At 52.1% G+C, this 57671-nt stretch carries 50 protein-coding genes, 1 tRNA gene and 1 pseudogene (2 of these 52 running past the window's edge); 38 read left to right on the top strand and 14 right to left on the bottom strand.

Annotated features, from left to right (window positions below):
• Positions 1–1567 carry the 3' portion of an EAL domain-containing protein gene (locus RNAN_RS06220; RefSeq protein ID WP_148275664.1) on the top strand. Its footprint begins 53 nt before the window's first position, so only the last 1567 of its 1620 coding nucleotides appear in the window; the start codon falls outside the window, past its left edge; it ends in the stop codon at positions 1565–1567.
• On the opposite strand, the gene RNAN_RS06215 is transcribed toward RNAN_RS06220, so the two are convergent.
• Entirely contained in the window at positions 1521–2474 is a 954-nt protein-coding gene (locus tag RNAN_RS06215; protein ID WP_008219913.1) for a 1-aminocyclopropane-1-carboxylate deaminase/D-cysteine desulfhydrase, read from the bottom strand. The genes RNAN_RS06220 and RNAN_RS06215 overlap by 47 nt on opposite strands.
• A gap of 68 nt (positions 2475–2542) precedes the next feature.
• On the opposite strand from RNAN_RS06215, the gene RNAN_RS06210 reads away from it, so the two are divergent.
• The 25 genes and pseudogenes from RNAN_RS06210 to RNAN_RS06090 all read left to right on the top strand — a co-directional run.
• Positions 2543–3454, top strand: a complete 912-nt coding sequence (locus tag RNAN_RS06210; protein WP_008219910.1) for a hypothetical protein — start codon at positions 2543–2545, stop codon at positions 3452–3454.
• Positions 3451–4047 carry a PilN domain-containing protein gene (locus RNAN_RS06205; RefSeq protein WP_008219908.1) on the top strand — a complete coding sequence of 199 codons (597 nt, stop codon included), beginning with the start codon at positions 3451–3453 and terminating at the stop codon, positions 4045–4047. The genes RNAN_RS06210 and RNAN_RS06205 overlap by 4 nt, the downstream gene beginning before the upstream one ends.
• Entirely contained in the window at positions 4044–4694 is a 651-nt protein-coding gene (locus tag RNAN_RS06200) for a type II secretion system protein GspM (RefSeq protein ID WP_008219906.1), read from the top strand. The genes RNAN_RS06205 and RNAN_RS06200 overlap by 4 nt, the downstream gene beginning before the upstream one ends.
• On the top strand, positions 4672–4995 hold the full coding sequence (locus RNAN_RS06195; RefSeq protein ID WP_008219904.1) for a hypothetical protein: 324 nt from the start codon (positions 4672–4674) through the stop codon (positions 4993–4995). The genes RNAN_RS06200 and RNAN_RS06195 overlap by 23 nt, the downstream gene beginning before the upstream one ends.
• Positions 4985–6646 (top strand): pilus (MSHA type) biogenesis protein MshL, encoded by a 1662-nt coding sequence (mshL, locus tag RNAN_RS06190; protein WP_008219902.1) that lies wholly within the window; start codon positions 4985–4987, stop codon positions 6644–6646. The genes RNAN_RS06195 and mshL overlap by 11 nt, the downstream gene beginning before the upstream one ends.
• A gap of 2 nt (positions 6647–6648) precedes the next feature.
• Positions 6649–7554, top strand: a complete 906-nt coding sequence (locus RNAN_RS06185; protein WP_008219900.1) for an ExeA family protein — start codon at positions 6649–6651, stop codon at positions 7552–7554.
• Entirely contained in the window at positions 7551–8630 is a 1080-nt protein-coding gene (locus RNAN_RS06180; protein ID WP_008219899.1) for a tetratricopeptide repeat protein, read from the top strand. Before RNAN_RS06185 ends, RNAN_RS06180 begins: the two co-directional genes overlap by 4 nt.
• Before the next feature lie 4 nt (positions 8631–8634).
• Positions 8635–10380 carry a GspE/PulE family protein gene (locus tag RNAN_RS06175; RefSeq protein ID WP_040551805.1) on the top strand — a complete coding sequence of 582 codons (1746 nt, stop codon included), beginning with the start codon at positions 8635–8637 and terminating at the stop codon, positions 10378–10380.
• A gap of 2 nt (positions 10381–10382) precedes the next feature.
• Positions 10383–11612, top strand: a complete 1230-nt coding sequence (locus RNAN_RS06170) for a type II secretion system F family protein (protein WP_008219895.1) — start codon at positions 10383–10385, stop codon at positions 11610–11612.
• A gap of 79 nt (positions 11613–11691) precedes the next feature.
• On the top strand, positions 11692–12222 hold the full coding sequence (locus tag RNAN_RS19505; protein ID WP_008219893.1) for a prepilin-type N-terminal cleavage/methylation domain-containing protein: 531 nt from the start codon (positions 11692–11694) through the stop codon (positions 12220–12222).
• 20 nt (positions 12223–12242) lie between these two features.
• On the top strand, positions 12243–12755 hold the full coding sequence (locus tag RNAN_RS19500) for a prepilin-type N-terminal cleavage/methylation domain-containing protein (protein ID WP_008219892.1): 513 nt from the start codon (positions 12243–12245) through the stop codon (positions 12753–12755).
• Positions 12756–12814: 59 nt separating this feature from the next.
• Positions 12815–13261, top strand: a complete 447-nt coding sequence (locus RNAN_RS06155; protein ID WP_008219890.1) for a prepilin-type N-terminal cleavage/methylation domain-containing protein — start codon at positions 12815–12817, stop codon at positions 13259–13261.
• On the top strand, positions 13255–13803 hold the full coding sequence (locus RNAN_RS06150; protein ID WP_008219888.1) for a type IV pilus modification PilV family protein: 549 nt from the start codon (positions 13255–13257) through the stop codon (positions 13801–13803). The genes RNAN_RS06155 and RNAN_RS06150 overlap by 7 nt, the downstream gene beginning before the upstream one ends.
• Positions 13803–14564, top strand: a complete 762-nt coding sequence (locus RNAN_RS06145) for a PilW family protein (protein WP_008219887.1) — start codon at positions 13803–13805, stop codon at positions 14562–14564. The genes RNAN_RS06150 and RNAN_RS06145 overlap by 1 nt, the downstream gene beginning before the upstream one ends.
• Complete coding sequence (locus RNAN_RS06140) at positions 14554–14964, top strand: hypothetical protein (RefSeq protein ID WP_008219884.1); 411 nt, start codon at positions 14554–14556, stop codon at positions 14962–14964. The genes RNAN_RS06145 and RNAN_RS06140 overlap by 11 nt, the downstream gene beginning before the upstream one ends.
• Complete coding sequence (locus RNAN_RS06135; protein ID WP_008219882.1) at positions 14964–18317, top strand: LamG domain-containing protein; 3354 nt, start codon at positions 14964–14966, stop codon at positions 18315–18317. The genes RNAN_RS06140 and RNAN_RS06135 overlap by 1 nt, the downstream gene beginning before the upstream one ends.
• Before the next feature lie 216 nt (positions 18318–18533).
• Positions 18534–19577 (top strand): rod shape-determining protein, encoded by a 1044-nt coding sequence (locus tag RNAN_RS06130; RefSeq protein WP_008219881.1) that lies wholly within the window; start codon positions 18534–18536, stop codon positions 19575–19577.
• Positions 19578–19606: 29 nt separating this feature from the next.
• The gene (gene mreC, locus RNAN_RS06125) at positions 19607–20476 is read left to right on the top strand and encodes a rod shape-determining protein MreC (protein WP_008219879.1); all 870 of its coding nucleotides are present in this window, start codon (positions 19607–19609) and stop codon (positions 20474–20476) included.
• Complete coding sequence (gene mreD, locus RNAN_RS06120) at positions 20469–20951, top strand: rod shape-determining protein MreD (protein ID WP_008219878.1); 483 nt, start codon at positions 20469–20471, stop codon at positions 20949–20951. Before mreC ends, mreD begins: the two co-directional genes overlap by 8 nt.
• 10 nt (positions 20952–20961) lie before the next feature.
• The gene (locus tag RNAN_RS06115; protein WP_008219875.1) at positions 20962–21537 is read left to right on the top strand and encodes a Maf family protein; all 576 of its coding nucleotides are present in this window, start codon (positions 20962–20964) and stop codon (positions 21535–21537) included.
• Positions 21534–23000, top strand: a complete 1467-nt coding sequence (gene rng, locus RNAN_RS06110) for a ribonuclease G (protein WP_008219873.1) — start codon at positions 21534–21536, stop codon at positions 22998–23000. Before RNAN_RS06115 ends, rng begins: the two co-directional genes overlap by 4 nt.
• Positions 23000–26875 carry a YhdP family protein gene (locus RNAN_RS06105; protein WP_008219871.1) on the top strand — a complete coding sequence of 1292 codons (3876 nt, stop codon included), beginning with the start codon at positions 23000–23002 and terminating at the stop codon, positions 26873–26875. Before rng ends, RNAN_RS06105 begins: the two co-directional genes overlap by 1 nt.
• The gene (locus RNAN_RS06100; protein WP_008219869.1) at positions 26868–27713 is read left to right on the top strand and encodes a carbon-nitrogen hydrolase family protein; all 846 of its coding nucleotides are present in this window, start codon (positions 26868–26870) and stop codon (positions 27711–27713) included. Before RNAN_RS06105 ends, RNAN_RS06100 begins: the two co-directional genes overlap by 8 nt.
• Positions 27710–29152, top strand: a complete 1443-nt coding sequence (gene tldD, locus RNAN_RS06095; RefSeq protein ID WP_008219867.1) for a metalloprotease TldD — start codon at positions 27710–27712, stop codon at positions 29150–29152. Before RNAN_RS06100 ends, tldD begins: the two co-directional genes overlap by 4 nt.
• 53 nt (positions 29153–29205) lie before the next feature.
• Positions 29206–30204, top strand: a pseudogene (locus tag RNAN_RS06090) (branched-chain amino acid aminotransferase); the annotation flags it as partial.
• A 196-nt stretch (positions 30205–30400) separates the two neighbouring features.
• On the opposite strand, the gene yjgA reads toward RNAN_RS06090, so the two are convergent.
• A complete protein-coding gene (gene yjgA, locus RNAN_RS06085; protein WP_008219864.1) occupies positions 30401–30919 on the bottom strand; it encodes a ribosome biogenesis factor YjgA in 519 nt (172 codons plus the stop codon).
• 117 nt (positions 30920–31036) lie between these two features.
• Between yjgA and pmbA the strand changes: the two genes are divergently transcribed.
• On the top strand, positions 31037–32383 hold the full coding sequence (pmbA, locus tag RNAN_RS06080) for a metalloprotease PmbA (RefSeq protein WP_008219861.1): 1347 nt from the start codon (positions 31037–31039) through the stop codon (positions 32381–32383).
• Between the two features lie 176 nt (positions 32384–32559).
• On the opposite strand, the gene RNAN_RS06075 is transcribed toward pmbA, so the two are convergent.
• Both RNAN_RS06075 and RNAN_RS06070 read right to left on the bottom strand, forming a co-directional pair.
• Positions 32560–34737, bottom strand: coding sequence for a M3 family metallopeptidase (locus RNAN_RS06075; RefSeq protein WP_008219859.1), 2178 nt, complete (start codon positions 34735–34737; stop codon positions 32560–32562).
• A gap of 138 nt (positions 34738–34875) precedes the next feature.
• A complete protein-coding gene (locus RNAN_RS06070; protein WP_008219858.1) occupies positions 34876–36963 on the bottom strand; it encodes an ATP-binding protein in 2088 nt (695 codons plus the stop codon).
• A gap of 13 nt (positions 36964–36976) precedes the next feature.
• On the opposite strand from RNAN_RS06070, the gene RNAN_RS06065 reads away from it, so the two are divergent.
• From RNAN_RS06065 to RNAN_RS06055, 3 genes are all read left to right on the top strand, one after another.
• A tRNA-Arg gene (locus RNAN_RS06065) sits at positions 36977–37053 on the top strand.
• A 166-nt stretch (positions 37054–37219) separates the two neighbouring features.
• The gene (locus tag RNAN_RS06060) at positions 37220–38338 is read left to right on the top strand and encodes a nucleoid-associated protein (protein WP_008219856.1); all 1119 of its coding nucleotides are present in this window, start codon (positions 37220–37222) and stop codon (positions 38336–38338) included.
• A complete protein-coding gene (locus RNAN_RS06055) occupies positions 38339–39757 on the top strand; it encodes a hypothetical protein (protein WP_008219853.1) in 1419 nt (472 codons plus the stop codon).
• Here RNAN_RS06055 and RNAN_RS06050 read toward each other — a convergent pair.
• The 3 genes from RNAN_RS06050 to RNAN_RS06040 are packed head-to-tail and all read right to left on the bottom strand — an operon-like array spanning position 39714 to position 42137.
• Positions 39714–41651 (bottom strand): replication endonuclease, encoded by a 1938-nt coding sequence (locus RNAN_RS06050; protein WP_008219851.1) that lies wholly within the window; start codon positions 41649–41651, stop codon positions 39714–39716. The two genes, RNAN_RS06055 and RNAN_RS06050, sit on opposite strands and share 44 nt — an antisense overlap.
• Positions 41644–41904, bottom strand: a complete 261-nt coding sequence (locus RNAN_RS06045) for a hypothetical protein (protein ID WP_008219849.1) — start codon at positions 41902–41904, stop codon at positions 41644–41646. The genes RNAN_RS06050 and RNAN_RS06045 overlap by 8 nt, the downstream gene beginning before the upstream one ends.
• Positions 41904–42137, bottom strand: coding sequence for a helix-turn-helix transcriptional regulator (locus RNAN_RS06040; RefSeq protein WP_008219847.1), 234 nt, complete (start codon positions 42135–42137; stop codon positions 41904–41906). The genes RNAN_RS06045 and RNAN_RS06040 overlap by 1 nt, the downstream gene beginning before the upstream one ends.
• A gap of 178 nt (positions 42138–42315) precedes the next feature.
• Between RNAN_RS06040 and RNAN_RS06035 the strand changes: the two genes are divergently transcribed.
• Positions 42316–43146, top strand: a complete 831-nt coding sequence (locus RNAN_RS06035; RefSeq protein ID WP_008219846.1) for a hypothetical protein — start codon at positions 42316–42318, stop codon at positions 43144–43146.
• Positions 43147–43169: 23 nt separating this feature from the next.
• On the opposite strand, the gene RNAN_RS06030 is transcribed toward RNAN_RS06035, so the two are convergent.
• The 3 genes from RNAN_RS06030 to RNAN_RS06020 form a co-directional block, all read right to left on the bottom strand.
• Entirely contained in the window at positions 43170–44099 is a 930-nt protein-coding gene (locus tag RNAN_RS06030) for a hypothetical protein (protein ID WP_008219844.1), read from the bottom strand.
• Positions 44100–44116: 17 nt separating this feature from the next.
• Positions 44117–45352 carry a site-specific integrase gene (locus tag RNAN_RS06025; RefSeq protein WP_008219843.1) on the bottom strand — a complete coding sequence of 412 codons (1236 nt, stop codon included), beginning with the start codon at positions 45350–45352 and terminating at the stop codon, positions 44117–44119.
• 439 nt (positions 45353–45791) lie between these two features.
• Positions 45792–47261, bottom strand: coding sequence for a Fic family protein (locus RNAN_RS06020; protein WP_008219842.1), 1470 nt, complete (start codon positions 47259–47261; stop codon positions 45792–45794).
• A 177-nt stretch (positions 47262–47438) separates the two neighbouring features.
• On the opposite strand from RNAN_RS06020, the gene RNAN_RS06015 reads away from it, so the two are divergent.
• From RNAN_RS06015 to RNAN_RS06005, 3 genes are all read left to right on the top strand, one after another.
• Complete coding sequence (locus RNAN_RS06015; RefSeq protein WP_008219840.1) at positions 47439–49463, top strand: S9 family peptidase; 2025 nt, start codon at positions 47439–47441, stop codon at positions 49461–49463.
• Between the two features lie 145 nt (positions 49464–49608).
• On the top strand, positions 49609–51168 hold the full coding sequence (locus tag RNAN_RS06010) for a thymidine phosphorylase family protein (protein ID WP_008219837.1): 1560 nt from the start codon (positions 49609–49611) through the stop codon (positions 51166–51168).
• A 30-nt stretch (positions 51169–51198) separates the two neighbouring features.
• Positions 51199–52086 (top strand): ribose-phosphate diphosphokinase, encoded by an 888-nt coding sequence (locus RNAN_RS06005; RefSeq protein ID WP_008219835.1) that lies wholly within the window; start codon positions 51199–51201, stop codon positions 52084–52086.
• Between the two features lie 58 nt (positions 52087–52144).
• On the opposite strand, the gene katG is transcribed toward RNAN_RS06005, so the two are convergent.
• Entirely contained in the window at positions 52145–54325 is a 2181-nt protein-coding gene (gene katG / locus RNAN_RS06000) for a catalase/peroxidase HPI (protein ID WP_008219833.1), read from the bottom strand.
• A gap of 234 nt (positions 54326–54559) precedes the next feature.
• Here katG and RNAN_RS05995 point away from each other — a divergent pair, with 234 nt between their 5' ends.
• Both RNAN_RS05995 and RNAN_RS05990 read left to right on the top strand, forming a co-directional pair.
• Entirely contained in the window at positions 54560–55189 is a 630-nt protein-coding gene (locus RNAN_RS05995) for a hypothetical protein (RefSeq protein ID WP_008219829.1), read from the top strand.
• Between the two features lie 239 nt (positions 55190–55428).
• A complete protein-coding gene (locus RNAN_RS05990; protein WP_008219828.1) occupies positions 55429–55734 on the top strand; it encodes a helix-turn-helix domain-containing protein in 306 nt (101 codons plus the stop codon).
• Between the two features lie 26 nt (positions 55735–55760).
• On the opposite strand, the gene RNAN_RS05985 is transcribed toward RNAN_RS05990, so the two are convergent.
• The 3 genes from RNAN_RS05985 to RNAN_RS05975 form a co-directional block, all read right to left on the bottom strand.
• Entirely contained in the window at positions 55761–56051 is a 291-nt protein-coding gene (locus RNAN_RS05985) for a type II toxin-antitoxin system RelE/ParE family toxin (protein WP_008219826.1), read from the bottom strand.
• Between the two features lie 3 nt (positions 56052–56054).
• A complete protein-coding gene (locus RNAN_RS05980; RefSeq protein WP_040551804.1) occupies positions 56055–56294 on the bottom strand; it encodes a type II toxin-antitoxin system ParD family antitoxin in 240 nt (79 codons plus the stop codon).
• A gap of 88 nt (positions 56295–56382) precedes the next feature.
• Positions 56383–56820 carry an OsmC family protein gene (locus RNAN_RS05975; RefSeq protein WP_008219824.1) on the bottom strand — a complete coding sequence of 146 codons (438 nt, stop codon included), beginning with the start codon at positions 56818–56820 and terminating at the stop codon, positions 56383–56385.
• 177 nt (positions 56821–56997) lie between these two features.
• Between RNAN_RS05975 and RNAN_RS05970 the strand changes: the two genes are divergently transcribed.
• Together RNAN_RS05970 and RNAN_RS05965 are read left to right on the top strand one after the other, a co-directional pair.
• Positions 56998–57582 carry a class I SAM-dependent methyltransferase gene (locus tag RNAN_RS05970; protein WP_237739895.1) on the top strand — a complete coding sequence of 195 codons (585 nt, stop codon included), beginning with the start codon at positions 56998–57000 and terminating at the stop codon, positions 57580–57582.
• Positions 57579–57671, top strand: partial view of a DEAD/DEAH box helicase family protein gene (locus RNAN_RS05965; protein ID WP_008219820.1) — the 5' end (the start) only. 2799 nt of this gene lie beyond the right edge of the window; 93 of the gene's 2892 nt are visible here — the first part of the coding sequence; the start codon lies at positions 57579–57581; the stop codon falls past the right edge of the window. Before RNAN_RS05970 ends, RNAN_RS05965 begins: the two co-directional genes overlap by 4 nt.

Below are 57671 nucleotides of genomic sequence, written 5' to 3'. Positions count from 1 at the left end.
CGTAACGCTGTTGTTACTGACATCCGCGTCATTCTATTTGCTTAAGCCCAGTGCTTTTTCTTCTTTTACCCTGGTTGCAAGCCTCGTATTGTGGCCTTGTAGCCTGTTATGGTTATTTTATTCGCACAAGCTGCGTAACTTGCAGCAGGCTGCTGCAAAGCAGCAACAGTTAATTACCGCAATATACAAACAACTTGAGCTTAATGCCGCGCCTGAAAAAACCGAAGTACGGCAATTGACTGAGATTTCTCAGCGGATCTCGCATTTACTAAAACGTGATCAGGAAGTGCGACATCTGGTAAGGGTGCAAGGCTTAATCGATCATGAGCTTGAAGTCGGTAATCGGGTATTTTTCGAAAGTAAGTTACAGCATTACCTTAACGATCAGGCCGAGTCTGCGTATGGTGCTTTGTATCTGGTGCAGGTGCATCAATCACCATCGGAGGCGGCCAGCATCCGCCAGCTACAGCGTTTACGTGGTTGTATCGACATTTTACATGGTATAGCTGCGGCATACACAGATACGGTATTAGCGCGGCTATCAGATAATGACTTAGTGCTGCTGGTCGCTGGTTTAGCAGCGGATGACATGGCTAAGCTCGGCGACCGCATGGCGGTGCTATTGAGCCGGGCCAGCTGTTTTGCTGACTGTCAGGATCAGGATGTACTGCATATTGGTTATGCCGCTTATCAGCGCGGTCAGGCATCCTATCAATTATTGTCTGAGGCCGATATGGCGCTGAAGACAGCCCAACTGCAGGGGCAAAACTCAGCTTATGGTGTAGTAAATCAGCAAGACAAAGCGGTCGCCAGAGGCTCTGTCTGGTGGCGCTCAGAGCTGAGTAAAGCTTTGCAGGAACAGCGTTTTGTATTGAGTTTTCAGCCGGTAATGTCGTGGCAGGATAAAGATATTTTGCAGCATGAGGTGCTGATCCGTTTACACAGTAGTGACGGCGCTAAAGTCCCCGCCGCTGTGTTTTTGCCGATGGCGCATAACTGCGGCCTGGTGGGTTTAATTGATCAGCATGTGCTATTAAAAGCAGCCAAGTTATGCGCAGTAGACTCGCGGCACTACAGCCGGTGCAGTATCAATATCAGTGTCTCATCGCTATTAGATACTCAGTGGTGGCAATGGCTGGAGCAGATGCTGTTATCTGGTCAGATCGATCCGGCGCAGCTGGCGTTAGAAGTGACTGAACATCAGGTGCTTAAACATTACAAGGCGGCGAAGGCCGTTCTGCTGAAGCTGCATAAAGCCGGCTTTAGCCTTATAGTCGATCAGGTTGGCTTATTGCTTGATAACGCCGGTTATGTCGATGAGTTGCCACTGGAATCAGTGAAGCTGCACCCGTCAGTGGTACGTAACATCGACCAGCATCTGGAGCAGCAGCTGTTTGTACGCGGCTTAATTGCCGGTTATGCCAATAAAGGCGTGCGCGTGCTTGCCACTGGTGTTGAGTTAGAGCAAGAGTGGCTGACACTGCAAAAACTGGGCATTGCCGGTGGTCAGGGTTTTTACTTTAGCCAGCCGCTGAACCAGATAATAACGCATGGTCAGCTGCAGTAATTAACCTCCGGTATAACAGCCCATCCAACCCTTGCAAACCGCCGGTATGAAAAAAACTCAGCCTGCTGCCCGCTACAATGCGGCCTGCCCGCACCAGCTCTATTACCCCGGCCAGCGCCTTACCGGTATAAACCGGCTCGGTGTAAATGCCCTGGCTTGCCAGCTCACGGCAAAATTGTAACAGTGCCGGGCTGAAACGGGCGTAGCCAGCCCCACAAAAGTCGGTATTAAGCTGCCAGGGCGGGGTTTGCGGGGCGGTTAACAGCTGCTGTACCTTGGCGGACAATGAAGCATCTTTTACCACGGCGATACCCAGCACCGCGCTCTGGCGGCGATTGATAAGACCGGCCAGGGTGCCGCCACTGGCGGTGGCAGTTATTAGTAAGTCCGCTTTACCTGCCGGCGTCTGCTCTAATGCCAGCTGTGTCACGCCACGGGCGCCGTCTGCACTGCTGCCGCCTTCCGGCACCAGCAGAAAACCCGGATGGCGCTGCTGCAGCTGCAGTAGATAGTCTGGCTGATGCCGCAGCCGGTAGTGCTGACGGTCGGTGGCAATAAGTTGCATACCGCGGGCGTGACAAAACGCCAGTGTCGGGTTGTTTAAATCCAGTTGCTCAGTTCTGACATAGGCTATGCTACGCAGCCCTAACTGCTGACAGCTGGCCGCGACGGCGCACAAATGGTTAGAAAAGGCGCCGCCAAAGGTGACAATGCCGGCATAGCCTTGCTGCAGGGCGCTTTGCAATGGATAGTTTAACTTGAGAATTTTGTTGCCAGACACCCCTGCTACAGTGCTTTGTAGCCCGCATAACCACAGCTGCACGGCGTTGGCCGCCAGCACCGGGTGTGTAACAGCTTGCCAGTGTGGCTGAACAGACAGAAGCTGAATTTCTGATGAATACAACATGGTAGAGGCATGACAGCTGCTTAATTAGTCGTTAGTATAAGGCTACACAGGATGTACATGGCAGCAATATGCTGAAAAAAATACTACAACGCTTTCATCTATCCACTGATCCACCGTCTCAGCTGGCGTTGCACCTTGGCAGCAGTACCCTGGCATTGGCAGAGCTCAGCACAGGGCGTATCAGCCATTGCCAGCAATATAGTTATCAGCAAGGCCAGCTTGCCAATGAGTTAAGTCGGTTGTTAACCGGGGTAAGTAAACAGACACAATTACAGCTTATTTTAGCGCCAGAGTTTTATCAGGTGGTGCAGTTGGATAAACCGGCCCTGACTGATGCGGAGATGCTGCAGGCGCTGCCCTGGCAGATAAAAGACTTAGTCAGTATAGCGCCAGAGGATATCATCGCTGACTATATCGATTTACCCGGCAGCGGCAATAGTGCCGCGAAGATTAATGCCGTCGCAGCCAGTGCCGCCGGCTTACAGCAGTTGTTAAAACCCATACATGAAGCAGGTATTAATCTTACTGCCATTATGCCGGAAGAATGGTTAGCCGGGCGCTTGGTCACCGCCGGTACTCAGGCGACGATGCTGGTGATCCACCAACCTGAGCAGGAAGTGCTGATCCAAATTGTCCGTAATGGCGAGTTGTATTTCTCCCGCCGTACCCGCGGTTTTAGCCGCCTGCATCTGGCCAGTGCTGGTGAACTGGCTGATGGCACCCTTGACCGGCTGCAGCTGGAGCTACAGCGCTCGATGGATTATTTTGAAAGCCAACTGAAGCAGCCGCCAGTGCGCGATATCTTCTTACTGATGTCTGAAGCAGACAGCATGTGCGAGCTGTTCCGGCAAAGCGGTTTCAGCCGGGTGCAACCTTTGCCGCTGCCTGCAATTGCTAATACGCTCAGTAGCGAAAAATTGCTGCACTGTTGGCCTGCGGTGACGGCTCTGACTGGTATTGCGCAGGAGAGCCAACAATGAAGCAGCAGGTAAATTTATATCAGCACCGGCTCCGCCCGATACGCCAGCCGCTGGCGCTGCGCCGTTTGCTGCTTAGCTGGACAGTGCTGGCGGGCGTGTTACTGTTAGCCGCCTGGTTATTGCAGCAACACAATCAGCAACGTAGTACTTTGCTAAATCAGCAGCAACAGCAGCTGGATCAGCAGCTGCAGCAAGTTGCCCTGTTTCAGCAAGCCCTGACGCAGCGTCAGGCATCGGCCGCCTTACAAAAGCAGCTGCAGCTTCTTGAGCAAAGTGTGCAGCAAAAGCAGCAACTGTTAAGTTATCTGTCACAACAACAGCAACAGGCCAGTCAGTTATACAGCCCGGTGTTACAACACTTGCAGCAGATAGACAGACCCGAGCTGTGGCTGACACATTTTAGCCTGGCCCAGCAGCACAGCAGCTTTACCGGCATTACACTGCAGCCGCGCAGTGTGCCGCAGTGGCTGGAGCAACTGCGCGAGCTGAGCTATTTCCGTGGCCAGCGCTTTCGCCAGGTGCAAATGCAACAGCTTGATGACAACAGCGCGGTCAGCTTTGAGCTGGTGGCTGAACAAGGGGCTACACCATGACGTTATGGCAGCAACTGGACGAGCGTTTTAATACGCTGCAGCGGCGTGAGCAGCTGATGATTTGGGCCAGTACCTTATTGCTAACACTATGGCTGACATTTGTTTATGTATTGGAGCCGTTGTGGCAGGCCGGCAACAGCTATCGCGACCGGTTGGCCAGTGTGGAGAAACAGCATCAGGAGGCGCAGCAGCTGGCCACTACTTTGCGCTCTGAGCTGGGCACCGATGCCGATGCGGAGTACCGCCAGCGCATTACACAGCTGGAGCAGCAGCAGCGTGAGCTGACGGCACAGATAACACAAAGTACCAGCCATTTTATTGCTGCCGAACAAATGGTAGCGCTGCTGCACAATCTGTTGCAAAGCAGCAGTGGTGTGCAGTTAAAGCAGCTGACAACCGCTGCCCCCAAAGCCGTATTACTGGCAGGACAAACCGAGGCAGACACGCCACTGTTGTACCAGCATCAGCTGACGTTGGTGATTAACAGCAATTATGCGGCTTTGCTTAAGGTGCTCAACGATATTGAACAATTACCCTGGCTGGTGAACTGGGCCGGCTTGCGCTATCACGTCACGGATTACCCGTCGGCTGATATGACCCTGGAACTGATAACGGTGAGTGAACATGAAGATTTTATTCGCCTGTAGCCTGGCTGCTTTACTGTTTAGCCAGCCAGTGCCGGCCGATCCGACACGCCCGGCGCCCGGCTGGAACAGCAACCTGTCGTCGGCCCGCGCGGAGGCGGCTGTACCGCTGAAGTTGCAGCTGATTAAACACACCACTGCGGGGCCGGTGGCTGTAATTAATGGCCAGTTACTTCGCCGCGGAGATTACTACCAGCAATATCAACTGCTGGCGATTAAAGACAAACAAGTGGTACTGCAGCGTAATGGCGAGCAGCAGACATTGTCGTTACACAACACAGTGATAAAAAACTATGAAAACTAATCTCATCACTACGCTTGGGTTAAGTATTGGCGGCTTACTGCTGGCCGGCTGCCAGGCATTGCAACCGGGCAAAGTCCCGGCTGAGGCAAAGCAAGTATTGCAGCAGGCAGCGCAAACCCCGCTTGCCAAAGCGCCGCCTGCAGTACCCGCGGCTGTGACCGAAGACTTACTCAGCACAGCTTACAGCTTGCCGCAGCCGGCGCTGCCACGTTTTAACGTGGCAGCGACCGACGCCAGCCTGAATGATTTTTTCTCCTCACTGGTGGCCGATACGCCCTACAGTGTGGTGCTGCACCCACAGATTAGCGGCAGCATCAGCCTGCAGCTTAAGCAGGTCACCCTGCCGGAAACAATGGCGATAGTGCAGCAGTTATACGGCTTTGATATCCGCCAGCAAGGGCTGGTGTATAAGGTGTATCCGGCTGGGCTACGCACCGAAAGCATAGCGGTGAACTACCTGATGCTGCAGCGGCAGGGTTTTTCTTCTATCGCGGTGAATTCCGGTGGGGTGTCACAAGATAACCAGAATAATCAGAATGGCCAGAATAACCGCAACAACAGCTCCTCACAGGGGAATTTTGGTCAAGGCAATTTTAGCAACCAAAGCCAATCGCAATATGGCCAGCAACAGTTTAACGGCAGCACTATTCAAAGTGAGAGTAAAACCGATTTCTGGAAAGAGCTGGAAAAGGCCGTGGCGAGTGTATTAGGTGACGGGCCGCAGCGCATGGTGGTGGTAACGCCACAAGCCGGTTTGGTCACGGTGCGCGGTATGCCGGATGAAATTGCTGCGGTAAAAGCCTATTTAGGTCAGTCCGAGCAGCACTTGCAGCGCCAGGTAATATTAGAAGCCAGAATTATCGAAGTGACGTTAAATGACGAGTATCAGCAAGGGGTTGAATGGGGCAGCCTAATCTCCCGTATCCGCTCAACCGGTTTGAATATGAGCACTACCGGCGGCACCTTTGGTAATCTGATTAGTAATAATCTTGGCGGCATCACCAGTATCCAGTTTGAAAATGCCGATTTTGCCGGCTTGATTAATTTGCTGGAAACACAGGGCAATACGCAGGTGCTGTCCAACCCCCGTGTTACGGCGATGAATAATCAGAAAGCAGTGATTAAAGTGGGGCAGGATGAATACTTTGTTACTAATGTGGCCAGTAGCACTACGTTGGCAGGTACCGGTTCTACCACCACGCCAAACGTGACGTTGCAGCCGTTCTTTTCTGGGATAGCGCTGGATGTCACACCGCAAATTGATGCGGACGGTAATGTTATTTTACATGTGCATCCATCGGTTACAGAGACAGCGGAGCAGTTAAAACGTATTGAGCTGTCTGCCACCGACAGAATTACCCTGCCGCTGGCACAAAGTAATATCCGTGAGTCTGATACCATTATCCGGGCCCGTAGCGGTGAAATTGTTGTAATTGGCGGCTTAATGCAAACGGTGACCAGTGACAGCGAGTCGCGCACACCGGTGCTGGGGGCGATCCCGCTGTTGGGTAAATTGTTTACCAGCATCAACAAAGTTGAAAAGAAAAAAGAGCTGGTGATCCTGCTAAAACCTACTGTGGTTGGCGACGGTGTCTGGCAGCAGCAGATCCGACAGTCGCAGGATTACATTAGCGATTGGTATCCACAATAACAATGTATCAGCAGCACTTTCAGCTACAGCAGATGCCGTTTGGCTTAACGCCAGATACGGCGTTTTATGTGCCGTTGCAGCAGCATCAGGATATGCTGGTGCTGCTCAATACTGCACTGAACAGTGGTGAGGGTTTTATCAAAATTTGCGGTGAGGTAGGCAGCGGTAAAACCCTGCTGTGCCGCACCCTGTTGCAACAAGAGCAGCGTGACTGGCAACTGGCGTATATCCCAGACCCGCTGTTGACGCCAATTGAATTGCGCTGGGCACTGGCACTGGAACTGGGGCTGAAGTTTTCTGCCAATATTGAGCCACCACAGCTGCTGCAGCTGTTGCAGCGACAACTGCTGTTGCTGGCCGCCCAGGGGAAAAGGCCTATCGTGTTAATCGATGAAGCCCAGGCCCTGCCGGATGATACGTTGGAAGCCTTAAGGCTGCTCACCAATCTGGAGACCCGCCAGCGTAAGCTGCTGCAGGTGGTGTTATTTGCCCAGCCGGAGCTGGACGCCAGGCTGGCCAGCTATCGTTTTCGCCAGTTACGTCAGCGTATCAGTTTCTCGGCAACCTTACCGCTAATGCGGCCGTTACAGGTGGGCGCTTATGTTAACCAGCGGCTGGCGCAGGCTGGCGCAACGCAGCCATTATTTAGCCAGGCGGCGCTGCGCTTGTTGTGTCGCTACAGCCGGGGCATTCCGCGGCTGGTCAATATCCTGGCACATAAAGCCTTGCTGCTGGCCTATGGTGAAGGCCGGCCGCTGGCAAACTGGCAGCATGTGCGCCTGGCCGCGCTGGACACCGAAGCGGTGCAACCCAAACCGCGGCCGTTTTGGTGGTATGCACTGGTAGCCGGTACGGCCAGCCTTACCAGCGCGGCACTGGCGGCCTGGCCGCTGTGGAGCCGCGCATGAGTGTGCTTAATAAAATGTTGCGTGATTTAGAGCAGCGCGGCCAGGTACCCACTTCCGGTAAAGTCAGCGGCACTATTGCTTACGCTGATGCTGACAGCGCCAGGCCGCTATGGTTAAACCTATTATTGCTGTTAAGTGCAGCGCTGTTGTGTTTTGCTGTCTATGCTATTTTAACCCGTCCGGCAGAATCACTGTTAACTGCTACCACTAGCCCGGAAGCTGTGGCTGACAGCGCACCACAGCAAGCGGCAGTCATATTGCCAGAAAATACCAACGAACAAGCAGATATCGCGGCCACTACCTTGCCCATGCCACAGAAAGTGGAGCAGGTTACTGAGCAAAAGCCGGAGCCCGCTGCAGCGAGCAGTGAAGACACTGCTGTTATTGCAGCGGCAACCCCGACTGAACGCACCGAAACCGAACAAGCTGTTATACCTGCCGGGCAGTCGGCAGTGCCCAAGCGCCCTGTGCAGCCGGCACTGGCGGTAGAGCGTGCCCCCTTAAGTACAGCCCAGCGCCAGCAACAGTTAACCCAGCAAGCTATCGCCGCCGAGCAAAGCGGTAAGTTAACCCAGGCGTTAGCTTACTGGCAGCAGTTGCAGCAGCTTAATCATACCGAGGCGACCGCCTATTTGGCGCAGGCCCGCCTGCTAAGCCTGATGGGGCAAGCCAGCCAGGCCACTACTGTATTGCAGCAAGCGCAGCAAAATGGTGTGGTAGATGCCAGCGTGCAGCTGTTGCTGGCGCAGCAGGCGGCAGCACTGGGGCAATGGCAACAGGTAGATAGGCTGTTACCAGAACAGTTTTTATTGCCAGCCAACACCGAATATTATGGCCTGAAGGCAACAGCGCTGCAGCAATTGGCGCAGCCTGCAGCGGCACTGCACTGGTTTAGTCAGCTTATCGTAGCGCAGCCACAGCAAGCCCGTTGGTGGCTGGGGGCTGCCATAGCCCATGATGCGCTTGGCAACACCGCGCAGGCGCGGCTACATTATCAGCAGGCGTTACAGTGGGGCGACAGCTTGTCCTCTGCCAGCCGCCAGTACATCCAACAACGCTTAACAGCGACTGAGTAAGGCTATGCAAAGACCCCGTTTAAAAATGCGTTTGGGCGACCTGCTGGTACATGAGCACATCATTACCGAGCAGCAATTACAACAAGCGCTGGCGCAGCAGCAACAGACTGGCCGTAAGCTGGGCGCCACGCTGACTGAGCTGAAGTTTTTGTCAGAGCAACAGTTGCTGCAGTTTTTAGCCCAGCAGCTTAATGTACCGTTTTTGGATATTGCGCAAAAACCTATCGAGCCAAAAGCCGTGCAGTTACTGCCGGAAGTACAAGCGCGGCGTTTTCGCGCCCTGGTGCTGGAAGATCATGGCAGCAAGGTGTTGCTGGCCATGAGCGACCCGGCCGATCTGGCGGCGATGGATCAGCTGGCGGCGCTTTTGGCACCGCGGCAGATTGAGCTGGCCGTCGTGCGGGAAAGCCAGCTGATTGAGGCCTTTGATACCCTATACCGGCGTACTAAAGATATTGAGAGCTTCGCCAGCCAATTAAAAGAAGAGCATGGTGGCGACAACGAGCTGGAGTTCAGCGCCACTGACGAGCAAACCGACGCTGATAACACCATCGTTAAGTTGCTGCAGTCGATTTTTGAAGACGCGGTACAGGTAAAAGCCTCTGACATTCATATTGAACCGGATGAAAAAGTGCTGCGCATCCGCCAGCGGGTAGACGGCGTATTGCAGGAAAATATTCTTAATCAGGTCAGTATTGCCCCGGCTTTAGTGCTGCGTTTAAAGCTGATGGCTAATCTGGATATCTCAGAAAAACGCCTGCCGCAGGACGGCCGCTTTCAGATCAACGTGAAAGCACACCGCATCGATGTGCGGCTCTCGACCATGCCGGTGCAGCATGGTGAGTCGGTGGTGATGCGCTTACTCGACCAGTCAGCCGGTTTACTGCAGCTGGAGGAAACCGGTATGCCAGCGCCGCTGCTGGCCAAACTTCGGCGTATTATTAAAAGCCCGCATGGCATGATTTTGGTTACCGGCCCGACGGGCTCGGGTAAAACCACCACCCTTTACGGCTTGCTTAGTGAGCTAAACCAGGCCGGCAGTAAAATTATTACCGTTGAAGATCCGGTAGAGTACCGGCTACCGCGGGTAAACCAGGTACAGGTAAACCATAAAATTGGCCTGACCTTTGCCAACGTACTGCGCACCACCTTACGGCAAGACCCTGACATTATTATGGTGGGTGAGATGCGCGACCAGGAAACTGCCGAAATGGGCCTGCGTGGTGCCTTAACCGGCCATCTGGTGTTATCAACACTGCATACCAATGATGCGGTTACCAGTACACTGCGGCTAATTGATATGGGCGCCGCACCTTATCTGGTGGCGTCGGCGCTGCGCGCCATTATTGCGCAGCGGCTGGTTCGGCGGCTGTGTGATTACTGCAAACAACCCTATCAGCCGGATGAATTGGAAAGCAGCTGGTTGCGCCACCATAAAGCCAGGCTGGACGCGCAGTACTGGCATGCGCCGGGCTGTCAGTCCTGTAATCACAGCGGTTATAAAGGCCGTTTAGGGGTATTTGAGCTGCTGATTATCACCAAGCCGCTGGCCGATGCCCTTAGGCGTGATGACACTGCGGGCTTTGCCCAATTGGCGCATCGCAGCGAGGGTTTTACCAGCCTGGGCACTATGGCGCTACAGTATGCCCAGCAGGGCGTCACCAGCCTGGATGAAGTGATCAGGGTGTCCGAGTATCTCGATACCGACCCCAGCTCGCCGTTTGCGGTGACTGAGGATGAGGGCGCATAACTATGGCGCAGTTTCAGTACACCGCCCGCGATGCCAGTGGTAAAGCCATCGCCGGCGACATTGAGGCCAATAGTGAAAGTGCCGCTGCCGATCTGTTGCGCCGGCGTAATATGATTCCGCTGACGATTGCACTGCAGCCAGCCAAAACGACGGTAAACCTGAGCATGCCGGAGCTTTGGCAGCGTAACGTATCGCTAACTGACCTGATTATGCTGTCACGCCAGATGTATTCGCTGATGAAGGCCGGTATTCCGATTATCCGCGCTATCGAGGGCCTGGCCCTTAGCACCAGCTCAAAGCGGCTACAGCAGATCCTGACCGAGCTGGTAGAGCAATTACAAAATGGCCGTAATTTATCGCAGGCCATGGCCGCGCACCCCGGCGTATTTAGCCGGCTGATGGTGAGCATAGTGCACGTGGGTGAAAACACCGGCCGGTTAGATGAAGCCTTTTTGCAATTAACCTACTACTTCGAGCAGGAGCTGGAAACCCGCAAGCAAATTAAACAGGCCACCCGTTACCCCATTTTTGTGCTGGCTACCTTAGTGGTCGCCATGTTTATCTTAAACCTGGCGGTAATACCGCAGTTTGCCAATATGTTCGCCCGCTTTAATGCCGAGTTGCCCTGGTCTACCCAGGCGCTACTGGCCAGCTCAGCCTTTTTTATCGCCTATTGGCCGGCGATGATCATACTGTTAATTGCCAGCGTGTTTGGCCTGCGGCATTACATTAATACCGAGGCCGGCCGGCCGGTGTGGGGCCGCTGGAAAATCCGCTTTCCGATTATTGGCTCGGTTATCTACCGCGCTACGCTGGGCCGTTTTGCCCGCAGTTTTGGCATGATGTTAAAAGCCGGCGTGCCGATGACCAGCGCGTTAACCTTAGTGGCCGATGCGGTAGACAACGAATACCTGGGCGAGAAAATACGCGATATGCGGCGCAATATCGAGCGTGGTGAAAGCCTGCTTAAAGTCAGCCAGCAAAGCCAGATGTTTACCCCGCTGGTGCTGCAAATGCTGGCCGTGGGTGAAGAAACCGGTGCCATGGACGATATGCTCTCGGAAGTGGCGGGTTTTTATGAGCGTGAAGTAGCCTTTGATTTAAAAAGCCTGACCGCTAAGATAGAACCTATATTAATTGCGATAGTGGCAGTAATGGTGTTAATACTGGCGCTGGGTATTTTTACGCCAATGTGGGATATGCTAAATGCCTACAAAGGTGGCTCTGGCTAAACCAATTAAATAAGTTGAAAGGTGTAATTAGCAAGATAGCGGATATACTAATGATAATAACAAGTTGGGAGACACAAGTATGAAACGGCAAACAGGTTTTACCTTAATTGAATTAATTATAGTGGTGATCATTTTAGGTTTACTGGCAGCAACAGCACTACCACGCTTTTTAAATGTCACTGAACAGGCCGAAGAAGCGTCTATTCAGGGCTTTGCCGGTGGTTTAGCGGGCGCGGTAGGCTTAGTGCGCGCGCAATGGGAAATTAATGGCCGGCCAGCAAACGAGGTCGATTATGATGGTGTTGATGTGTTGGTAAACGCCAATGGTTATCCTATTGGTGCTGCAACTCTGAATAGTGCCGCCTGTGCGACACTGCTGACACAAATATTACAATCTGCACCCAGTACAACAACAACCGACACCGTTGCTGCAAGATCTAATGTCAGTTTGTTTGTGCGAGCTGATGATGATGAAGAGGTTTGTCGCTATTATCAAACTCAGTCTATTACCGGTGTTGCGGATGGCGGTATTGATAATACGACAACCCAGGGTAATTTAGTGCAATATAACCCAGCCACTGGCCAGGTTCAGACTTTCCGTAATCCTTAAAATATAAAATAGGTGTAGTAATGAAGCGTAATCAAGGTTTTACTTTAATCGAGTTAATTATCGTTATTGTTATTTTGGGTATTTTGGCGGTAACGGCAGCACCCCGATTCTTTAATTTTGCTGGTGATGCGCGTGTAAGTGTGATTAACGGCTTAAAAGGTGCTATTCAGGGAGCCACCCAAACCGTTTATGCCAAGGCGGCCATTGAAGGTAAGTTAGGGGCTGGCCCGGAGACTTTAACTGCGGGGAGCATTACAGTAGTTTACGGCTACCCCAATGCAACGCTGACTGGTATTGTTAATGCGTCATCGTTAAATGCCTCTGCCATAGTTGCCAATACTGCTGCAACGACTGATTGGGTGTATTTAATCGATGGTACCAGCATTTATTTGGCGCAAAGCTCGGTGATTGGCCAAACAACTGCCGATGTTGCCGGTATTACCGGGAAAAACTGCCATATTCAATACACCAATGCTACCAATGCAGATACTCCGCCGGTAATTGCAATAACGACTAGTGGCTGTAATACCTAAGCGAAACCCATAACGCTGCCATACGGCAGCGTTATAGTTTAATCCCGGGCGTGAGCACAATGATAAAAAGTGCGGTTGTGGTACGCGGTTTTACACTGATTGAGCTGATTGTCATCATTGTGGTAATCGCTGTTTTGGCAGTTTCCCTCGCGCCCCGTTTTTTTACCACTGCCGGTACCTCTGAATACCTTTACCAAGACCAACTACTTAACCTGCTGCGCCGGGCGCAAATTCAGGCGATGCAGTGCACCGACTGCAGCACGCCGGCGGTCAATATTACTGCTAATAGCGCACTGTTAGACGGCGCCAGCTGTGCGGATGTCGATGCCGGCCGCGCACTGTGTATTACCGCCAATGAGGCCGTAAGCCTGGCCCCCGCTGGTACCATCGGCTTTGATAGCATGGGCCGGCCCAGCTGCAGCGCCGGCAGTTGTACACTGAATGTACAAGGTGCTAGCTTGCTGCGCGTCTGCATTGAAAGCGAAGGCTATATTCACCCATGTTAAGTTGGCAGCGCGGCGTAACCTTAATAGAGCTGATTGCCGGCATAGTGGTACTGGCCATTAGCCTGACGCTGATTACCTCAGTGCTCGGGCCTTTATACATTAAATCGGCCGATCCCTGGCATCAGGTAAGGGCCGCTGAGCTTGGCCACAGCTTAATGAATGAAATACTCGGCAAAGCCTTTGATGAAAACAGTAACCGCAGCGGCAGTGTGCTGCGCTGCAATGAAACTGGCGCACCAGCCTGCAGCAGCGCGGCAGCCTTTGGCCCGGACTGCGCCGATGGCAGTGCCAGTTGCCCCGGTGGGCCGCTGGAAAGCCGGCCTCAGTTTGATGATGTTGACGATTTTCATGGCCTGGATGTGAGCGGTAATGATATCAGCAATATTTTTGGTACTGACGCACGGCTGCAGGATGTGTACCGCGCTTACCGGGTACAAATTGAGGTCAGCTATCAGGATGCGCTGAGTAAGCGTATCCAATTGCGCGTCACCACACCAACGGGTGACGTGATCGAGTTTGCTGCATTAAAGGGTAACTGGTAATGCGCCGGCTGGGTTTTACGCTGGTCGAGCTGGTGATCACCCTGGTGGTGTTGTCGGTGCTGGCGCTGGGGGTGAGCAGCTACCTGGGCATAGGTGCCCGCATGTACTCAGAGGCCGCAGAGCGGGAGCAGGTATTAGGCCAAAGCCGCTTTGTTGCCGAGCGTTTGGTGCGGGAGCTTCGCAACGCCCTGCCCAACAGTGTGGCGTTTTCGGCCACCAGTAATTGCCTGGAGTTTTTGCCGGTGCTATACAGCGGTGTGTATCTCAGCTTACCGTTTGAACAGGCGCAAACCAGCATCACTGTGATAAGCCCGGATCTGCTTGCCGTTAGCCCGGCCAGCTATAGTGGCGCAAACCGGCCACGCTTAGTGGTGTACCCAACCAGTAACAATGATGTCTATGGCTCAGCCAACCCCGGCAGCAGTGTGCTGATAAACAGCATTAGTACTGAAGATGCCAGTCAGGCCCGTTTTAGGCTGAATTTTGCCAGTTTCAGGTTTCGCCGGCAGTCGCCGGAGCAGCGCTTTTATATCAGTGGCGATGTGGTACGTTATTGTTTGGTAAACACGGGGCCTGGCCGCTTTAGCCTGCAGCGCAACGGCGTGTTAATGGCCGAGGGTTTGCGCAGCGCCAATGTGTTTCGCGTATCCGATGCCGTGCTTAACCGCAATGCCGTGGTGAATGTGCTGTTGCAATTTGGCAGTGCCAACAACCCGGATATGTTTTTTAACTATGAGGTGCATCTGGCTAATGTACCCTGAACTGAACAAGCAGCGCGGCAGTGCGCTGGTTATTGCGGTGTTTATTATTGTGGTGGTGCTGGCGCTGGCGCTCAGCCTGGCACGGCTGTTAACCAGTGGCAGCCAGAGTGTCGTGTATGAAGTGCAGGGCACCCGTACGCTGTTTGCTGCGCAAAGTGCGCTGGAGCTTAGCCTGCCGCAGTTATTTCCGCTAAATGGCGCCACCACCAGCTGCGCGGCGTTAACACCGGAGTATAACTTTAGCGGCGACGGGCTTGCCGGTTGCAGCGCGACTATCAGCTGCAGCCGCTATACTGATCCCACGCCGGGCGCCGCGCCTTTGTATCGGCTTAGCAGCAGTGCGCGCTGTGTCGCCGCTGACTTTGAAACCCGCCGCACTGTGCAGATAGAGGTACGCTGATGCGCAGTTTTATGTATGTCGTGACACTGCTAATAATTGTTCTGCAGCTATCTGTCGCTGAGGCGGCTACCTATGCTTTCAGAACGACAGCTTACAACTGGGAAACTACTGATATCAATGTGGTATGGGATCAAACGCAAACGGCATATCCGCGCGATGATGATAAGCAAGTAGTAAATCTTGGCTTTACTTTTAACTTCGCCGGGGTGAATTACACTCAGGTACGGATCCATGCTAACGGCGTATTGCAATTTGGTGCCGACACGCAGTTTCACAGGCAATTTACTAATACCAATCTACCGGTCACCGTTGCGCCGCCCTCTTGCAGTGGTTGTATTGCAGGCAGTCAGGCTGATCGGTTATTGGCAATATACTGGGACGATATTAACCCCAGATTAGGTGGCACTGTCCGGTACCAAACTAAAGGCAGTGGTACGAACCGGCGCTTCGTTGTGTCATGGGAGAACGTACCGCATTACAACTTTGGCGGGCAGTACACATTTCAGATAGTGTTGTATGAAAACGGTGAATTCGTATACCAATACGGTGCCGGTAATGCCAGTGGTGTCAGTGCCACCATTGGTGTGGAAGTCGATAACACCGATTATACCTTGTACTCTTTTGACAGCTCTTTTAGTTATGCGGGTACTGCAATTCGTTGGTTTAAACCCAGTGGTGAGCCGCAGCGGCTGGCCGAATACTGGTTTGAAGAAGGGCAGTGGAGTTATCAGCCTAACGAAGTGATTGACTGGTCCGGAAATGGTTACAACGGCAATGCTATGGGTAATACCCAATCCACCGCCGATGGCTGGGTTTGTCGGGCGGCAAATATACCACTGAACACGACGGTGGTAAGTAGTGGTATCAATACTAATATTGATGTCGACGCCGCGATTGGCAGCAGTGGCAGTATTAGCTTCTGGTATAACAGCAATGTGCGTTGGAATAACAGTGATAACCAGCTATTTGATGCCACCAGCCAGAATAATCGTTGGTTTTACCTGACCAAACGAAGTAATGGCCGTTTGCGGTTTGCTGTAACTGACAGCAATGGTACTACTATCGCCGCCGAAACCTCACCTAACAATACTAACAGTGGCATATGGCGACATATCGCCGTGACCTGGCGTCTGGCACCAGGTAATAATCAAACGATTTTACGCGTCTATGTCGACGGCAATTTGCAGTCCAGTCAACAGGGTACGACAAATGGCAGCTTGCCAGCGAGTCTGGGCACCCTTGTCCTTGGTGATAATGCGAGTAACTTTGTGCAAAGCGGGCTTGGTACGCTGAACTCTTCAGATGGTCGTATTGACGAAGTGCGTGTTTACAATTTCGAAATCAGTAACGCTGATGTTTTAAATGATATGGCTGCCAGTCATGATTGTGTGTTTATTAACCACTTACGCATCGAACATGATGGCCAGGGGTTAACCTGTGCCGCAGAGAATATCACACTAAAAGCCTGCTCAAACAATGACTGTAGTGTGCTTTATCCTGGTTTTGTAACGGCAACCATCAATGCAAATGGTACCAACATCGGCTCCACTAGTTTTAGTGGTGGCAGCACGACCTTTGCAGTTAGCCAACCGGTACCGGCGTCATTGATGCTTGGCGGAACGATAAGCCCTGCAGCACTTTTCCCAACGCAATGCCGAGTTGATACCGGTAATGTCAGTTGTAACCTGGCATTTGTAGATACGGGCTGGTTATTTGACCCTATAGAGTCTCAGATTAGCGGTGTGAATTTTAACACCGGCGTCAGGCTGCAAGCAGTGCGAAAAGATAATAATACTGGCGCGTGTCAGTCGGTGCTGACTGGTACGCAAACGGTTGAGCTAAGGCTTAGGTGCGTCGACCCTGCCAGTTGTAGCGCTGATGCTCAAATGCAGTTTCAGTTTAGGGATGCAGCCAATCAGTCTCGCCAGCTGTCAAAAAATACCTTTGCCAGCTATAGCCTGAACTTTAGCGGTGGTGCGGCAGAGCTAGCTCTCGCTAATTACAACGATGTCGGCAGTCTTAGAATTGATGCACAAAAAACAATGGCTACAGGCGCTTTGCTCAGTGGCAGCAGCAATACTTTTGTTGTGCGTCCGCACACTTTAGCTGTGGTGCAAGCCAAGCGGCAAGACGGCTCTGCCAACCCCGGCACAACCAATACGGGCGTAGGCTTTGTCGCAGCTGGTGAGCCCTTTAATATTGTTATTGAAGCGCGCAATGCGCAAGGTATGCCGACGCCAAGTTTTGGCCGCGAAGCTGTGCGTCAGTTAGTGCAACCGGTATATGGCGCGTTGGAATACCCAGCGGCGGGCCGCGATGGCTTATTTAATCCTGGGGTAACTGATATTAGCCAGCCTGCGCTGAATGGGCAGCAAACTGTTACAGATGTAAGTTGGCATGAGGCAGGTAGTATCAGGCTACAGGCTAAGCTAAACAACGATACTTATCTGGGGGTGGCTGATGTTTCAAGCAAACCACTGAGTGATGTCATCGGCCGGTTTTATCCACAGCACTTCGAGCTTACCGCATCTGATGTGCAGAATGGTTGTCGCGCATCTGCAGATACTAGCCAACATTTCAGTTATATGTCGGAAGACAAACTCAGTTTAAGTTATCAGGTGTCAGCCCAAGGGCTGGCGGGTAATACGCTGGAAAATTACCACACCGGAGCCTATGCTGACACCGCCCAATTCTTGTTGGTAGCGCAGAATAATACACAGCGGTTAGACGCCGGCCGTCTTGAGGTAAACACGGGGCAGTGGCTGCAAGGCGTGTATAGCGTCACACAGACTAACGCCGCCTTTAACCGTACCGCCACGCCTGATGGGCCTTATACAAACTTGCAGTTCGGTTTGCAGGTATTGACCGGATCAGAGCGGGATAATCGAAATTTCCCACTATTTACGCTTGGTGCTGATGCTGTTGCGCTTAATGGCGAAGTTAATATGCGTTTTGGCCGCTTGCTGCTGCAAAACGGTGCCGGGCCGGAAGAGGAGCCACTGCCGTTGGTGCTGCGCAGCGAATACTGGGACGGCAGCCGTTTTATCGTTAATCAGCAAGACAGTTGCAGCGTGCTCACTGCGGGGCAGTTGAGTAGCCTTACCAGCCCGGCGCTAAGCTTCGCTGGCGCCGGGGCGCCATTACAGCAAGGCGTACTGCCGGCCGGAGCATTGTGGGCGCAGCCCAGCCTGGTACCGGGAGTTTGGCGTATTGAATATCAGGCATCGCCCTGGCTGCAATATAACTGGTCGGGTACGGCCGCTGGGTTTGATGAAAACCCGCAAGCTGAGCTGATGTTTGGCCGTTTTCGCGGTAATCCGCGGCAAATTTCCTGGCGTGAACTGTTTCAGTGAGCATTCAGCTGGCTGCTGTATGCTGCGCGCGCCTGACCCGACGCAGATAAATTTGGCCGGGGCTTGGTTTAATTGCATAAAAATGTAAGATAAAGCTATTCACCTGCCGGGGAGTTACTTAGAATAACCCCAGCTATGTTTACCACCACTGTTATACTGATGTGAGCAGTGCTGGGCGTGTTGCCTTGCCCAGGTTTATAAGGATCCGGTTCTTTCATGTTTAATAAATTGCGCGGCCTCTTCTCCAACGACTTATCCATTGATTTAGGTACAGCCAATACCCTGATTTACGTTAAAGATCAGGGCATAGTGCTGAACGAGCCGTCCGTAGTTGCCATACGGCAAGAGCGGGCCGGTGGGCCGAAAAGCGTGGCCGCGGTAGGCCATGCGGCGAAGCGTATGCTGGGCCGCACACCGGGTAATATTAAAGCCATCCGGCCGATGAAAGACGGCGTGATTGCCGACTTCTACGTCACCGAAAAAATGCTGCAGCATTTTATCCGCCAGGCGCACAGTAACAGCTTTTTACGCCCCAGCCCGCGCGTGCTGGTGTGCGTGCCGTGCGGTTCTACCCAGGTAGAGCGCCGTGCTATTCGTGAGTCTGCCCAGGGCGCCGGAGCCCGTGAAGTTTATTTAATCGATGAGCCGATGGCCGCAGCCATTGGTGCCGGTTTACCGGTGTCGGAAGCGACCGGCTCTATGGTAGTCGACATTGGTGGCGGTACTACCGAAGTGGCTATCATCTCGCTAAACGGCGTGGTGTACTCATCCTCTGTGCGTATTGGCGGCGATAAGTTTGATGACGCCATCGTTAACTATATCCGTCGTAATTACGGCATCTTAATTGGTGAAGCCACAGCAGAGCGGATTAAAACTGAGATTGGCTCAGCGTACCCCAGCGATGATGTGCTGGAAATTGAAGTGCGCGGCCGCAACCTGGCCGAAGGTGTACCACGCAGCTTTACCATGACCAGCAATGAAATTTTAGAAGCGCTGCAAGAGCCGCTGGCTGGTATTGTCAGCGCAGTGATGGTAGCGCTGGAGCAGTCGCCGCCAGAGCTGGCGTCAGATATCTCTGAGCGCGGTATGGTATTAACCGGTGGTGGCGCCTTGCTGCGTGATTTAGACCGGCTGCTGATGGAAGAAACCGGCATTCCGGTGGTGGTGGCTGATGACCCGCTAACCTGTGTTGCCCGCGGTGGTGGTAAAGCACTGGAAATGATCGATATGCATGGCGGTGATGTGTTCAGTTATGACTAACTGACCATGGCGCCGATGCCAGTAACTGTATGAATGAAATTTATAGCCGGGGCCCATCTTTGCCACTGCGGTTGTTGTTAGCCGTAGTGTTAAGTGCTGGCTTAATGTTTCTCGACCGCTACACCGACAGCTCTACCCAATTACGCAGCTACCTTACTGCTGCCGTGAGTCCGTTATTTTATGTGGCCAGCTTACCTGAGGCGCTGTTTTCCGGCGCCTCTGAGCAATTTATGTCGCAACAGGCCGTGCTGGAAGAAAATGCCCGCTTAAAAGAAACCCTGCTGCAGCAAAGCGGTAAGCTGCAGTTGCTGGGTTTTTTACAGCAGGAAAACGATAAGCTGCGCGCCCTGCTGGGCTCTTCCGCAGCCTTGCCGGCACAGCGGCAGGTGGCGGAGGTGCTGGCGGTGTACAGCCATCCGTTTAGCCATCAGGTGGTGCTGAATAAAGGCAGTAAAGATGGTGTCAGCGAACACCAGCCGGTGATTGACGAATTAGGCGTGGTGGGCCAGGTGGTCAGCGTTGGCCCCACCAGCAGCCGGGCGCTGCTGATCTCGGATAATACCCACGCGCTGGCGGTGCGGGCAGAGCGCACCGGCGTGCGGGCCATCGTAGAAGGCTTAGGCCAGTGGGATTTACTGCGGGTGATGCACCTGCCACACAGCACCGATATCCGCGAGGGTGACCGGTTATTAAGCTCCGGGCTGGATGGCCGTTTTCCGGAAGGGTATCCGGTAGCCAGGGTGGTACGCATCAGTCAGGATGCCAGCCAGCCCTTTATGCTGGTGTATGCCGAGCCTTATGCCCGGCTGGATCGGGTGCGCCATGTGCTGTTAATTTCCGCGCTGCCATCGGTGCCGGAGGAAACCACGCAAGCCCCGCCAGAGGTGCCAGATGCGTAAACCGCAGCGCTTGGGTTTTATTTATTTATCTATTTTTGTTGCCCTGCTGCTGACAGTGATGCCAATGCCGCAAATGGTCAAACTGGCACGGCCCGACTGGGCGCTGCTGGTACTGATGTACTGGACCATGGCGCTGCCGCAGCGGGTCAGTGTCATGACGGCCTTTTTTACCGGCTTTATTGTCGATGTGCTGGTGGGCACTGTGCTTGGGGTCAATGCGCTGGCGTTTGCCGTGGTGATCTTTGCTGTCGCGCAGCATCATTTAAAGATGCGCAATTTTTCTGTGGTGCAGCAGTCGCTGCTGCTGGGCATGTTGCTGGCGCTGTATCAACTGTTGTTATTCTGGCTCAGTCACTTTCTTACCGGTGTGTATTTCCGGCCGCAATATTTGTGGCCGGTGCTTACCGGTATGCTGGTCTGGCCCTGGTTATTCTGGTTGTTGCGCCGCTACCGGCGACAATTAAAAATCCAATGATCACTTTGTAATGAGCTACCCTGTTATTGCCCTTGCTTCATCCTCACCACGCCGGCGCGAATTGCTGACGCAACTGGGCGTGTCCTTCAGTCTGGTGAAAGCCGATATAGATGAAAGTGTGCAACACGCTGAAGCGCCGGCGCATTACGTGCAGCGCCTGGCCGAGCAAAAAGCCCGTGCCGGCTTAAGCCGGTTAGCTCAGCCAATGCCGGTACTGGGAGCTGACACCATAGTGGTACTTGATAATCAGATCCTCGGTAAGCCAGCCGATTTTGCTGAGTTTAGCCGCACTATGCAGCTGCTGTCCGGGCGCTGCCATCAGGTGATGACGGCCGTTGCCTTGTTGGATCAGCGGCGTAGCCTAAGCGTATTGGTTAGCACCGAAGTGTGCTTTCGGCCGTTAAGCACTGAAGATATCAGCCGCTACTGGCAAAGCGGTGAGCCGCAGGATAAAGCCGGCGGTTATGGTATTCAGGGCCTGGGTGGCCGCTTTGTGCAGCGCATTAATGGCAGCTATAGCAGCGTGGTTGGGCTACCCTTGTGTGAAACCGAACAGTTACTGCAAAACTGGCAGGAGCAAGCATGAGCGCAGAATTACTGCTCAACGTCACCCCCAGTGAAACCCGGGTGGCCCTGATTGAAAACGGTGTACTGCAGGAGCTGCACATCGAGCGCCAGGCCAAATTGGGGCTGGTGGGCAATATTTATGTTGGTAAAGTCAGCCGGGTGTTGCCGGGCATGCAGGCGGCCTTTGTCGATATTGGCCTGGACAAAGCGGCGTTTTTACATGCCTCTGACATAGTACAGCATGACAGCCTGACCGAGCTGGAGGGTAAGCCGCCGGTAAGTAAGGATATCCGTGTGCTGGTACGCGAAGGCCAGTATCTGCTGGTGCAGGTGGTTAAAGATCCGCTGGGCACCAAGGGCGCGCGCTTAACTACCGACATTACGCTGCCATCGCGTTATCTGGTCTTTATGCCCGGCTCGCCGCATGTAGGGGTGTCGCAGCGGCTGGAAAGTGACAGCGAACGCCAGCGCTTAAAAGACATTGTCAGCCAGTACCTGGACGACAGCGGCGGCTTTATTGTCCGCACGGCGGCCGAGGGCGCCAAAGAAGAGGAGCTGGCGCAAGATGCGAAATTCCTGAAAAAGCTCTGGGCCAAAGTAGTAAAACGCAAGCAAAAAACCCGCAAAGAAGGCGTGGTGTATGAAGATCTGACGCTGGCCTACCGTATTTTGCGTGACTTTGTCGGCACGGAGCTGGAGCGGGTGCGGATAGATTCCAAGCTCACCTATCAGCAGCTGACGGCTTTTTGCGAAGAGTTTATTCCGCATTTATCCCCGCTGCTGGAGTATTACCCCGGCGAGCGGCCCATTTTCGACATGTTTGACGTGGAAAACGAAATTCAGCGTGCGCTGGAGCGTAAAGTGCCGCTAAAAAGCGGCGGCTACCTGATCATCGACCAGACCGAAGCGATGACCACTATTGATGTTAACACCGGCGCCTTTGTCGGCCATCGTAATCTGGAAGAAACCATCTTTAATACCAATACCGAAGCTACCCAGGCTATTGCCCGCCAGCTTCGGCTGCGCAATCTGGGCGGTATTATTATTATCGATTTTATCGACATGCAAAGCAGTGAGCATAAAAAGCGGGTGTTTCACAGTTTAGAGCTGGCGCTGGCGCGTGACAGAGCCAAAACCAACATTCACGGCTTCTCGGCACTGGGGCTGGTCGAGATGACCCGGAAAAGAACACGCGAAAGTCTGGAACATATTCTCTGCTCTGAGTGTCCAGTATGTGAGGGGCGCGGCAGTTTAAAAACGGTCGAAACGGTGTGCTTTGAAGTGCTGCGCGAAATTGTACGGGTAAACCGGGCTTATGCGGCCGACAAGTTTGTCGTGTATGTGTCGCCAGCGGTAAAAGATGCGCTGACCAATGATGAGTTTCATAGCCTGGCGGAACTACAGGTGTTTATTGGTAAACAAATCAGTATTCATACCGAACCCTTGTACACTCAGGAGCAATTTGACGTGGTGATGATGTAGTGCACAAAGCAACGCGGTGGTGTTTTTACTGCTTACACAAGGTCTGGCTGGCGTTGGCGCTGTTGCTGGTGCTTTTGGCTGTGCTGATCTCTGTGCTGCGTTATAGCCTGCCTTATGCTGACAACTACAAACATGAATTAGAACGCTTAATTAGTGAGCGCTACGATGCTACGGTTCGTATCGGTGAGCTGAGCGCTGGCTGGCAAAAATTTGGCCCAGCCTTGTTACTGCGTCAGGTCGAGCTCTCTTCAGCAGAGCAGCAGTTACAGCTCGATATTGCCGAAGCCCGGGTACGGCTGGATTTTTGGCGCAGCCTGTTAAACCGTCAATTAACGGCGCAGCATTTTGAGCTGCACGGCTTACGCTATTATTTAGACAGCAACCGTATTCTGGCCGGCCCGACGGACGCTGAGCTGGACACCGCGCCGGTGTTAGCGGCGCTGGAGCAGTTGCTGTTTCGCCAACTGGCCTATTTTTCATTAACGGACAGCCAGCTGATTGTGCAGCAGCCACAGCAGGACGACGTGGTGATTAATATTAACCAGCTGGACTGGCGCAACAAAGGGAACCGCCATCAGGGCAGTGGTGAGTTGTCGCTGGCTGGTGTTACCGCCAATACGGTGTCAGTGGTGCTGGATCTGTACGGCGACACCCTGGCCGACGCCTTTGGTCAGTTGTATTTGCAAAGCGACAAGCTGGATATTCTGCCCTGGTTTGCCAGTGTGCTGCCGCCGAGCCAGAAACTGCAGCAGGCCAGTGTTAATTTTCAGGCCTGGGGCCGTATTGATAATGGCTTACTGCGGCGCATGCAGGTCGAGCTGGCCGACAATAGCCTTAGCTGGCAGCAGCAAGGCGAGCAAAAGCAGTTAAGCCTGGGGCGCGGCCAGTTACTCTGGCAGCCGGAGGCCGATGGTTGGACCCTGTCGTCCAGCGCGCTGACATTAACGGCCAATAGCCAGCAATGGCAAGATTTACAGCTGCAACTGGCATACCGTCAGGGCTATTGGTTAGGCGGACTAACCAACTTCGATATGCAGGCGCTAATACCACTGGCCGAGTTGCTGGCAGAAGATATCGCGCCGTTACAACAGGTGTTGGCCTATCAGCCGTCGGGGCAGTTACAGCAACTGCAGTGGCGCATCGGTGCCGGGCAATGGCAACTGGCCGGTAAGCTGGTTGCTGTCAGCAGCAAGGCGCAGGGCGATATTCCCGGCGTCAGTGGGGTCAGTGGTGAGTTTCTGCTTAGCAACACCGTGTCTAAACTCAGCCTGAGCGGCGAGCAGGGTGAATTACAGTGGGATGGCCTGTTTGCGGCGCCTATGCCATATCAGCAGTTGGCGGCCACCGCTTATCTGCGCCGGCAACAGGATGGCAGCCTGCAACTGCTGATGCCTAAATTGCAGCTGACTAATGAGGATCTGACACTGAATGCCCGGCTGCAGCTGGATCAGCGCTTGCAGATATTAGCCCGTGTTACTGATGTGAATGCCGCTAATGCCTATCGCTATTACCCACAGCGTTATATGCCAGAGGACACCCGCGAATATCTGACCGATGCCATCGTCGGCGGTAAGCTTAACAGCGCCACCTTGCTGTGGCATGGTGCGCCGGCCGATTTCCCTTACCGTGAGCAGCAGGGCGTATTTCAGGTTAGCGCAGCGCTAACGGAGGGCCAGTTCGCGTTTGCCCCCGACTGGCCGATGCTGAGCGCTCTTGACGCCAGTTTATGGTTTGAAAACGCCGCCATGCAAATTAACGCCCACAGCGGTATGCTGGACAGTATCAGCCTGAGCAACAGTGTGCAGGCCGACATCACCGATTTGTTTGATGCGCAGTATCTGAATATTCATATTGCGCAGCCGGTAGAAGCCCGCAGCGTTACGGCGTTAATGCTGCAATCGCCACTGGCAGATAATTTAGGCAAAACCTTAGCGCACCTCGGGGTTAATGGCACTGTGGCCGCCGACGTCGATTTACTGATTGGCTTGCGGCAAAACGAGGTGGTGGCCAGTGGCGAAGCGGTGTTTACCAATGCCAGCCTGGCACTGCAGGCACCGGCCGTCGAGTTTACCCAGTTAAGCGGCAAGCTGGAGTTTACCAACGAGAAAATCGATGCCCGTGAGTTGACACTAACCTGGCGCGGCTTACCCATAAGTGTCGATGTTAACGGCGATAATTCAGCCGACGGCTATCAGTTGGCACTGGCGCTGGCGGGCCGCCACAATAGCCAGACATTGCTGGAGGCGCTGTATGCGCCGGCGGCTACCTTAATTGCCGGTACCACCGACTGGCAGGCCGAGCTGGCGCTGACACTGGCCGATGAGGGCATGCGCTACCAGGCGCAGCTGCAGTCCGATCTTGATGCTACCGCACTATTATTACCGGCGCCTTATTATAAAAGTGCCGCCAGCCAGCAGCCGCTGCAATTAACCCTGACCGGCGATGAGACGCAATCGGCCATTAACCTGGAGTTGGGCCAGGCGCTGCAGTTTAATGCCATCTTACTGCATCAGGCGCCGCAGTTACGGCAGGCACAGCTGAGTCTGGGCAAAGCGCCGGCCAGCCAGAGCAAAGAAGATTTCAGCATTAGCCTGAATTTGCCCGAGCTGGATTTTCTCGCCTGGTTTGATCTGATCCAGGCGCAGCTGCAGGCGGCGCAGGGCAGCGGCGAAGACCTATTTCCACCGCTGGCGTCGGTGCGTGGCAAAATAGCGGTGTTGCAGTTGGCACCGGGTATTACGTTAAATAATGCGGTATTTGATGCCAGCCAGGGCGAGCAAGACTGGCAGCTGCAACTGAACGCCACTGAGCTGGCCAGCCGCTGGCAATTTAGTAAAGACTGGCAACAGCAAGGCATTAACGCCCAGCTGGATTACCTGCGCCTGCCCTTGGCCGAGTCAGCCGATGCCAGCGCAGAAGCGGCCGCCGTTACCGAAAAACTGGCCTTAACCGCCCAGCGCTGGTTATTGCAGCTGCCGCCGATTAGGGTGAACTGTGCCGATTGTAGCCTGGGAGCTTACCGCTTTGGTCAGGTCAGTGCGCGTAGCCAAAGCAGTAACGATCGCTGGCAACTTACGGAATTCAATGCCCGTTATAAACGACATCAGCTAAGCGCCAGTGGTTACTGGCAGGACGATGGCGCTGCCGGCGTCAGTCAGTTTAACGGCCAGCTGCAAAGCAATAATCTGGGCACCATGCTGGATGAGTTTCAGTTAACTTCGGCGGTGTCGGGTAGCAGCGCTGACATTCAGTTTGCACTGAGCTGGCCTGGTGCACCAAACCAATACCAGCTGGCCGATTTATCCGGCCAGGTAAACTATACGCTGGGAGAGGGGGCGCTAACGGAAGTCAGCGATCAGGGCTCGCGGTTATTTTCTATTTTCAGTCTCGACTCCTTATTGCGTAAGCTGCGGCTGGATTTTCGCGATGTGTTTGCCAAAGGCTTTTTTTACAACAGCATGAGCGGCAAGCTGGAGATCAGCCAGGGTGTGGCGCAAACCAGTAATGCCGTTATCGATGGCGTGCCGGGTAATTTGCAAATTCAGGGTTATGCCGATCTGGTCAGTAAAGAGTTAGATTATCAGATGGCCTTTTCGCCCAAGGTTACCTCCAGTTTGCCGGTGATTATTGCCTGGATGGTCAACCCGGCCACCGGCCTGGCTGCGCTGGCGCTGGATGAAGTGTTTCAAAGCGCTGAGGTGATCTCGAAAATTAACTTTACCGTCACCGGCAGTTTTGACAAGCCGGTGGTAACTGAAGTGAACCGCCATAGCACCGAAGTACCGGTACCGGTGCGCGTAGCCCAGCCCGAAGCTGTGATTGAGCTGCCGGCCGCCCGTCAGCCCGCTAACAAGCCTAAACCACCCAATGGCTAACTGGCGCCTTAGTGCAATTCAGCTGTGTAGCACCCCCGCGCCAGAGCAGAATCTGGCGGCGGTAGCGCGTTATTTGCAGCAACTACAGCAGCAATTTCGCGATGGCTTGCCACATCTGGTGGCGCTGCCCGAGTGCTTTGCGGTATTTGGCGGTGGTGAAGGTTTACAGCTGCAATATCAGGCACCGCTGGGCCAGGGGCTTATTCAGCAGCGCTGCGCCGCGTTAGCGCAACAGTTTGGCGTCTATTTACTGGCCGGCTCTTTGCCTACCAGCAGCCCGGATCCCAAGCGCTTTAGCGCCAGCAGCCTGTTATTCGGCCCCGATGGCGGCCTGTTGGCCGATTATCAGAAGCTGCATTTATTCGACGTCGAACTAAGCGACAGCACCGGCAGTTACCGTGAGTCGGCCAGCACTTATGCCGGTGAAAAAATCAGCCTGGTGCAGCTGCCTCAGCTGAAGCTCGGCTTATCGATATGCTATGATGTGCGCTTTCCCGGCCTGATGCAGGCGCTGGCAAGCCGGGGCATGCAAGTGTTAACGGTGCCGTCGGCCTTTACCCGGGTGACCGGCGAAGCGCACTGGCACACCCTGCTCAAAGCCCGTGCCATAGAAAACCAGTGCTTTGTGCTGGCGCCAAACCAGACCGGAGTGCACGCCAATGGCCGCGAGACGTATGGCCATAGCCTGATCGTCGACCCCTGGGGCCGCGTACTGGCAGATGCCGGCAACGCCGAAGGGTGGGTATCGGCGCAAATAGATGTAACCGAATGCGCCCGGCTGCAGCAGAAGATGCCGCTGGCGCACCATAACCGTTTTTACAGTGAGCTCAAACCATGACTGCAGCAGAGCAGAACCTGATCACCGCCTCCGACCTGACCGATAACGATTTGCAGGCCACGCTGGGCTATTTATTCGACCATCAGCTGGACTTTGCCGATCTGTACTTTCAGTCTAGCGTGCACGAATCCTGGGTGCTGGAAGATGGCCTGGTGAAAGACGGCTCTTTTAATATTGAGCGCGGTGTCGGTGTGCGCGCCATCAGTGGCGAGAAAACCGGTTTTGCCTATGCCGATACCATCAGTAGCGCGGCGCTAAAACAAGCGGCCACAGCCGCCCGCGGCATTGCCGCTCAGGGCCAGCACGGCCGGGTAAAAGCCTTCAGTAAAAGCGGCAACAGCAATATTTACCTGCCGTGCGAGCCGCTGCAAAGCTTAAGCAACACCGAAAAAGTGGCGCTGCTGCATCAGATAGAAGCCTATATCCGCACGCTGGATAACCGCGCCGAGCAGGTGATGGTCAGTTTATCCGGCGTCTATGAAGAAATTCTGGTCGCCGCCAGTGACGGCACCTACGCTACCGATATCCGGCCGCTGGTACGGCTTAACTGCTCGGTCCTGCTGCAACAGGGCGACCGGCGTGAGCGCGGCAGTGCCGGCGGTGGCGGCCGCACCAGCTATAGCTACTTTACTGAACTGCTGGACGATGCGCCGCGCTGGCAGCACTATGCGCGTGAAGCGGTACGCCAGGCCCAGGTGAATTTAACCGCTATCGACGCACCGGCCGGCACTATGCCGGTGGTGCTGGGCAGTGGCTGGCCCGGCGTCTTGTTACACGAAGCGGTCGGCCACGGCCTGGAGGGCGATTTTAACCGTAAAGGGTCATCGACCTTTAGTGGCCGTATTGGCCAGCAAGTGGCGTCCAAGCTGTGTACTATTGTTGATGACGGCACCCTGGCACACCGGCGTGGCTCGTTAAACGTCGACGATGAGGGCGTACCCAGCCAGCACAATGTGCTGATCGAAAACGGCATCTTAAAGGGCTATATTCAGGATAAACATAACGCCATGCTGATGGGCGTGGCGCCCACCGGCAATGGCCGGCGCGAGTCTTTCGCCCATTTACCGATGCCGCGCATGACCAACACTTACATGCTGGCCGGTGACAGCGATCCGGCTGAGATTATCGCCAGCGTGAAAAAAGGCATTTATGCGCCGAATTTCGGCGGCGGCCAGGTGGATATCACCTCAGGTAAGTTTGTGTTTTCCGCCTCGGAAGCCTATTTAATTGAAAACGGTAAAATTACCGCGCCAATTAAAGGTGCCACTTTAATTGGTATGGGGCCGGAAGCCATGCAGCAGGTGTCGATGGTGGGCAATGATTTGGCGCTGGACGCCGGCGTCGGTGTTTGCGGCAAGCAAGGCCAGAGTGTGCCGGTGGGCGTGGGCCAGCCAACCTTGAAACTGGACGCGATGACCGTCGGCGGCACCGCACATTAATAACCAACCACCGCCGCGGCGGTGGGCAATAACAAAACAGCAGGAAGAGAGCAAAAATGGCAGCGTTTGGAACCGTATTTGTCCCAGAGATGGTGATTTCCCGTTATACCCAGTCACAGTGGAGCCGCCCCGAAATGGTGCCGGTAGACAGCATTAGTCTGCATCCCGGCGCCCATGTGCTGCATTATTCCAGTACCTGTTTTGAAGGGTTAAAGGCGTTTCGCCACGCGGATGGCGGCATTTATATTTTCCGGATGGACAAAAACGTCGCCCGCCTGGCGCAAAGTAGTGAGCTGCTGTCACTGCCAAAAATTAACGGCGCTATGCTAAGCCAGATGATCATCGATATTGTTAAGCATTATGCCGCTGACGTGCCTAACCCGCCGGGTTCTATGTACATCCGGCCAACGCATATTGGTACTGAAGCGTCGATTGGCAAGGCAGCCGCCCCCAGTTTAGAGTCAATGCTGTATGTGCTGTTATCACCGGTAGGTGATTACTTTGCCGGTGGCGCCAAGCCGCTACGGTTATTACTGGAAGATAACGCCCGCTGCGCTGCCCATATGGGTATGGTAAAAAGTGGCGGCAACTACGCCAGCGCGCTGCAGCCGATTATGAAAGCCCGCGCTGCGGTGCAGGCTGATCAGGTGCTGTTTTGCCCTAACGGCGATGTACAGGAAACCGGTGCGGCAAACTTTTTGCTGATCGACGGCAATGAAATTATTACCAAGGCGCTGGACAGCAGCTTTTTACACGGTGTTACCCGTGATTCTATCCTGACGCTGGCGCGCGACCGGGGCATGAAGGTGTCCGAGCGTGAACTCACGGTAGATGAGCTGTTAGAGCGGGCGGTAAAACCGGGCGCCGAAGCCGCTTTATCCGGCACGGCGGCGGTATTAACGCCGGTGGGTACGTTAATTCATGGCGGTAAAGAGTATCAGGTGGGCACAGGGCAGGGCGGCGCCACCACCAATGCGCTGCGCCAGGCTCTGAATGATATTCAGTGGGGCAAAGCTGCCGATACGCATGGCTGGCTAACTAAAGTGTGTTAATAGTTATCGGCTGGCACTAAGGTTGTCAATGCCGTTGGCGCAGCCACAGACCCTTTTCGTGCTAAGCGAAGGCGGGTAAGAAATTCGTCCGGAACGAATTTCGTCAGCGTAGCTGGCCCGCCAGATGAGGGGCAGGATTGCCCCGAGTTCCGCTGTGGCGAGTACAACGGCGTTGTACACCGACCAGCAATCGCGCTTATTCAGTGATAATCAGCGGTTTAATCAGCTGAAACAGCTCGCGGTAGTACTTTGGTGGCTGCTGCTTTTCCTGCTCTTTTTTCGCATTACGAATAAGCTGGCGCAGCTGCTGTACGTCTACGTCCGGGTAGGCAGCAATAAACTCGGTTAAGGCGTCATTGTCGCTTAACAGCTTGTCACGCCAGTGCTCCACTTTATGAAACTGCCTTGTCGCCGCCTGGTTAGTGTTACGCAATATCGCCAGCGCTTGTTCTATCGGCTCTAAATCGCGGCTACGCATTAAGCGGCCAATAAACTGAATATGGCGGCGCAGCGCTTCGCGTTTATTGCCCAGCTTGTCGGCCAGTTGCAGCGCGTCTTTTAGCTCATCGTCCAGCGGCACCTTGGCGCGGGCGGCAGCGCTTAGCGCCACCAGCTCTTCACCCAGCTTTTGCAGCTCGTGCATTTCCCGTTTTACCTGCGACTTACTCTTGCCTTCTTCTTCGTCCCAGGTGTCACCGTGAATAAAATCGGTCATGTTAAGGTCACTCTTAGTAGTAATGCCGCTAAGTATACATGATCGCGCTGCGCAGCAGCAGCCAGCTTTGTCAGACTATGGTAAGCTTGTGGCAAATAATTTGGCTGAACCGAGATTATGCAGCAAACACAACCGACAATCTGGCAGGAAATTGACGAAGTAAAACAGGCCGTCGCCGAGGTGCTGGCACATGCCAAACAATTAGGCGCCAGCAGCGCCGAAGCGTCGATGAGCCGCACCAAAGGCTTAAGTGTGGAAACCCGCCACGGCGAGGTAGAAACCGTCGAGTTTAACCAGGACGGTGGCCTGGGCATCAGTTTGTACTTTGGTCAGCGTAAAGGCTCGGCTTCTACGGCTGATTTAAGCCCGCAGGCACTGAAGCGCACGGTAGAAGCCGCGGCCGACATTGCCCGGTATACCTCAGAAGATCCGCATACCGGCATTGCCGAGGCCAGCTGGCTGGAGTTATCACCGCCGGATCTGGATTTATATCACCCGGACAGTATTGGCACCGAAGAAGCAATCCGCCTGTGTGCCCGCGCCGAAGAGGCCGCCTTTGCTGCCGATAGCCGTATTACCAACTCCGAGGGCGCGTCGTTCTCGTCTCACACTGGCCTGAAAGTCTACGGTAACAGCCACGGCCAGCTGGTAGGGTATCCCAGCTCCCGTCACAGCTTTAGCTGTGTGGTGATAGGTGAAGAAGGCGAAGATATGCAGCGCGACTACAGCTTTAGCGTGGCGCGCCGCTACAACGACTTGCTCGACCCGGCGCAAATTGGCCGCGAAGCCGCGCAGGAAACCGTCGCCCGGCTGAATGGCCGGCAAATTGCCACGCAAAAAGTGCCGGTGATCTTTCGCGCTGATATTGCCAGCAGCCTGTTTGGCCACCTGGTGTCGGCCATCAGTGGCGGCAGCATTTACCGTAAGTCCAGCTTTTTGCTGGATAAAGTCGGCCTGCAGGTAATGGCGCCGGGGCTGACCATTGTTGAGCAACCGCACTTACGCAATGCGCTGGCGTCCAGCCCCTTTGATGGCGAAGGGGTAAAAACCCGTGACTTAACCGTGATTGAGCAGGGCGTACTGACCACCTACCTGACCACCAGTTACTCGGCCCGTAAGCTGGGTATGGCCAGCACCGGCCATGCCGGCGGTATTCATAACTGGCTGGTCAGCCACGGCGATGAAGATTTACGCCAGCTGTGCCGCACTATGGGTAAGGGCCTGCTGGTGACCGAACTTATGGGCCAGGGCGTCAATACCGTCACCGGCGATTACTCGCGCGGCGCCGCCGGTTTTTGGGTCGAGCATGGTGAAATCCAGTTCCCGGTGTCTGAGGTAACTATTGCCGGTAATCTAAAAGACATCTTTATGCAAATTGCGGCGGTGGGGAACGATATTGACCGGCGTGGCGGCGTATTAACCGGCTCGGTGCTGGTAAGCCAGATGCAGGTGGCCGGCAGTTAAGTGCGGTTGGTGTAAATAGAAAGCCCGGCGTTATCAGCCGGGCTTTTTTGTCTGAGCTTAAGTGAGAAGCGACTTGCTTTAAGTCAACCGTTGCAGGCCTGGACGGCCGAATCGAGCCCCCAGGGATGGGTTCACGGCGTGTTGACGTAAGCAAATCGGTTCGTCAAGTTGCATCATTAATCTACTTTGGTTTTTAAACCGCGGCGGATTAACAGTGCATCTGTGGTCGGCTCCTGGCCACGGAAGGCTTTGTAAGACTCCATTGGCGGCCGCGAGTTACCGACAGACAGAATGTTTTTCCGGTAGTTCTGGCCGTTTTCCAGCTTCAGGCCGCCCTGGCTTTGCACATAGGCAAACGCATCCGCTGCCAGAATTTCACTCCACATATAGGCATAGTAACCGGCTGAGTAGCCACCGCCCATCGAGTGTGAGAAGAAGGTCGACTTATAACGCGGGGGCACAGCCGCTAAATTCACACCGTGTTTTTTCAGTGCCGCGGCTTCAAAGGCGTTGACATCCTGCAGCGGCTCGTCGGCTGACAGTGAGTGCCATTCCATATCCAGCAGCGCTGCGGAGATATATTCCAGCGTATCAAAACCCTGGTTAAAGCTGCGTGACTTCATCACCTTTTCCAGCAACTCGGCCGGGATTGGCTCGCCGGTTTTGTAGTGCTTGGCGTAGTTAGCAATCACTTCCGGGTTAGCGGCCCAGTCTTCTTCGAAGGTAGACGGGAACTCAACAAAGTCACGTGATACCGAGGTACCGGCCAGTGTCGGGTATTTCACGTCTGAGAACATGCCGTGCAGGCCGTGGCCTAATTCGTGGAACATCGTCGTTACGTGGTCATAGCTGACCAGCGTGGGCTCGCCCTCTGGTGCTTTGGGAATGTTCATCACGTTAACCACCACCGGTTTTTGCCCCAGTAAGTGTGACTGACCGACGAATGAGCTCATCCAGGCACCACCGCGTTTGCCTTCGCGGGCAAAGTAGTCGGCGTAGAAAATGGCCAGGCTGGTGCCGTCGGCGTCAAACAGCTCGTACGCGTCAACGTCCGGGTGGTAGGTTGGCAGATCCGGCCGCGCTTTAAAGGTAATACCGTACAGACGGTTCATGGTGTAGAACAGGCCATCTTTTAATACGCGGTCAAATTCGAAGTATTGTTTCACTTCGTTTTCATCCAGATCGTATTTCGCCTGGCGGACAAACTCAGCGTAGTATTCCCAGTCCCACGGCTGCAGCTCAAAGTCGCCGCCTTTTTGCTTAATCATCGCCTGAATGGCTTCGGCTTCTACTTTGGTGTTGGCGACGACCGCCGGTACCATGCTGCCTAGCATATCAAACACCGCTTGCGGTGTTTTCGCCATTTGTGCTTCCAGGCCATAGCTGGCCCAGTTGTCATAACCTAACAGCTTGGCGCGCTCGGCACGCAGCTGAGCTAAACGGGCCACCAGTGGCCGGTTATCGGTGTCGCCACTTTGCGCCCGGTTGGCTGACGCTTCCCAGATCCGCTTACGCAGCTCACGGTTACTCAGCTGCGTCAGGGCAGGCTGGCGTGTGGGGTTGGTGATACTGATCAAGTATTTACCGTCATGGCCGGCATCTTTGGCGGCATTAGCGGCAGCTGTGATCTGTGAATCAGAAAAGCCGTCCAGTTCTTCTTTGGTGTCAACTATTACGGCGATATTCTTGGTTTCGGCCAACAGGTTCTGCGAGAACTGGGTCGTCAGCTTAGAGTGTTCTTCGTTTAAGGCACGGATAGCGGTTTTTTGCTCGTCGGTCAGCTCAGCGCCAGCGCGGACAAAGCGCTCGTAATATACTTCAATTAAACGTACCGCTTCGCTGTCCAGTTGTAGCTCGTTACGCTGGTTGTACAGGCTTTTAATACGGGCAAACAGCTGTGGGTTTAAGTTAATGTTGTCAGAGTGCGCCGCCAGTTTTGGCGCCATTTCTGACTGAATTTTACGCCGTGCTTCGTTAGAGTCTGAACCGGCCAGGTTGTAGAACACGCGCGAGGTGCGGGTTAACAGCTCGCCGCTTTTTTCCAGCGCCACCAGGGTATTGTCAAAAGTAGCCGGCTCAGGGTTGTTGGCAATGGCCAGCACTTCAGTCATGTGCTGCTTCATGCCTTCTTCAAAGGCTGGCAGGAAGTGCTCGTCTTTTATTTCAGCAAAATTCGGGGCTTCGTATTGCAGCATGCTTTTAACCATTAACGGGTTGGTTGAGGTAACATCGGCCGCCGGGGCCGCTTGTTGCTGGCTTTGTGCTGTGTCAGTTTGCTGCGGTGCAGTATTATCAGAACAGGCACTGAGTGCCAGTACGGTGCCAATAGCGCTGGCAATAAGCGTTTTACGCATGGATATCTCCCTGGAAGATGTAGGACCTTTGTTGTAATTAATGCGCCTGGGCGCAGCTGCACTGCCGAGTATGCCAAAAGCTGGCACTAATACACCCGCTTTGCAGCCAGTTGCCAACAAATTAAGACAAAAACCGGCTTAGGGCAACCGTTTCGGCTGCAGTGCCGGCAGATAAGGCAGTTCGAAGTAAAAACAGCTGCCACGCAGCGCGGCCGGGTAGTAGCCCATACTGCCATGCATCTGCTGGATTAGGCTGCGGCTAATGGCCAGCCCCAGGCCGGTACCGCTGTGTAAGCGCTGATCAGAACTGTCGGCCTGGCTAAAGCGGCTAAACAGCCGGGGGACAAAATGCTCGGCCACGCCCTGGCCCTGATCGGTTACCGTAACCCGCACATTAGCGCCCACCAGGCTGACACTAACCTGCACCGTGCCGCCTTTGGGCGAGAACTTGACGGCGTTACTAAGCAGATGGCGCACCACTTGCTGCAAGTGGCCGGCATCGGCATTAACCACCAGCTGTGTTAAATCAGGCGGGCAGTCCAGCTGCAGTAACATGCCCGGCTGCAATAACTGCATTTCACTAATGCAGTCTGCCAGCAGCGGCGTTAGCGCCAGCGCCGTCAGCTCCAGCTTGATGGTGCCGCTGGCAATTTTCTCTACATCAAGTAAATCGTTAATCAGGCTGTTCAGTTGCTGGCAGTTAGTATGGGCCAGTTTCAACATTCGCTGCTGCGACTCGGTTAAATCACCCAGTGCGCCGGAGACAGCCAGCCCCAGTGCCGCCGACACCGAGGTGAGGGGCGTGCGCAGTTCATGGCTAACGGTTGAGATAAACTGTTGTTTTAATTGCTCGGTTTGCTGCCGCTCGGTTAAATTGCGCAGCACCAGTAACTGCTTACTTTGTTTTTGCAGCTGAATATGGCTGCGGTTCACGGCGATAGGAAACAGGCTGTTATCGCGTCGGCGGCCTTCGGTCTCAAATTCGCTTTTGGCATTGGAGGTGGCGCTATACAGCTCGGCCAGCTTTTCCGGCTCGGCCAGCAGCATCGACCAGTGCTGGCCAATTAAGGCGCCGGCCGTGTAATGAAACATCGGCAGGCAGGACAAATTTACCTGCTCAATCACGCCATCGGGCGTGGTGGTTATAATGGCGTCGTTAACATTATCCATAATGCTTTGCAGGTAACGTTTACTGCGCTGCTGGGCATACATGCTATGGCGTAAACGCTGGCGCGACATAAACAGCCACAGCAGCAAGCCCAGTAATAGCGCGCTGATACTGTAACTTAGCAGGCGGATCAGGCCGCTACGGTCGGGTACGGCCGCCACCGAGCGCAGCGCCATTTGCCATAGTGCGCCGCGCAGGCTAATACCCAGCAGCAGGCTGTCGTCATAAAACAGGCTGTCATCGCCATAAAATGCCGGGCTGGGTTTGCCGGCGGCGCCCAAGCTGCGAATGGCAATTTGCACTTCCTGCTCGGCAGTTTGTCGCTGCAGCAAGGCCCATACTGAACCAATATCGACCACAGTGCTGATAATGCCCCAGTAATCATCGGCGTTCAGGTACACCGGCAGCCGGTAAATAAAGGCACTGCCGCCCTGCACCAGTGCAATAGGGCCTACCAGACGCGCTTCGCGCCTGGCAATAATGGCTTCAATATCCGGCCATTGTTCGGTTAAGTCGGGGTAGTACAGGCCAATGGCTTTTTCGTTGCCGCTCAGCGGGTACACATAACGCAGGGTATTGCCAGGTGCAATGCCAATATTGCGGATATGCCGCGCCTGGTGCACCAGCTCGGGCAGCAGTAACTGCATTTCAGTGGGAGAAATATCGCCGTTATTGGCCTGCACATGCGCCGCCAGGCCAATGGTCAGATACAGCGGAATATTCAGCTCAGACTCCAGCAAGGCTCTAAGCTGGCCGGCACTGGCAATTTCATGGCGTAACAGCTGGCTGCGCTGGTGCTGCTGTTCATGTGTTACCAGGGTTTCGGTGGCCCACACCGCACCCAGCAGCAGTGCCAGCAGCAACAGCCATTGCCAAAAAGTTAATAAGGTTTTGTTACGCATCCGTTCACGCAGAGTCCAGCAGGGAAGGCCGGTAAACACAATAGCGCTAAGGTATTTGGCTTGTAAATAAGCACAATGCAACTGAGTGTTGAAAAAACGCGCAGTCAGGCAATAGACACACACCACAAGGCTGTCTATAATGCGCAGCTTCTGCATCACTGCAGATTGCGCACCCGTAGCTCAGCTGGATAGAGCGCTGCCCTCCGGAGGCAGAGGTCATAGGTTCGAATCCTATCGGGTGCGCCATATAAATCAAGGTCTTAGCTGAAAAGCGAGACCTTTTTTTATGCCTGAAAGAAAATTTTATAGCGCATTTATAGCAGTTAAGTTGCATAGCATCTAAATTTTATACTTCTCTTTTTAGACTAAATGTGTAATCTGACACTGAAATTGAGACAAAAAGGGATTTGTAATGGAGCTAATTTGCGCTGTAATTCATGAACTAGTTAAAGAGCCCGCGAGAGATGATTCGCCAGCAGTTGAGGCCCATTACATTGAGGCAGAAACTCTCTTAGATGTTACTTCCGAACCGACTTACGAGTTAGTCAAAAGCATCCAATCGCTATATGGCACTAAAGGAAATGCATCATCGAAAGGAACATTCGACACTGATGGTGCTTACACATTCCCGTCTCAGTTTTTAGATTTTGTGGATAGTATTGGTAATGACGATGCCTTTTTGACTCTCACAAATTCTGCGATGGTGAACTTAGTTGAGAAATCTGGGGATCAGAATTTCGCTACAGGAGGTTATGTCGTCTTCGCATATTACCAGCAAAGTGGGCACGGTTATGTACTCGCTGCGATGGTAAAGAAAAAAGACGGGATAAGTCTCGTAAATCTTGAACCTACAGTAATCCAAGAAGTTGATTTATCTAAAATTCATCAAGCTATTAGAATTAATATATCAGCTTTCATGGACGCAAGAGAGTCTCAAGAACTAGGTGATCCTATTAATGGAGCTTACCTAACATTCATCAGTCCAAAAAGTAATAAAAGTGCTTCAGGGTATTTTATCTCGGCATTCGGTTGTACTAACGCCATTGAATCTGCAACATCCACTAAAAATGCTATCGAAGCGGTTAAACAGTTTTTTGAGCGTGATGAGAGACTAGAACATCTCGCAAATAATGCGCATGATCGCGTTGTAGAATTGCTTGAAGATGTTTTATCAAGAGATGACAAGATATGCTCAATTGATGATATAAATCATGTTGTTAATTCTTTAATTCCAGTCGAGTTAGCAGAAGAATTTAATGATACCTTTGTGCATTTTGCGAACAACCCTCCATTTAATGTACCTGAGTCTTTTTATACTCACTCTGGTGAGCTTAGGAAAGCAAAGAAAGTACTGTTAAAAGATTCTAGCGGCAGTTGGTCTCTAAATTTTGAGAAAAGAGTTTTCGGCACTGATTCATCTGCTGACATTCAGTTTTGTCCCGATGATGGTGGTGGGTACATAACTATCAGAAATCTATCTGATAAAATTAGAACGAAAATTGAGGAAGTCCTTAGAGAGCGAGAAAACTAAGTGTCACCTCTGGCATATTCAATTAGCATATACCGATTATTAGGTTTGCCTGAAATAAAGCAAGACCATACTTTTTTAGCCAGACGTATAACTTTAACAAAGGATTTGGTTAATGCAGTATGTGGGCTTTGGAGTTGCCACTCTTCTGGTTTTTCGGCAGAGGTTGTCATTGGAACGCAAAGGTTTAATGGCAGTTCAGACTGCGCGCATGCGCTAAAACAAAAAGTTGGCGAACAAGCATCTTTAGTCAAAGTAGAGCTGTCGAGAATTAGTGACGGACAGTTCTATTTAAATATTGGCGATCTTGCCAGTAGGGCAAAAACACTAAATAAAGGAAAGCTTCCTGAGCAGTTTTTTCTTGTTGATGTTGATTATTTTTATCCGATTGATAAGCAGTATAAGAATGAGCCTCTGATTGAGAATTTAGAAAATATCTGTTTATTTATTAATAATATTAAACAAATTTGCCACTACCATGATGTCACCCCCATCGGCAGTAGTAGAGCGATACTGGTTATAAGTGACGAAGATAATAGAAGCCTGTCGCCAAAGTCTATTGAGTTGAATTTTAGTGAGGAATTACTTCAGTTAGAGCGTGCACCAGATTTAACCTTACTGAGTGAATTAACTTCATCTGACGTTTCGCCTCATAAAGAAGAAAAACTATCTACGCTACGAATTGCCATATGGGAGTTTTTAACCTTCGCAAAAGATGGTGATTCGACAATATATTACTTGGCTTTAAATTGGTCGGATATATTAGAGCGATATCGAGCTAACTATGAGATTTACATACGAGGTTTCTCTTTTAATAAGTTTTCTAATGAAGTTGGTGAATATATTCACAATGCTATAAAAAGTGCGAATGATTTAGTCAGTGATGTTGTTGTAAAAACTTTATCAGTGCCATCATTGTTCGCCCTGTGGCTTTTTGTCCTTAGAAGCCCTAATTTTGATTGGTCATTTTCTCTTGGCTTATGCATTGTTGTTCTTTTTGGTACGGTTGTCGTATCATTTCAAATAGAGAGTCAGTTGTATTTAATTGGTCAGGTTAAATTTAGAACCCTCAATTCATTGTTACGGTTTCATCGACGGTTGAGATTGTCGAATGAGCCAACGACTGAGAAAAGTGAAATTGCAGATCTAATCGACGGATTTAGTTCGGATTTTGATAAAAGACTCCGGTTAATAACTAATAGGCTGTTGTTCATGAGAGGTGCAATTTGGTTTTTCTTAATAGTCGCCGTCGTTGGAACTGTCGAGTCTGGCTGGGTTTACGGCTTTAGTTCTATGCCAGTTTATTTTGTATTGTTTATTTGGGTAACTTTAATCTTTTTAATTCTAAAACTGACTAATAAAAAAAACATAAGTACAGTTATTTACAGAACTCCAAGTGAGAGCGAAAAGCGCTTTGACTGATTACAAGCCGCCACTGGTGCAGGCGGGTGATTATGGCTTGGCCTAAGTAGCAAATGCCTTTTAGCTTAGTGGTTATAAAGCCGTCGTAATAGTCTGTACTGATTTGGCCGGTTTCAGTGTCTATCTCAATATCGTAATGCGGCCTGATGGTTTGCTCTTTGCGTTTGCAGAACACTCCGCCCATAAGCGTGACAAAGCTTTTCCAGTTGCTGCTATCTGCAGCCTGATGAATGGCTGTTAACGTGATGTCTTGCTGTTCCAGCTTGCGCAGACGGCGAAGTTCGCGCCATACCGTTACCGATACACCACCAATTTGCTGAAACTGCCGTATGCCCCAGCAGCTTGCCCAGGCTTCCACGCGTTCAGCGGCTTCAATCGGGTTTTCACCATAAGCGCCTTCATTGAGGTTTGCACCGTCGATATTCTTACAAATGTACTTTGCGACATAGCCGGTAGCTGAGCCTTTGTTTGGGTCAATAGCAACAAACTTAACGCGGTTCTCTCTGGCTCCGGCTTCGTCGCCGTCCTCCTCAAATGCATAGTGATTAATCACCGCTCTGAATGCGTTTAAATGCTCAGGTTCGACAAACAGCATTAAGTGCCAGTGTGGTGTACCGTCATGCTGCGGTTCGGCTACGCGCAGGCCATAGGTGCGTATTTCCTGCCGGTCGAGTTCGGCGCGTATCTTTGCCCAAATACCACATAAATATTGCTGGCCTTGCTGCGGCGTAAAGCCTTGCCAGTTTGGGTTACGGTCGCCACTTTTAGCATAAGCAGCGTGATACTTTGACGGACAGGTTAAGGTGATAAAATCGCCAATATGCCCCAGCTCTTTGGCTATATCTTCAAAGCCGCGCATACGGGTCATCAGTTCGTTGCGCCGGTTAATCGGGTTCGATGGATTCAGGTCGTGTATTTCGCGCAGTGAATAGCGCTGATCATGCTCGTTTACCAAGCTGATGCCTTCCATCATTTTCAGCTGGCGCGCTTTCTGAAATCTGCGGTTACTGGCGGTAATGTCACTACAGTAAATACCGGCGTGTTTATGCACCTTATTTAACTGCAGCATGCACTCTTCGGTTTTACGCATAATTACTTTACGCAGTGTTTTAAGCCACCAGCGTTTGTCTTGCATACGCTTAATGCAACCGCTTAGGGTTTTGCTTTTGTCAGGTGTCGGTGCTGTTAGCCCTAATCCGTTAACGAAGTTGGCGCATTTTTCATAGGCCAATAATTGCGCCTCATTGCGGAGCGAGGCGTTAACGGAATTTTCGGCCTCTGCGTTGTCGGTTGCGTTCGCATCAGTTCGCACTAAGGCGTTAACGGGATTTTTTTGCGGAATATTTTTAAAATTATCAGCGCTGGCGCGGAATGTAGCGTTAACGGATTTAGAAACCTGCTTTGAAGTTTTTAAAAATCCGACCTTAAAAATTTCAGAATCTGGTTGAAAGTGCGTTAAGGCCAATTTTAAAAATGTGTCTGAATTGTCGGCACTATTTTTTAAACAGCTTTTTGAAATATCCTGCCCTGTCGCCTTAACGCTGTTTCGCGGCTGGCGCGGTATGGTTAGAATTTTATCGCGGCACATATCCGCATACACTTGTGCCAAATCCCGTAATTCATCCTCACTGGCGTTAAAGTTATTGCGTAAAAATACCGGTAGCAGGGCGCTTAATGTGTCAGTGGTATGGCGTAAATCAATATTGGCTTTCACCTGATCAGGTTGTGACTTGTAGCGGTGCACCAGCAGGTTTTGAATGGCAGTGGGGAAATGCTCAATACGCTGTTGTAAAAACAGTCTGTCGTCGCGGTGCAGGCTGTTAAAGTAGTTGGCATTTTTAGCATCCATGTTCTGCATGACAAGGCTTAGCTTGCTGTACTGAAAATCAGCCATGTTGCACCTCGCTTACGGCTGCCGTTTTCGCAGTAAAGCGTGACCAGCGCATACCAAACTCAAAAAATTCGGTTTCTTTTAGCAGGCCATACTGATACAGCGTGTTAAACGCCGCCTTGATACTTTCAGGCGCTTCACTGCCAACCGTTCTGATTAGGCCAATACTGCGGCCAGCGTGGGTGCATTGCTCAATGGCATTACCGCGCTGCAACCAGCTATAAAGCTGCTGCACGTTAGGAGAGAGCTTTTCCATTAGAGCGTCCCTCCGCACTGGCTTAAATGCTCCAGTTTTTGAAGGCTATCAAGCCATTTGTCGAGGTCGTCCTTAATGTAGCGAACCGAGCGGCCAATTTTGACAAAAGGCGGGGCAGGGGTGCGGCTGGCGCGGTTGCCTTCCATGCGTGACTGACGCAGAAAAGACCGGCTCATGCCGATATACTCGGCGGTTTCGATTTCTGATAAGACTTTTTTACCCTGTGTGTTCATGTGTGATCTCCTGTGCGTTGATGAACGGGGAGATAATCTGGTACACCGAAAGGGCTGTGTTTGATTTGGTGAAAATGTGACGCTTTTTGTGATTTTTAAGTTGTATGTACCTGTTTTGCCGGATTAATATTCTGTGAATTTAACGTTTTCAACCAATTAGGTGATTTAGGGTGTTTTCATGGTGAAGTGGTTTGAGCAAGCTAACCGATACTATTCCGAGTTTTCCGGTTTGTTCGTACATGTTAGTCCTATGAACTGGCGAGTGATTGGCACTTTGATATCTTGCGTTTTATTTATTGGGTATTTCGGTTTGGTGAGCTTGAATTTGACCAGCATCCCCACTTTGACAAAACTCATTGGCCTCGTAGTAACTGAAGTGTCATTTTTAGCGTTTTACCGAGCCCTGATAAATTATAAAAACAAATCGACTGTAGAAGCCTTTAACCGCAAGCAGGGGGCGATGTTAGAAACCGTAGAACAAGTAAAAATCTCAAAGTTAAAGTCGATTCTAAAGTGTCAGCAGAATGAGTTCTTAAGCGAGGCTAAGAAGTTTGATGAGATGCTGTCTTTGTTTAGCAAGCATCCTAAGCCATTTTCATTTTCGGTTTCTTCACTAGCGGAATGGGTCTATCACAAAGACGCAAGACCAAGAATTATTACAATGTTAATTTTCCTAGCTTCAGCCGTCATTGTCCTCTCTGTCAGGGATGAAGCAAGTTTAGAAACTGTTTTCGAGTTTTATAGAGAGCCAACATGGACGGAGTTAGGTTTTTACTATCTTATTTTTGTTGCTTTCACTGGCCTGACTTTATTTGCCTTATCTTTAATGTTCAAATTTTTTGTTCAATCCCTATTGCGCTTTGAACGAGCTTATAATGGTAGGAAAAGTTTAAATTTACCTGCAGTGCAATATTTAATCAGAGACTTACTGACCTATCACAGCAACGAACCATCAAATCCAAAGCAAAATAAAAGATTTCTACACCAAAAAAGACTCAGAAAAAAATAACTCATGGAGAGCCATCAGAAAGGTTAATTAACCTTTTCTTTAATACCTTTAAGCATGTTGCTGAAATAACGAAGGCTAATACTTCTCTCTTTATTGGCTGTGCGCTTAAACTTGTCTCTCCAAATTAGTTTGCCATCAACTTCGTCAAGGAGAATGTTTTCTGTGTCAAACGTTCTGGTATCTTCTTCGAGTTTGCTTTCTGCGCAAAGTAATCTGAATATTTTTTTAGCCGAGAATGTTGGGTGGACAACTAGTATTCTGCTTACCAGTTCTTCGAAATCGTTACTAAATCGCAGAAGTTCTTCAGTGCTTTCAGATGCATTGTTTAATGCATGAATTTTAGGTGTGTCTGAGACAGAAATAACGCCAAGTCTAACCAGATCTTGGTGCTGCACACAGAGGTCTTTCAAGCTGAACTCAACACCATAAGAGGATAATACTTTTGTGGGTTTACCTACTGAATAGGTTTTATCAAATGCGGCTTTTTGTTCCTCGTTATCGCTAAGTGATTTTAAGAGATCTGCCATAATTGACCAGCCACTCGCTTGCTCAGTGGGGTAGAACTTTGCTGGAACAGAGAGCCAATCTGATTTAACCGGATTGTAGTTTAGCCAAGACTCTAAATAGTCGTTTGGGTAGGTGATAGTGAAAGGGTAATCTGCAGATTTAACGACGATATTATTTCTTTGAATCAAATTAAGGGTATTGCTCCGAGTCTTACCTTTTTTCAAAAGCTCAGATAAACGGTATTTGGGCAGTGACACCAATCCACGATAATTCGCTACAGCAAAGCCGTGAAACTTGTTATCAATATAGCCACCCAATAAATAATCAGTTGCTTGTCTGAAGAACACTGGGGTTAGTTTATTTTGCTCGACAAAATAGCGCACTGTGCCTTCAGTCACGCCAAGCGGCGCCAGCTCATCCAGCCGGTAATACTCTTTTTCTATCATCGTTATGTCCTTATAAATTAACCGATCAGGTTTACCGCTGCGGCTTTATGTTCTGGTGCTAAGTGGGCGTAACGCAAAGTCATGGCTAAATCGCTATGCCCGAGCAATTCGCGCACTGTGTTTAAATCGACGCTGGCCATTACCAGCTTGCTGGCAAAATGATGGCGCAGGTCGTGAAATCTGAAATTGGTAATGCCGGCATCGGCCAGCAGTTTGTCCCAAGCTTTGCCAATGTCGGTCATGGCTTTGCCGGTTGAACCTTTAAATACAATGCCGCTGTTGTCAGTATCCGCTTGCCAGCTTTTCAGGGTGCGAAAGGCTTCACCATTAAGTGGTATGTGTCTGGTTTTGCCGGATTTGGCATTGGCAAACTGTACCGTCAGGGTTTTAGTTTCAAAGCTGATATCGTCCCAGCGCAGGCTTAGTATTTCGCCTCGGCGCATGCCGGTATTCATTGCCAGTAAGACGATGGGTTCTAAATGATCAGCAAAGGTGTTATCGCGCAAGCTAGGCAGTAACTCATAATTGCGTTCGGTGCGGTGCTGGTTGCCGTTGTCGCGTTCTTGCTTGATGCGCTCGTCACGTTCACGCATGGCGCTGCGAAGTCGGGCTTCTTCATCTTTGGATAAATACCGCACTTTGGAATTATCTTCTGGCAGCGGCTTTAATTTGTTCAGTTCATGCTTTTCTATCACTTCCCATTCAACTGCACGGCTGAGGCAACTTTTCAGGTTGGTCACTTGGCGATTGATACTGGCGTTTTTATTGCCTTTAGCTTTGCGCTCTATACGCCATTGCTCTATCAGGTGCGGTTTTATGTCACTTAACTGGTAATCCATCAGGTGAGCAAAACTGGTTTTTAATACATCGGCGCGGGCTTTGGCGGTTTTCGGGTTTTGCGAAAATAGCCAAGGTTCAAACTTGGTTTCGATAAACTTGCTCAGGGTAGATAAGGCTTCTTTTTTCTTGGCTTGCTTTACCTGCTTTTTCACTTCCTGAACGTCAGTGCCTTTGGCTACTTCACCGGCTTTTTCCTTGGCAAGGTCTCGGGCAATAGCGGGGGTAATCTGGCCGTCTACACCAAGCTTAATATTGGCCTGTTTGCCATCATGCCGGTAGTATAGGTAATAGGTTATTTTGCCGCTGGCAGCGATCAGCGCATGAAAACCGGCAATCTCGGTATCATTAATGCGCTTGTCTTCTGGCCTCAAATTCTTGATGCTTGTCTGGCTGATTTTTGCCTTCACCGCCATAGCGATTTCCTATTTATAGCATATTTATAGCAAAATCATTGTGCGGCCACGAAACTGAATGAACACTGAAGAACAGTGGTGAATTTTATAGTTGTTTTATATCAATAAGTTATGTGTTTATCTTGGTGTTGGCTTGTGCATCAGTGTTCATGCTGGTTGCATTAAAATCACGCTCCGGAGGCAGAGGTTATAGGTTCGAATCCTATCGGGTGCGCCATAAACGTCAAAACCGCCATTTCGGCGGTTTTTGCGTTTATAGTCCCCGAAGGAGGCGAACCGTTAGGTTCGACCAAATCGTCAGGAACGATTTGGAACAGCTCCGCTGGCCCGTTAGGGCGAGGGCAGGACAGCCCGAGTAATCCTATCGGGTGCGCCACAAACAAAATAACCACCGTAGGGTGGTTTTTTTGTTTATGCACTCCGATTATTCTTTTAGTAGCTAATCTTTGTTGGCTTGAGCCGCTTTCCACGATGCAAACTCTGAAGGGCGAAGTCCATAACGTGCCAGAACGCCTTCATGTAAACGACGCAATTCTTCAACGATAAGCGCTTTTACCGCCGGGCGCTGTAACTCCGGTACCTCTAAGTCGGCTTGCTGGTCGATGATTGTAAGGGCTTCAACCTTGGGGTTAGTGACAACTTGATGGATGGTTTTTTTGATTAGGTCGCGCCATGCAAGCCTGAGCGGATCAGGTTCTGCCAGTTCTTGTCTTATCGCCAGGTATTCTTGTACTGAGCGTTCATATGCCCACACGTAGAGGTCGCGAAGCAATTCTACTCTCGTCATTTCGTATACCCCTAAGATGGCTCTGCTATAAGCTTGCTCAGGCACATCCAGGAACGTGAGTGGGCACAAGTTAGCGCGAAACAGCGGTAAATTAGCCGCCAGACGGGATGTACGTTTGTTGATGTCTGCAAATGGCTGCAGATAGGGCAGATGCACCATCATAAAAAATGATTGCTCAAACGGGTCTGTGATTTGGTTCGCTTTACTCAGCATTACTTCAAATTGCTGTTCAAGTAATTGTGGTGTCGAAATGGGACGGTATTTACTTTTACCAATATCCACGGCGTGCTGCCTGATCCGCCCTTCATCAGCAGGGTTGGGTAACAAGTTTTCAGCGAGAGCACTGTGCAAATTCATCAATGTGAATCGGTTCAGCTCGGCGGTATCAATATTCTCTACCAATAGCTCAATAGCTGTTTTGTGGTTTAGAATCATCTGTGTTTCAAGTGCTGCTTTTCCGGGGGCTGCTTTGCCATGCTCAATAAGTTCCAGAGTGTCTAGTCGTGAATAGGTGTTGCCTTCAAGGTGACTGGATGCCCACGACAGATCGATCAATAACCGGTTCAGAATAGCCCTACTGTATGTGCCGACCGGTTGTTTTTGCGCTGTTGTTTTACCGATCTGATGCAATTGCCGGCGCAATGATGCGGATAAATAGCTGTTTTTGTTCGGTTGATAAGCATCGAGGAATTCGCGTTGATAACCCACTGGGACGCGAGCCTCTGTCGGTTGGTCAATATAAGCCAGAATATCCAGACTATCAGCTGATAGCGGAACAAACGCTGGGAAACGATCTTTATCCCAGGGCTCGTTGTTACGACTCAGCACTTCTACATAATAGCGCCTTGCCCGACCATTTCCCTTTGCAGTAATGCGTCCCTCTTTGAGTAAGTCAGCAATATAGCGTTGCACTGTCCGTCTAGTCAGTGCGGGATGCTGGTTAAGCAACTCAGTAAGTGTTAAACCATTTACGGCTAACTGGATACTGCTTTGTAATTGATCCTTGCTTGTCGGCATATTGGCACAGAGACAGTTGATAATTTGGCACCAGTATGGCGCAGTTTTTTGAACTGCGCCATTTTTCATGGCGTTTTTGGCGCAGTTTTGTCTAAACTGCGCCATTTAGCCAGTAGTAATTAAAATACTTCGGATCTGATGGAAGGGCGCCATAAACCCAACCTTCACAGCTGTTTTTTATTCACAGCAAATTCCCCGCCACCTGACGCTTGCCTGCTGCGTTGTCTGTCGCCTGTGCTAGTATTTTGCCGGTACCTAAACAATAACAACGGAGTTATCCCGATGAAAAAACTGCACCTTTTGCTGGTGCTGTGCTGGCTGCCCTTTGCGGCGCTGGCGCAGGACGACAGCAGCCTCAGTGTTGAGCGGCTATGGCAGCTTGAGCGGATTGGCCAGCCGGTTACCTCAAATGATGGCCGCTTTATTGTGGCGCCGGTGACAAAATTTGATGTTAAAGCCGACAAAGGCCATACCCGGCTGTGGCTGTTTAGCGCCGATGGTAAACAGCAAACGCCGTTAACGGCGGAAGGCCTGCGTGCCAGCGAGCCGGTGTTTTCGCCCGATGGTAATACCCTGGCCTTTATTAGCCAGCGCGATAAAGACGATGCCGGCCAGATTTACCTGCTGCCTATGGATAAACCGGGCGAAGCGCAGCGCTTAACCGAGGTGCCCACCGGCGTCTATGGTATTAAATGGGTGGGCCAGCATCTGTACTTTATCAGCCGCATCTGGCCGGAGAAAAGCTGGGATGAGATGGCCTCGCATATTAAAGCCGAGAAAGACAATAAAATGTCGGCCAAACAATGGAATGCGCTGCCTTATGCATACTTTGACCACTGGATAGACGAAAACCGCCAGGCGCAGCTGTTTCGCATAGCGGCAACCGGTGGCGACGTGCAGCCGGTCACCCAGCCGCTGGGGCTGGAGCTACCGCGCGAAACGCAGGGCAGTGAGGATTACGACATTGATGCCAAAGAGCAGTATGTTGCCTTTAGCGCCAATGGCAGTAGCAACCGGGTAGACCCGAATATTGATATTTTCATCGCCCGCATCGGTAGCGATAAAGCCGATAACCTTACCAATGCCAACCCGGCGGCAGATTTTAACCCCAGCTTTAGCCCCGATGGCAAAACCCTGGCCTTTGGCAGCCAACGCATCCCCGGCTTTTATGCTGATACCGCCCGTTTGCAGCTGTATGACATGGCGGCGAAAAAACAGCGTGAGCTGACCACGAACTGGGACCGCTCAGTTAACAGCTTTGTCTGGGCGGCAGATGGTAAAGGCTTTTATGCCAGCATTGACGATGCGGCCGTGCGCCGGTTGTATTACATAGATGCCAAAAGCGGCAAGCCGCGGGCTATTAGCCAAGCCACCAGCTTTGGTAAGCCAGCGCTGGCAGCGAAAAACCAGTTGGTGGCCACCAACGACAGCTTTATGTACCCGGCGCGCCTGGTGTTGGTCGACAGCAAAAACGGCAAAACCCGCCGCTTGGATACCTTCAATGACGAGGTGTTAGCCCAAGCCAAGCTGGGCAGCTATGAGTCGGTCACCTATAAAGGGGCAGACGGTGCTGATATTCAAATGTGGGTGCATTACCCGCCGGGCTTTGATAAGAGCAAAAAATACCCGCTGTTTATGCTAATTCATGGCGGCCCGCATAACGCCATTGGCGACAGCTTTAGCTACCGCTGGAATGCGCAAACCTTTGCCTCCTGGGGTTATGTTACCGCCTGGCCAAACTTTCACGGTTCCAGCGGTTTTGGCCAGGACTTTGCCGATGCAATTAACCCCGACTGGCGCACCAAGCCGCTGGCCGATATTCAGGCCGCCACCAAATGGTTTGAACAGCAAAGCTGGATAGACACCGGCCGTATGGTGGCCGGTGGCGCCAGTTACGGCGGCTATTTAACCTCAGTGCTGCTGGGCACCGAGCACCCGTATAAAGCGCTGCTTATTCATGCGGCGGTGTATAACATGTACTCACAAATGGCGGCGGATTTTGCCGTGCATTCTACCCGTTTTGGTGGTTTCTGGCAGAACCCGGACATTTATAACAGCATTTCGCCGCATTACCATGCCGATAAGTTCAACACGCCTACGCTGGTAATTCACGGTCAGCTGGATTACCGCGTACCGGTGGGCCAGGGTTTTGAGCTGTTCCGTACCCTGCAAACGCGCGGTATCGAGTCGCGGATGATTTACTTCCCGGATGAAAACCACTGGATCTTAAAGCCGAACAACTCCATCTATTGGTATAACCAGGTTAAAGACTGGATGAGCAAATTCGCCGAGCCCGGCGCCCGCTAAGCCGTTTTAGCCCAACATAACGCCGGCCCTGCCCGGCGTTTTTTTGCGCCAGCGCAAAGCCGTCGCAATTAAGCGGTAAATCGCTTGGCAGTATTGGCATTGGCCGTTAGATTACAGCTATGTTGCGCCATTAAGGCTGGCGGTGATGAGCAAAAGCAGCAATAAAACCATGCAATTGACGTTAAAGCGGGTTGGCATAGACACCTACCGCGAAAACGTTGCCTATTTACACCGTGACTGCGACATTTACCGCGCGGAAGGCTTTCAGGCGCTGGCAAAAATTGAGGTGCAGGCCAACGGCAAGCGTATTTTAGCCAGTTTAAACGTGGTGGATGACACCAGCATCGTTGGCTGCCAACAGCTGGGGTTATCAGAAGAAGCCTTTGCCATGCTGGGCGTGGCCGATGGCAGTGCCGTTACCGTGTCGCCGGCCGAGCCGGCACGCTCTATTCCGGCGCTGCATCGCAAAATTGCCGGCGAGCGGCTAAACGCCGACGACTTTCAGCGTATCGTGCAGGACATTGCCAACCACCGCTATTCGAAAATAGAACTGACTGCTTTTGTCGTGGCCTGTAATCAGGGCGAGCTCGACCGCGAAGAGGTGTTCTTTTTAAGCGATGCCATGAGCAAAGTCGGCCGCCATCTGGACTGGCACGAACACCCGGTGGTAGACAAGCACTGCATTGGCGGCATACCCGGCAACCGTACCTCGATGCTGGTGGTGCCGATAGTGGCGGCGCACGGCATGCTGTGCCCGAAAACCTCGTCCCGCGCCATTACCTCGCCGGCCGGCACCGCCGACACTATGGAGCTGTTGGCCAATGTCGATATGCCGTTTGCGCTACTGACCGACATAGTGCACCGCCACCGTGGCTGTCTGGCCTGGGGCGGCAGCAGCGATTTATCACCGGCCGATGATGTGCTGATCTCAGTCGAGCGGCCGTTATCGATAGACTCGCCGGGGCAGATGGTGGCGTCGATTTTGTCGAAAAAGGTTGCCGCCGGCTCTACCCATTTACTGCTGGATATTCCGCTTGGCCCCACTGCTAAGGTACGCTCGATGCCCGAGGCGCAAAAGCTGCGCAAGTTATTTGAGTTTGTCGCCAAACGTATGGGCATTACCATAGATGTGGTGATCACCGACGGCCGCCAGCCAATTGGCCGCGGCATAGGCCCGGCGCTGGAGGCGCGCGATGTAATGCAGGTGCTGCAAAACCATGCGCAGGCACCGGATGATTTACGCCAAAAAGCGCTGCGTTTGGCCGGCCGCATGTTAGAGTTTGCCCCCGACGTGCGCGGCGGTGATGGCTTTGCCATCGCGCGGGATATTCTCGACTCGGGCCGGGCGCTTAGCAAAATGCAGGATATTATTGCCGCCCAGGGCAAAAAAGACTTCGATCCGGACGCGCCGCCGCTGTCTAAGCTCAGTTTTGATATTTGCGCGGCAGCAAGTGGTACCGTTATCGCTATTGATAACGTGCAGCTGGCGCGCATTGCCCGCTCGGCCGGGGCGCCGCGCGCCAAAGGCTCGGGGGTAGATTTAATGGTAAAACTGGGCGAGCAGGTTACGCAAGGCCAGCTGCTGTACAAGGTGTACGCGGCTTTTCCGACCGAGCTGGCGTTTGCCCGCCAGGCCTGTGAGCGCAGCAGCGGTTACAGCATAGGCCCGGCCGAGGCGCTGCAGCCACTGTTTGTTGAATATTAGCGTTTGTTGAATACTGACGGGAGCCCTTCGATGTCTGTAATGTTATTAGCCAGTGCCGACGAGCAAGTGGGCGCCCGGCGCCTGGCCGACGCGGCTGGCTTGCCGCTGTCACTGTATCAGCAGCACCGATTTCCCGATCAGGAGTTAAAGCTAACGCTGCCATTTAGCGCTACTGTGCCAACGCAACTGGTGCTGTACCGCAGCCTTAATGATCCGAACGAGAAACTGATCGAGCTGTTGTTAATTGCCCGCCATGCCCGGGCGCTGAGCATTAATAAAATCTGGCTGGTGGCACCTTATCTGGCCTATATGCGCCAGGATATCGCGTTTAACCCGGGCGAAATTGTCAGCCAAAAAATTATCGGCCGGTTTTTAGCCGAATTATTTGATGGCGTGCTGACTGTCGATCCGCACCTGCACCGCATTAATCACTTAAGCGAAGCCATTGTCAGCGGTGTGGCGATAGCGCTGAGCGGTGCGCCCCGTTTAGCCGAGCTTATCGCCCGAGAGTGTCAGCAGCCCCTGTTAATAGGCCCAGATGCTGAGTCTGAACAGTGGGTAGCGCTGGCTGGCGCACAAATAGGTTGTGATTATGCGGTATGCACTAAGGTGCGCAGCGGCGATAAACAGGTGCACATTCAGCTGCCTGATGTCAGCGTTGGCGGCAAAAATGTGGTGCTGATGGACGATGTCGCCAGCTCCGGCCATACTCTGGCTGAAGCGGCTAAGTTATTGCTCGGCGCTGGCGCCGCCTCGGTCGATGTCGCCGTGACCCATGCCTTATTTGCCGGTGACGCCTTAGCGCTGATAAAACACGCTGGGGTCAACCGCATCTGGAGCACCGACTGCATTGCCCACCCCAGTAATGCCATCAGCATGGCGCCGGTGCTGGCCAAAGCGCTGAAGCCATTACTATAAAATCATTGCTATAAAAAAGCCCCGCCTGAACAGACGGGGCTTGTTACCTTATTATGCCTTAAGCCAGATCAAAACGGTCGGCGTTCATCACTTTTACCCAAGCCTTAACAAAGTCCTGCACAAACTTTTGTTTGTTATCGTGCTGGGCATACACTTCGGCATACGAGCGCAGTATCGAGTTGGAGCCAAACACTAAGTCGACCCGGGTTGCCGTCCATTTAGTGTTGCCGGTGTTACGCTCGACAATGTTATACAGGTTTTTGCCGGCGGGCTGCCAGCTGTAGCGCATGTCGGTTAAGTTAACGAAAAAGTCATTCGTTAGCACACCGGGTTTATCGGTAAAGACACCGTGTTTGCTGCCGCCGTAATTGGTATCCAGCACGCGCATACCGCCAATCAGCACGGTCATCTCTGGCGCGGTTAGGCCCAGCAGCTGGGTTTTATCCAGCATCAGCTCTTCTGGCTGTACCGCATAATCCTGTTTCAGGAAGTTACGGTAGGCATCGTGCAGCGGCTCCAGGACGGCAAACGACTCGGCATCGGTTTGCTCGGCGCTGGCATCGCCGCGGCCGGGCGCAAAGGGCACGCTAATATTAACGCCTGCTGCTTTAGCGGCTTGTTCAACCGCTGCACTGCCGCCCAGCACAATTAAATCAGCCATACTGACCGGCTTACTAAAGCTGGCTTTAATGCCTTCTAACACCTTTAGCACCTTGGCTAAACGTGCTGGCTCGTTGGCTTGCCACTGGTTAAGCGGTGCTAAGCGAATGCGCGCGCCGTTGGCGCCACCGCGGTAGTCCGAGCCGCGAAAGGTACGGGCGCTGTCCCAGGCAGTGGCAATCAGCTCGCTCTGGCTTAAGCCGCTTTGCAGTAACTTATCTTTTAACGCACTGATATCGGCTGCTGTTAAGTCATAGTTGCCTTTAGGAATAGGGTCTTGCCAAATTAAGTCTTCTTTTGGCACATCTGGCCCCAAATAGCGGCTTTTCGGCCCTAAATCGCGGTGGGTTAATTTAAACCAGGCGCGGGCGAACACTTCAGAGAAATAGGTCGGATCCTGATAAAATTTCTCAGAAATTTTGCGGTACGCCGGGTCCATCTTCATCGCCATGTCGGCGTCGGTCATAATAGGCACAGTGCGCTGCGACGGATCTTCGACATCGACCGGTTTATCTTCCTCTTTAATGCTTACCGGCTGCCACTGCCAGGCGCCGGCCGGGCTTTTTTTCAGCTCCCAGTCGTGTTCCAACAGCATTTTAAAGTAACCGTTATCCCACTTAGTCGGGTGGGTGGTCCAGGCGCCTTCAATACCGCTGGTTACCGCATCACGGCCAATGCCACGGCCTTTGTGGTTGTTCCAGCCCAGGCCCTGCTCATGCACATCAGCCGCTTCCGGCTCTGGCCCCAGGTTTTCTGCTTTGCCGTTACCGTGCGCTTTACCCACAGTGTGGCCGCCGGCCGTTAGCGCCACCGTTTCTTCGTCATTCATTGCCATACGGGCAAAGGTAATGCGCACATCATGGGCGGTTTTAAGCGGGTCGGGTTTGCCGTCTACGCCTTCGGGGTTCACATAAATTAAGCCCATCATCACTGCAGCTAACGGGTTTTCTAAATCGCGCTCACCACTGTAGCGGCTGCCTTCACTGCCGCTGGGCGCCAGCCACTGTTTTTCCGAGCCCCAGTAAATGTCTTTTTCCGGATGCCAGATATCGGCACGGCCACCGGCAAAGCCAAAGGTTTTCAAGCCCATAGACTCATAGGCCATATTGCCGGCCAAAATCATTAAATCGGCCCACGACAGGCTATTGCCGTATTTTTGCTTAATCGGCCACAGCAGCCGGCGCGCTTTGTCCAGGTTGCCGTTATCCGGCCAGCTGTTTAGCGGCGCAAACCGCTGGTTACCGGTGCCGCCACCACCACGGCCATCGGCAATACGGTAAGTGCCGGCGCTGTGCCAGGCCATACGGATAAACAAGCCACCATAATGGCCCCAGTCGGCCGGCCACCAGCTTTGGCTGTCGGTCATCAGCGCTTTTAAATCTTGTTTAACGGCGGCTAAATCCAGTTTTTTAAAGGCTTGCGCGTAGTTAAAATCCTGGCCCAACGGGTTAGTTTTGCTGTCGTGCTGGTGCAGAATGTCGAGGTTCAGGCTATTTGGCCACCAGGTTTTTTCCGTTTTGGCAGCAGAGGTGTTGCCACCGTGCATTACCGGGCATTTACCGGCAGTGTTGTTGTCCATTGCGTGCTCCTTGGTCGTTGATTTAGCACAGGCGATACAGCTTGTACCTGCTTGGGTTGCATCAAACTATAGACGGCGAACTCAGGTTACGACAGCGAGTTTTAGCGGTTGGTTTAATCGGTTTTATCGATGCAGGCTGTGCTCACCAGGTTTTGACACAGCGAATTGCTGCAGGTTTAGTTGGCCGCACAGGCTACACTGCGGCATTATGAGGAGAGGACCGCAGGAGGCATTATGACAGCACCACTCACACACTACTTTGACCCGCAGCGCCTTACGTTGCACTGCGGCAGTAATCTTCCCGCTGCGCAATCGTTATTGCAGCGCTCTGGGCGCAGTGCTTTAGTCAGCCAATTAACGCCCGCACCCACACCACAGCAGTTACTCGATGCCGCCGAGCTGGCTTATCAGCAAGGTTATGAGCAGCAGGCGGCGACAGAATTTGAATTACAGGGCCTGGCTATCGCCGGTATTGGCGACCCACTGCTGCATTTAGATGTGTTAGCTGCGTTTCTACCGGCCTTTAAGGCCAAACGCCATGGCGTGCCGATAACGTTGCTAACCTATGGTTTGGTGGACGCGCAGCAGGCCCCGGCAATTTGTCAGCAGCTGCTTGAACTGGAAGTAGAGCGGTTAGAAGTGTACCTGCCAGCCAGCAACCCACCGGCTTATCAACAGGCCGTTAAGCCCACCCGGTTTGGTTTTAGCGAAGTCTGCCAGTTTATTCACACCGCCGGCGACGCTGGCCTGCAGGTAAGCTGTTTTGCCTATGCGTCGGTGGCACAACAAAGCGAACTGCGCGCACTGGCGCTCGATTTAGGCGCCAGAGCTTTTGTGATTAAACCCTTAGCGGTTAACGATTAAGCCAAATTATACGCGTGGTAGCTATGTCGACTTGTACTCATTAATGACTGCTTGCGGTAATAAACTGCCGTTAAGTTTGCCTTTTTGACTATTTAACGGTAACAAACTACTGTTATATGCTATTTAAACGGAGTTAAACTACCGTATATAGCTCTGGAGGGTGTTAATGCTGTTGCAAGTCTTTTCCCGGCGATTGGCTTTGCCCAGCTTGAAACCAAACTAAAACGGATGCAGTTGTTATGAGCCAACTTAATCAAAGCGACGTTATTGCAGATATTTGCGATAAGTTAAACCGCGCTGAAATAACGCTAGGGCAGGCTATTTACGCTATTCGTACCCGATTGTATCAGCTAACCCAGGCTGATTACGCCAGGCTGTGCAAGGTGTCAGAGAAAACCCTGCGCGAAGTTGAAAAAGGCAATACCGACCCACGTTTATCAATTATTGAACGGCTGCTGCGCCCCGGCGGTTTAGCCTTAACCACCAGGGTGTTGACCAATCGGGTGCAAACTATGTCTGAACGGGTGCAGGCTAACAAGCCTTAGTCGAAGGCGCTTTAGCAATTAAGCCGCTAGCTATTGTTTAACCAATCTTCATGCGCGTGCCTCACGCGAATAATAAAAATACTGTTGTCAGCTTCAAGTTGGTAAATAACCAGGTGTGAACCGACAGGGTGTAAACGAACAGAAGGGGTAAGTTCTTCTCGTACCGGCGCAGCTAGTGGGTTGTCAGCCAAAAACTCAAAAGTAGTGGTTAATTGCTGGTGGTAACGCTGCGCCTGCAGCAAGCCAAACTGCTCTGCACCGGCAACAAAAATAGCGATAATATCTTCTTCAGCTTTATGGCTGAGAATATAAGCCATGCGTTATTGCGCTAGTTTGGCCAGCGCTGCGGCTTCAAGTTCTGCCATAGTGCGCTTCCCCCGGCCACTAGTAATGCCTTCATCAACCAGCTGTTGTAGGTGGGCGACTTTGGCGGTCCGCTCCTGATCGCGTCGTATCAGGTCACGTACATAATCACTGGCGTTGCTGTAACGGCCAGTTTGTGCTTGTTGCTCCACCCAATGCTTCATGCCATCGGGTAGCGATACGTTCATGGTTGCCATTAGCTTGTCTCTGTTACTGCAATTAAGCTAATTGTGCTGTTATGGCAAACTTTGTCAAGTTTGCTGCTCAAATTGATATCTATCAGCTTTATGCCAAACTATGCACTACCTCGCTGGTGTGGCTTAAATTGTCATGCAGCGGGCAGCGCTGGCATACCTCGTCTAAAAACTGCGCTTTTTGCTCGTCGGTTAAATCGGCATCTATTACTGCGCTAATGCGAATTTGCGTAAAACCCACCCGGTCATCAGTCGGCTTGCCCAGCAAACCGGCCGGGTTGTAATCGCCCTCTACCTTTACCTGCATACCGCGCAGGGTAATTTTTTGCTGAAAGGCTGCAATACGGCCAATGGTGCCAATGCAACCGCCAATAGCAAGTAACAGCATTTGCAGCGGCGTCGGCCCGGTGCCCGTGCCCTTAGCCGCCACCGGCTGGTCAATTTGCACAGTGTGGCCATCAATTACGCTATTTATGGCAAAGCCCTCGGCCATATTGGCGGTTACAGAAACGGTTTTCAGGTTGCTCATTGGGTTATCCTTGTTTAATTAGTTGGTGCTAATTTACAGGGCTAAGCATAGTGCTGTTGTGCGCTGGATCAAAGATGGGATAGGAGCTATGCCGATTTATAACTTGCAGAGATATACATTTTTATTGATGCAGCTGCTGGTTATTGGTACAACAATCGCCAATTAAGTAAGGCGCTAATGATGTCAGTCGAGTTTTATAACCTTAATGCCAGCCAATTTGCCGCAGACACGACTAATGTCGACATGTCAGCGCTTTATGCCCGTTTTTTACCAAAACTGCCGCCCGATGGCGTTATCTTAGATGCGGGGTGTGGCACGGGACGCGATAGCCGTTTCTTTCTGGCCAAGGGTTTTACTGTTTGTGCATTTGATGCCAGTACGGAAATGGTGCGTTTAGCCCGTGAGTTAACCGGGCTTGATGTACGTCTTAGTACGTTTCTGTCTTATCAGTCCGATATCCATTTCGATGGGATCTGGGCTTGTGCATCTTTGTTGCACATCGCGGAAGCTGAGCTTGCTGTAACATTTAATCACCTTGGTTCACTACTAAAGTCGCGTGGTGTTCTTTATTGCTCTTTTAAGTTAGGTTCAGGTGAAGTGCAGCGTGATGGCCGCTGTTTTACCCAAATGACGGCTGACCGCTTAGGTGTTGTTTTATCAGATACCCGTCTAAAAATAGCAGAGTACTGGGTCACAGCTGATGCCAGGCCGGGCCGCAAACAAGAGCAATGGCTTAATGCGTTACTGGAGGCACGGGTTTGACGGCAACAACCTTGTATCAGGGGAATATTCTCACCACTGGCGGTGCGGTTGATCCTTTGCTGCCAAAGTTAATCTATGCCATTAATCAT

Origin of the sequence: Rheinheimera nanhaiensis E407-8 (assembly GCF_000296695.1) — a bacterium.
GTDB classification, from domain to species: Bacteria; Pseudomonadota; Gammaproteobacteria; order Enterobacterales; family Alteromonadaceae; genus Alishewanella; species Alishewanella nanhaiensis.
Note: the sequence above shows the minus strand (reverse complement) of the source record. Positions and strands in the feature narration are given on the sequence as shown.

Bases quoted from the DNA above. Each gene is read 5' to 3' on its own strand.
- RNAN_RS06215 (WP_008219913.1), bottom strand. From the start codon at position 2,474: ATGTTGTATTCATCAGAAATTCAGCTTCTGTCTGTTCAGCCACACTGG.
- RNAN_RS06210 (WP_008219910.1), top strand. From the start codon at position 2,543: ATGCTGAAAAAAATACTACAACGCTTTCATCTATCCACTGATCCACCG.
- RNAN_RS06205 (WP_008219908.1), top strand. From the start codon at position 3,451: ATGAAGCAGCAGGTAAATTTATATCAGCACCGGCTCCGCCCGATACGC.
- RNAN_RS06200 (WP_008219906.1), top strand. From the start codon at position 4,044: ATGACGTTATGGCAGCAACTGGACGAGCGTTTTAATACGCTGCAGCGG.
- RNAN_RS06195 (WP_008219904.1), top strand. From the start codon at position 4,672: ATGAAGATTTTATTCGCCTGTAGCCTGGCTGCTTTACTGTTTAGCCAG.
- mshL (WP_008219902.1), top strand. From the start codon at position 4,985: ATGAAAACTAATCTCATCACTACGCTTGGGTTAAGTATTGGCGGCTTA.
- RNAN_RS06185 (WP_008219900.1), top strand. From the start codon at position 6,649: ATGTATCAGCAGCACTTTCAGCTACAGCAGATGCCGTTTGGCTTAACG.
- RNAN_RS06180 (WP_008219899.1), top strand. From the start codon at position 7,551: ATGAGTGTGCTTAATAAAATGTTGCGTGATTTAGAGCAGCGCGGCCAG.
- RNAN_RS06175 (WP_040551805.1), top strand. From the start codon at position 8,635: ATGCAAAGACCCCGTTTAAAAATGCGTTTGGGCGACCTGCTGGTACAT.
- RNAN_RS06170 (WP_008219895.1), top strand. From the start codon at position 10,383: ATGGCGCAGTTTCAGTACACCGCCCGCGATGCCAGTGGTAAAGCCATC.
- RNAN_RS19505 (WP_008219893.1), top strand. From the start codon at position 11,692: ATGAAACGGCAAACAGGTTTTACCTTAATTGAATTAATTATAGTGGTG.
- RNAN_RS19500 (WP_008219892.1), top strand. From the start codon at position 12,243: ATGAAGCGTAATCAAGGTTTTACTTTAATCGAGTTAATTATCGTTATT.
- RNAN_RS06155 (WP_008219890.1), top strand. From the start codon at position 12,815: ATGATAAAAAGTGCGGTTGTGGTACGCGGTTTTACACTGATTGAGCTG.
- RNAN_RS06150 (WP_008219888.1), top strand. From the start codon at position 13,255: ATGTTAAGTTGGCAGCGCGGCGTAACCTTAATAGAGCTGATTGCCGGC.
- RNAN_RS06145 (WP_008219887.1), top strand. From the start codon at position 13,803: ATGCGCCGGCTGGGTTTTACGCTGGTCGAGCTGGTGATCACCCTGGTG.
- RNAN_RS06140 (WP_008219884.1), top strand. From the start codon at position 14,554: ATGTACCCTGAACTGAACAAGCAGCGCGGCAGTGCGCTGGTTATTGCG.
- RNAN_RS06135 (WP_008219882.1), top strand. From the start codon at position 14,964: ATGCGCAGTTTTATGTATGTCGTGACACTGCTAATAATTGTTCTGCAG.
- RNAN_RS06130 (WP_008219881.1), top strand. From the start codon at position 18,534: ATGTTTAATAAATTGCGCGGCCTCTTCTCCAACGACTTATCCATTGAT.
- mreC (WP_008219879.1), top strand. From the start codon at position 19,607: ATGAATGAAATTTATAGCCGGGGCCCATCTTTGCCACTGCGGTTGTTG.
- mreD (WP_008219878.1), top strand. From the start codon at position 20,469: ATGCGTAAACCGCAGCGCTTGGGTTTTATTTATTTATCTATTTTTGTT.
- RNAN_RS06115 (WP_008219875.1), top strand. From the start codon at position 20,962: ATGAGCTACCCTGTTATTGCCCTTGCTTCATCCTCACCACGCCGGCGC.
- rng (WP_008219873.1), top strand. From the start codon at position 21,534: ATGAGCGCAGAATTACTGCTCAACGTCACCCCCAGTGAAACCCGGGTG.
- RNAN_RS06100 (WP_008219869.1), top strand. From the start codon at position 26,868: ATGGCTAACTGGCGCCTTAGTGCAATTCAGCTGTGTAGCACCCCCGCG.
- tldD (WP_008219867.1), top strand. From the start codon at position 27,710: ATGACTGCAGCAGAGCAGAACCTGATCACCGCCTCCGACCTGACCGAT.
- yjgA (WP_008219864.1), bottom strand. From the start codon at position 30,919: ATGACCGATTTTATTCACGGTGACACCTGGGACGAAGAAGAAGGCAAG.
- pmbA (WP_008219861.1), top strand. From the start codon at position 31,037: ATGCAGCAAACACAACCGACAATCTGGCAGGAAATTGACGAAGTAAAA.
- RNAN_RS06075 (WP_008219859.1), bottom strand. From the start codon at position 34,737: ATGCGTAAAACGCTTATTGCCAGCGCTATTGGCACCGTACTGGCACTC.
- RNAN_RS06070 (WP_008219858.1), bottom strand. From the start codon at position 36,963: ATGCAGAAGCTGCGCATTATAGACAGCCTTGTGGTGTGTGTCTATTGC.
- RNAN_RS06060 (WP_008219856.1), top strand. From the start codon at position 37,220: ATGGAGCTAATTTGCGCTGTAATTCATGAACTAGTTAAAGAGCCCGCG.
- RNAN_RS06050 (WP_008219851.1), bottom strand. From the start codon at position 41,651: ATGGCTGATTTTCAGTACAGCAAGCTAAGCCTTGTCATGCAGAACATG.
- RNAN_RS06045 (WP_008219849.1), bottom strand. From the start codon at position 41,904: ATGGAAAAGCTCTCTCCTAACGTGCAGCAGCTTTATAGCTGGTTGCAG.
- RNAN_RS06040 (WP_008219847.1), bottom strand. From the start codon at position 42,137: ATGAACACACAGGGTAAAAAAGTCTTATCAGAAATCGAAACCGCCGAG.
- RNAN_RS06035 (WP_008219846.1), top strand. From the start codon at position 42,316: ATGGTGAAGTGGTTTGAGCAAGCTAACCGATACTATTCCGAGTTTTCC.
- RNAN_RS06030 (WP_008219844.1), bottom strand. From the start codon at position 44,099: ATGATAGAAAAAGAGTATTACCGGCTGGATGAGCTGGCGCCGCTTGGC.
- RNAN_RS06025 (WP_008219843.1), bottom strand. From the start codon at position 45,352: ATGGCGGTGAAGGCAAAAATCAGCCAGACAAGCATCAAGAATTTGAGG.
- RNAN_RS06020 (WP_008219842.1), bottom strand. From the start codon at position 47,261: ATGGCGCAGTTTAGACAAAACTGCGCCAAAAACGCCATGAAAAATGGC.
- RNAN_RS06015 (WP_008219840.1), top strand. From the start codon at position 47,439: ATGAAAAAACTGCACCTTTTGCTGGTGCTGTGCTGGCTGCCCTTTGCG.
- RNAN_RS06010 (WP_008219837.1), top strand. From the start codon at position 49,609: ATGAGCAAAAGCAGCAATAAAACCATGCAATTGACGTTAAAGCGGGTT.
- RNAN_RS06005 (WP_008219835.1), top strand. From the start codon at position 51,199: ATGTCTGTAATGTTATTAGCCAGTGCCGACGAGCAAGTGGGCGCCCGG.
- katG (WP_008219833.1), bottom strand. From the start codon at position 54,325: ATGGACAACAACACTGCCGGTAAATGCCCGGTAATGCACGGTGGCAAC.
- RNAN_RS05995 (WP_008219829.1), top strand. From the start codon at position 54,560: ATGACAGCACCACTCACACACTACTTTGACCCGCAGCGCCTTACGTTG.
- RNAN_RS05990 (WP_008219828.1), top strand. From the start codon at position 55,429: ATGAGCCAACTTAATCAAAGCGACGTTATTGCAGATATTTGCGATAAG.
- RNAN_RS05985 (WP_008219826.1), bottom strand. From the start codon at position 56,051: ATGGCTTATATTCTCAGCCATAAAGCTGAAGAAGATATTATCGCTATT.
- RNAN_RS05980 (WP_040551804.1), bottom strand. From the start codon at position 56,294: ATGGCAACCATGAACGTATCGCTACCCGATGGCATGAAGCATTGGGTG.
- RNAN_RS05975 (WP_008219824.1), bottom strand. From the start codon at position 56,820: ATGAGCAACCTGAAAACCGTTTCTGTAACCGCCAATATGGCCGAGGGC.
- RNAN_RS05970 (WP_237739895.1), top strand. From the start codon at position 56,998: ATGATGTCAGTCGAGTTTTATAACCTTAATGCCAGCCAATTTGCCGCA.